Source organism: Pseudarthrobacter raffinosi, from assembly GCF_023913835.1.
GTDB lineage: Bacteria > Actinomycetota > Actinomycetes > Actinomycetales > Micrococcaceae > Arthrobacter > Arthrobacter raffinosi.
The window spans coordinates 57,672-107,141 of record NZ_JAMXBG010000016.1 but is presented as its reverse complement, the minus strand read 5'-3'; the positions used below and the strand labels follow the sequence as shown (position 1 = coordinate 107,141).

Annotated in this window: 45 protein-coding genes (1 of these 45 cut by a window edge); 17 read left to right on the top strand and 28 right to left on the bottom strand. The window is 64.2% G+C overall.

Annotation, left to right across the window (positions count from 1 at the left end; genetic code table 11):
• Nucleotides 1-497: 497 nt before the first annotated feature.
• Nucleotides 498-968 (bottom strand): VOC family protein, encoded by a 471-nt coding sequence (locus NG697_RS15535; RefSeq protein WP_252614601.1) that lies wholly within the window; start codon nt 966-968, stop codon nt 498-500.
• A gap of 23 nt (nt 969-991) precedes the next feature.
• Nucleotides 992-1,246, bottom strand: a complete 255-nt coding sequence (locus NG697_RS21390) for a VOC family protein (RefSeq protein WP_374209940.1) — start codon at nt 1,244-1,246, stop codon at nt 992-994.
• Between the two features lie 252 nt (nt 1,247-1,498).
• On the opposite strand from NG697_RS21390, the gene NG697_RS15525 reads away from it, so the two are divergent.
• Together NG697_RS15525 and NG697_RS15520 are read left to right on the top strand one after the other, a co-directional pair.
• Nucleotides 1,499-1,894, top strand: a complete 396-nt coding sequence (locus tag NG697_RS15525) for a DUF3054 domain-containing protein (protein WP_252598846.1) — start codon at nt 1,499-1,501, stop codon at nt 1,892-1,894.
• Nucleotides 1,895-2,014: 120 nt separating this feature from the next.
• On the top strand, nt 2,015-2,296 hold the full coding sequence (locus NG697_RS15520; RefSeq protein ID WP_252598847.1) for an Lrp/AsnC family transcriptional regulator: 282 nt from the start codon (nt 2,015-2,017) through the stop codon (nt 2,294-2,296).
• A 66-nt stretch (nt 2,297-2,362) separates the two neighbouring features.
• Here the strand turns inward: NG697_RS15520 and trpD are convergent, their stop codons facing one another.
• Nucleotides 2,363-3,421, bottom strand: a complete 1,059-nt coding sequence (gene trpD, locus NG697_RS15515) for an anthranilate phosphoribosyltransferase (protein ID WP_252598848.1) — start codon at nt 3,419-3,421, stop codon at nt 2,363-2,365.
• 147 nt (nt 3,422-3,568) lie between these two features.
• On the opposite strand from trpD, the gene ctaE reads away from it, so the two are divergent.
• The 4 genes from ctaE to qcrB all read left to right on the top strand — a co-directional run bounded on the left by ctaE (nt 3,569) and on the right by qcrB (nt 7,898).
• Complete coding sequence (gene ctaE, locus NG697_RS15510; RefSeq protein ID WP_445260432.1) at nt 3,569-4,207, top strand: aa3-type cytochrome oxidase subunit III; 639 nt, start codon at nt 3,569-3,571, stop codon at nt 4,205-4,207.
• Nucleotides 4,208-4,294: 87 nt separating this feature from the next.
• Complete coding sequence (gene qcrC / locus NG697_RS15505) at nt 4,295-5,083, top strand: cytochrome bc1 complex diheme cytochrome c subunit (RefSeq protein ID WP_252598850.1); 789 nt, start codon at nt 4,295-4,297, stop codon at nt 5,081-5,083.
• Nucleotides 5,084-5,182: 99 nt separating this feature from the next.
• Entirely contained in the window at nt 5,183-6,253 is a 1,071-nt protein-coding gene (gene qcrA / locus NG697_RS15500) for a cytochrome bc1 complex Rieske iron-sulfur subunit (RefSeq protein ID WP_252598851.1), read from the top strand.
• Nucleotides 6,231-7,898 carry a cytochrome bc1 complex cytochrome b subunit gene (gene qcrB, locus NG697_RS15495; protein ID WP_252598852.1) on the top strand — a complete coding sequence of 556 codons (1,668 nt, stop codon included), beginning with the start codon at nt 6,231-6,233 and terminating at the stop codon, nt 7,896-7,898. The genes qcrA and qcrB overlap by 23 nt, the downstream gene beginning before the upstream one ends.
• A gap of 99 nt (nt 7,899-7,997) precedes the next feature.
• Here the strand turns inward: qcrB and NG697_RS15490 are convergent, their stop codons facing one another.
• A complete protein-coding gene (locus NG697_RS15490) occupies nt 7,998-8,789 on the bottom strand; it encodes a GntR family transcriptional regulator (protein ID WP_252598853.1) in 792 nt (263 codons plus the stop codon).
• A gap of 246 nt (nt 8,790-9,035) precedes the next feature.
• Here NG697_RS15490 and NG697_RS21195 point away from each other — a divergent pair, with 246 nt between their 5' ends.
• Nucleotides 9,036-9,392 carry an HPr family phosphocarrier protein gene (locus NG697_RS21195; protein ID WP_308216158.1) on the top strand — a complete coding sequence of 119 codons (357 nt, stop codon included), beginning with the start codon at nt 9,036-9,038 and terminating at the stop codon, nt 9,390-9,392.
• Between the two features lie 6 nt (nt 9,393-9,398).
• Here NG697_RS21195 and NG697_RS15480 read toward each other — a convergent pair whose 3' ends face one another.
• The 5 genes from NG697_RS15480 to NG697_RS15460 form a co-directional block, all read right to left on the bottom strand.
• Nucleotides 9,399-9,800 carry a cytochrome c oxidase subunit 4 gene (locus tag NG697_RS15480; protein WP_185260590.1) on the bottom strand — a complete coding sequence of 134 codons (402 nt, stop codon included), beginning with the start codon at nt 9,798-9,800 and terminating at the stop codon, nt 9,399-9,401.
• The gene (gene ctaD / locus NG697_RS15475; protein ID WP_252598854.1) at nt 9,797-11,524 is read right to left on the bottom strand and encodes an aa3-type cytochrome oxidase subunit I; all 1,728 of its coding nucleotides are present in this window, start codon (nt 11,522-11,524) and stop codon (nt 9,797-9,799) included. The genes NG697_RS15480 and ctaD overlap by 4 nt, the downstream gene beginning before the upstream one ends.
• A 10-nt stretch (nt 11,525-11,534) precedes the next feature.
• Nucleotides 11,535-12,407, bottom strand: coding sequence for an aa3-type cytochrome oxidase subunit II (gene ctaC / locus NG697_RS15470; RefSeq protein WP_252598855.1), 873 nt, complete (start codon nt 12,405-12,407; stop codon nt 11,535-11,537).
• Between the two features lie 187 nt (nt 12,408-12,594).
• Nucleotides 12,595-12,984 carry a HesB/IscA family protein gene (locus tag NG697_RS15465; protein WP_056340087.1) on the bottom strand — a complete coding sequence of 130 codons (390 nt, stop codon included), beginning with the start codon at nt 12,982-12,984 and terminating at the stop codon, nt 12,595-12,597.
• A 184-nt stretch (nt 12,985-13,168) separates the two neighbouring features.
• Nucleotides 13,169-14,614 (bottom strand): dipeptidase, encoded by a 1,446-nt coding sequence (locus NG697_RS15460; protein ID WP_252598856.1) that lies wholly within the window; start codon nt 14,612-14,614, stop codon nt 13,169-13,171.
• Nucleotides 14,615-14,668: 54 nt separating this feature from the next.
• Here NG697_RS15460 and NG697_RS15455 point away from each other — a divergent pair, with 54 nt between their 5' ends.
• Nucleotides 14,669-15,271 carry a DUF3043 domain-containing protein gene (locus NG697_RS15455; RefSeq protein ID WP_252598857.1) on the top strand — a complete coding sequence of 201 codons (603 nt, stop codon included), beginning with the start codon at nt 14,669-14,671 and terminating at the stop codon, nt 15,269-15,271.
• An 87-nt stretch (nt 15,272-15,358) separates the two neighbouring features.
• On the opposite strand, the gene NG697_RS15450 is transcribed toward NG697_RS15455, so the two are convergent.
• Entirely contained in the window at nt 15,359-16,432 is a 1,074-nt protein-coding gene (locus NG697_RS15450; protein ID WP_252598858.1) for a quinone-dependent dihydroorotate dehydrogenase, read from the bottom strand.
• A 75-nt stretch (nt 16,433-16,507) separates the two neighbouring features.
• Here NG697_RS15450 and NG697_RS15445 point away from each other — a divergent pair, with 75 nt between their 5' ends.
• A complete protein-coding gene (locus tag NG697_RS15445; protein ID WP_252598859.1) occupies nt 16,508-17,518 on the top strand; it encodes an alpha/beta hydrolase in 1,011 nt (336 codons plus the stop codon).
• Here NG697_RS15445 and NG697_RS15440 read toward each other — a convergent pair.
• From NG697_RS15440 to leuA, 3 genes are all read right to left on the bottom strand, one after another.
• A complete protein-coding gene (locus tag NG697_RS15440; protein WP_252598860.1) occupies nt 17,473-18,303 on the bottom strand; it encodes an isoprenyl transferase in 831 nt (276 codons plus the stop codon). The two genes, NG697_RS15445 and NG697_RS15440, sit on opposite strands and share 46 nt — an antisense overlap.
• Before the next feature lie 2 nt (nt 18,304-18,305).
• Nucleotides 18,306-19,058: a DNA repair protein RecO gene (gene recO / locus NG697_RS15435; RefSeq protein WP_252598861.1), complete on the bottom strand. Its 753-nt coding sequence runs from the start codon at nt 19,056-19,058 to the stop codon at nt 18,306-18,308.
• Between the two features lie 84 nt (nt 19,059-19,142).
• Nucleotides 19,143-20,882 carry a 2-isopropylmalate synthase gene (gene leuA / locus NG697_RS15430; protein WP_058932427.1) on the bottom strand — a complete coding sequence of 580 codons (1,740 nt, stop codon included), beginning with the start codon at nt 20,880-20,882 and terminating at the stop codon, nt 19,143-19,145.
• A 254-nt stretch (nt 20,883-21,136) separates the two neighbouring features.
• Here leuA and NG697_RS15425 point away from each other — a divergent pair, with 254 nt between their 5' ends.
• Nucleotides 21,137-23,089 carry a M13 family metallopeptidase gene (locus NG697_RS15425; RefSeq protein ID WP_252598862.1) on the top strand — a complete coding sequence of 651 codons (1,953 nt, stop codon included), beginning with the start codon at nt 21,137-21,139 and terminating at the stop codon, nt 23,087-23,089.
• Between the two features lie 101 nt (nt 23,090-23,190).
• Here the strand turns inward: NG697_RS15425 and NG697_RS15420 are convergent, their stop codons facing one another.
• The 5 genes from NG697_RS15420 to NG697_RS15400 form a co-directional block, all read right to left on the bottom strand.
• Nucleotides 23,191-24,765 carry an LCP family protein gene (locus NG697_RS15420; protein ID WP_252598863.1) on the bottom strand — a complete coding sequence of 525 codons (1,575 nt, stop codon included), beginning with the start codon at nt 24,763-24,765 and terminating at the stop codon, nt 23,191-23,193.
• Nucleotides 24,766-24,864: 99 nt separating this feature from the next.
• Nucleotides 24,865-25,839: a GTPase Era gene (gene era, locus NG697_RS15415; RefSeq protein WP_056340115.1), complete on the bottom strand. Its 975-nt coding sequence runs from the start codon at nt 25,837-25,839 to the stop codon at nt 24,865-24,867.
• On the bottom strand, nt 25,823-27,154 hold the full coding sequence (locus NG697_RS15410) for a hemolysin family protein (protein ID WP_252598864.1): 1,332 nt from the start codon (nt 27,152-27,154) through the stop codon (nt 25,823-25,825). Before NG697_RS15410 ends, era begins: the two co-directional genes overlap by 17 nt.
• On the bottom strand, nt 27,151-27,624 hold the full coding sequence (ybeY, locus tag NG697_RS15405; protein WP_160671087.1) for an rRNA maturation RNase YbeY: 474 nt from the start codon (nt 27,622-27,624) through the stop codon (nt 27,151-27,153). Before ybeY ends, NG697_RS15410 begins: the two co-directional genes overlap by 4 nt.
• Nucleotides 27,621-28,706, bottom strand: a complete 1,086-nt coding sequence (locus NG697_RS15400; protein ID WP_252607982.1) for a PhoH family protein — start codon at nt 28,704-28,706, stop codon at nt 27,621-27,623. The genes ybeY and NG697_RS15400 overlap by 4 nt, the downstream gene beginning before the upstream one ends.
• Before the next feature lie 376 nt (nt 28,707-29,082).
• Between NG697_RS15400 and NG697_RS15395 the strand changes: the two genes are divergently transcribed.
• Nucleotides 29,083-30,039 (top strand): GerMN domain-containing protein, encoded by a 957-nt coding sequence (locus NG697_RS15395; protein WP_252614600.1) that lies wholly within the window; start codon nt 29,083-29,085, stop codon nt 30,037-30,039.
• Between the two features lie 21 nt (nt 30,040-30,060).
• Here the strand turns inward: NG697_RS15395 and NG697_RS15390 are convergent, their stop codons facing one another.
• From NG697_RS15390 to hrcA, 3 genes are all read right to left on the bottom strand, one after another.
• On the bottom strand, nt 30,061-30,843 hold the full coding sequence (locus NG697_RS15390; protein WP_252607984.1) for a 16S rRNA (uracil(1498)-N(3))-methyltransferase: 783 nt from the start codon (nt 30,841-30,843) through the stop codon (nt 30,061-30,063).
• A 2-nt stretch (nt 30,844-30,845) separates the two neighbouring features.
• The gene (gene dnaJ, locus NG697_RS15385; protein ID WP_252607985.1) at nt 30,846-31,973 is read right to left on the bottom strand and encodes a molecular chaperone DnaJ; all 1,128 of its coding nucleotides are present in this window, start codon (nt 31,971-31,973) and stop codon (nt 30,846-30,848) included.
• A 77-nt stretch (nt 31,974-32,050) separates the two neighbouring features.
• Entirely contained in the window at nt 32,051-33,064 is a 1,014-nt protein-coding gene (gene hrcA / locus NG697_RS15380) for a heat-inducible transcriptional repressor HrcA (protein WP_252614599.1), read from the bottom strand.
• Nucleotides 33,065-33,211: 147 nt separating this feature from the next.
• Between hrcA and NG697_RS15375 the strand changes: the two genes are divergently transcribed.
• A complete protein-coding gene (locus NG697_RS15375; RefSeq protein ID WP_252614598.1) occupies nt 33,212-34,060 on the top strand; it encodes a DUF3097 domain-containing protein in 849 nt (282 codons plus the stop codon).
• A 128-nt stretch (nt 34,061-34,188) separates the two neighbouring features.
• Nucleotides 34,189-34,608, top strand: coding sequence for a DUF4870 domain-containing protein (locus NG697_RS15370; protein WP_252575353.1), 420 nt, complete (start codon nt 34,189-34,191; stop codon nt 34,606-34,608).
• A gap of 69 nt (nt 34,609-34,677) precedes the next feature.
• On the opposite strand, the gene hemW is transcribed toward NG697_RS15370, so the two are convergent.
• Together hemW and lepA are read right to left on the bottom strand one after the other, a co-directional pair.
• Complete coding sequence (gene hemW, locus NG697_RS15365) at nt 34,678-35,907, bottom strand: radical SAM family heme chaperone HemW (protein ID WP_252614597.1); 1,230 nt, start codon at nt 35,905-35,907, stop codon at nt 34,678-34,680.
• Between the two features lie 36 nt (nt 35,908-35,943).
• Nucleotides 35,944-37,797 (bottom strand): translation elongation factor 4, encoded by a 1,854-nt coding sequence (gene lepA, locus NG697_RS15360; protein ID WP_252598871.1) that lies wholly within the window; start codon nt 37,795-37,797, stop codon nt 35,944-35,946.
• 177 nt (nt 37,798-37,974) lie between these two features.
• Here lepA and NG697_RS15355 point away from each other — a divergent pair, with 177 nt between their 5' ends.
• Together NG697_RS15355 and rpsT are read left to right on the top strand one after the other, a co-directional pair.
• Complete coding sequence (locus NG697_RS15355) at nt 37,975-38,523, top strand: type II toxin-antitoxin system PemK/MazF family toxin (RefSeq protein WP_252614596.1); 549 nt, start codon at nt 37,975-37,977, stop codon at nt 38,521-38,523.
• A gap of 168 nt (nt 38,524-38,691) precedes the next feature.
• A complete protein-coding gene (gene rpsT, locus NG697_RS15350; RefSeq protein ID WP_056340153.1) occupies nt 38,692-38,952 on the top strand; it encodes a 30S ribosomal protein S20 in 261 nt (86 codons plus the stop codon).
• Between the two features lie 120 nt (nt 38,953-39,072).
• On the opposite strand, the gene holA is transcribed toward rpsT, so the two are convergent.
• The 3 genes from holA to NG697_RS15335 are packed head-to-tail and all read right to left on the bottom strand — an operon-like array spanning nt 39,073 to nt 42,924.
• Nucleotides 39,073-40,089 carry a DNA polymerase III subunit delta gene (gene holA / locus NG697_RS15345; protein WP_252614595.1) on the bottom strand — a complete coding sequence of 339 codons (1,017 nt, stop codon included), beginning with the start codon at nt 40,087-40,089 and terminating at the stop codon, nt 39,073-39,075.
• Entirely contained in the window at nt 40,023-42,032 is a 2,010-nt protein-coding gene (locus tag NG697_RS15340) for a ComEC/Rec2 family competence protein (RefSeq protein ID WP_252614594.1), read from the bottom strand. The genes holA and NG697_RS15340 overlap by 67 nt, the downstream gene beginning before the upstream one ends.
• Before the next feature lies 1 nt (nt 42,033).
• The gene (locus NG697_RS15335; RefSeq protein WP_252614593.1) at nt 42,034-42,924 is read right to left on the bottom strand and encodes a ComEA family DNA-binding protein; all 891 of its coding nucleotides are present in this window, start codon (nt 42,922-42,924) and stop codon (nt 42,034-42,036) included.
• 208 nt (nt 42,925-43,132) lie between these two features.
• Here NG697_RS15335 and NG697_RS15330 point away from each other — a divergent pair, with 208 nt between their 5' ends.
• Entirely contained in the window at nt 43,133-43,555 is a 423-nt protein-coding gene (locus NG697_RS15330; RefSeq protein ID WP_252607992.1) for a YybH family protein, read from the top strand.
• Nucleotides 43,556-43,571: 16 nt separating this feature from the next.
• Here the strand turns inward: NG697_RS15330 and NG697_RS15325 are convergent, their stop codons facing one another.
• Together NG697_RS15325 and leuS are read right to left on the bottom strand one after the other, a co-directional pair.
• The gene (locus tag NG697_RS15325; protein WP_252598877.1) at nt 43,572-44,585 is read right to left on the bottom strand and encodes a DegV family protein; all 1,014 of its coding nucleotides are present in this window, start codon (nt 44,583-44,585) and stop codon (nt 43,572-43,574) included.
• 56 nt (nt 44,586-44,641) lie between these two features.
• Nucleotides 44,642-47,167 carry a leucine--tRNA ligase gene (leuS, locus tag NG697_RS15320; protein WP_252607993.1) on the bottom strand — a complete coding sequence of 842 codons (2,526 nt, stop codon included), beginning with the start codon at nt 47,165-47,167 and terminating at the stop codon, nt 44,642-44,644.
• Between the two features lie 572 nt (nt 47,168-47,739).
• Between leuS and NG697_RS15315 the strand changes: the two genes are divergently transcribed.
• On the top strand, nt 47,740-49,470 hold the 5' portion of the coding sequence (locus tag NG697_RS15315) for an efflux RND transporter permease subunit (RefSeq protein ID WP_252614592.1). The gene runs 1,416 nt beyond the window's last position; only the first 1,731 of its 3,147 coding nucleotides appear in the window; the start codon lies at nt 47,740-47,742; its stop codon lies beyond the right edge, outside the window.

Genomic DNA, 49,470 nt, shown 5'->3' with positions numbered 1-49,470 from the left:
CATACGGAATGGCCAACTAAATTGAGACGGTTCCTACCCCATTCGTCTCAATTTATCTGGCCTTTTCCCACGTCAAGGTGGCCAACTAAATTGAGAAAGGACAATAGATGAAGCATTGGCCTGGTACGCCTCAAGTTGAACCATTGGCTGGCGCGTCTCACTTTAGGTGACGCATCCTGACCGCCGGGATGGCTAGAATCCGGGCTATGGCTCGGCCAGGCCCAGTGGTCCCATCCGGACCACCCCCGGAATGCACAATCCGGAGATGTTAACTGAACGGGATTCGGCTAGCCCGGTTTAGCCCTCGTCGTTGTGATATTCGAAGGTGACCGTTGCCGGTGGGGGAACCGCGGTGCTTCGCCACTCCGACTTCTCTCAGCATTCCCCCGGCTTTCTACGTCAGGCCGCCGGGGCCGGGGTGATCCACGACGGCAAATGTGTTTCAGGCTACGGCAACGACCCCGTTGCCGGGGAGGCCCGGACCTGCCCAGAGCTTCCTAACCGTCATAAGCCGTCTGAAGTGCGGCGATATCAAGCTTCTGCATCCCGAGCATGGCCTGCATTGCCCGCTGGGCACCCTCCGGATCCGGACCGCCAATCAGTGAGCCCAGGACCGACGGCACGATCTGCCAGGAGACGCCGAAACGGTCCTTCAACCACCCGCACTGGCTCTCCGCCCCACCGTCTGTCAGCGCCGACCAGTAGCGGTCCACTTCCGCCTGGTCGGAACAGTCGACCACAAAGGAGACGGCTTCCGTGAAATTGGCCGGCGCTCCCCCGTTGAGTGCCATGAACTTTCGGCCTGCAATCTCAAACTCAACGGTGATGACCTGCCCGGCCTGACCGGGACCGCCCTCGCCGAACCGCGAGACGTCCAGAATCCTGGAGTCGCCGAAGACTGACGCATAGAACTCGGCGGCCTCTTCGGCCTGGTTCTCGAACCACAGGCATGTGGAAATCTTTCGCATGGTTGCTCCTTTCCGGCTAGAGCCTAGTGCGGGGCCGCATCCGGCACAACGGCCGGTGGATGCCGGCTGACCAGCCCCACCGTGTTCCCTTCCCAGTCGCGCATGAAGGCCATCCACTCATCGGTTCCTGCCGGACCCAGGGTGGCGTCGCCATGGTGGAAGATCACCTGCGGCAGCGCAACTACCTCCACTCCCCTGCCCTGCAGGACGCGGATGCTGGTCCGGACATCCTCCACCTGCAAATAGAGGACCGACGACGGCGCGCCGCGCTCCAGCAAGAGCCGGACGCCGTCAGATCTAAAAACAGCAGCCCCGGCGGGTCGTAGACCGCCGCTGGCTGCACCCCCAGCAGTTGTGAATAGAACTCCGCGGCCCGCTGGAGGTCGTGTGCCTGCTGGGCCACCTGGATCAGACGCAATGTGCCTCCCGCTTGATGAGCGCCGCTGTTGTCCCGGTCATCATCCTCGTTCCCCCGTACCCCGCAAGCGTCAGAACCGGGCCTTCGCCCTCGCCGGGTTAGGCTCGAAGCCATGACCTGGACCCAGCACCAATCCTTAACCGGCGGCAGGCGCGCCATCACCGCCGCGGCACTGTCCGACGCCGTCCTCATCCTTGTTTTCGCGGCGATCGGCAGGGACGCCCACCAGCGCGGCGACATCGTCACCGGCGTGTTCTTCACTGCGTGGCCGTTCCTGGCTGGGGCCGCTACCGCCTGGCTTGCGTGGCGGGCGTGGCGGCGTCCGCTGTCCATGGCAACCGGCGTCGTGGTCTGGCTTGGCGCCGTGGCCGGCGGCATGATCCTGAGGGCTCTGACGGGACAGAGCGTAGTACTGGCCTTCGTGGTTGTTGCGCTCTTGAGCCTGGGTTTGTTCCTGGTGGGCTACCGGGCACTTCTTGCACTGGTACGCAGGCTTAGAAAGTCGTGAAGGCGCCGCCGGCCACGCGTCCGGGGCACGCCTGATGGACACGGCCCATGTAATAGGCTGGCATCACCAAAAAGTCTTGCCGGGCACAGCTACGGCCAACAGATCCGGAAGGATTGAACAGTGATCACCGCATTCGTTCTGATCAAGACCGACGCCGCGCGCATCCCGGAAACTGCCGAGGAAATTTCCGCGATCCCAGGCATCAGCGAGGTCTATTCCGTAACAGGCGAATGGGACCTCATCGCCGTTGCCCGCGTCGCCCAACACGAGGACCTGGCTGACGTCATTGCCGACAAGCTGTCAAAGGTGCCTGCGGTGGTTCACACCACTACACACATTGCCTTCCGTGCCTACTCGCAACACGATCTCGACGCGGCATTCGCGCTCGGCTTCGAACAGTAGGATCACTTCCCGGGAAACGATGCGGGCCCGGCCTTACAGCCGGGCCCGCATCCTTTCCTGTCCATATCAAGGCCGCGTTAGCGAAACCCACTTATCGAGGACCGCAGCGGCAGCACCGCTATCAATCGACTCCGCGGCCCGGGCAAGCGCCGAACGCATACGCTCCAGGAACGGGCCCTCGGACGATTCATCAAAGGCCACCAGCCCAGCGGCCGCGTTCAGCAGCACGGCATCCCGCGCTGCGCCGGTCTTGCCGGCCAGGACATCACGTACGACGGCGGCATTCGCCTGTGCGTCCCCGCCACGGAGTTCCTCCACAGTCGCGGGACGGATGCCCAGCCCGGCCGGCTCAAAATTCAGCTCAGAGACAGCGCCGTCGCGGATTTCCCAGACGGTGGAGGGACCCGTAGTAGTCAGTTCGTCCAGTCCGTCGTTGCCGCGGAAAACCAGGCCGCGGCTGCCCCGCTTCGCCAGGACGCCTGCAACCAGCGGAGCCATACGGGCATTCGCCACTCCCACAGCTGAGGCCTGAACAAGGGCCGGGTTGGTCAGCGGGCCCAGGAAATTAAAGGCGGTGGGGATGGCGAGTTCCCGGCGGGGTACGGCGGTGTGACGGAAAGACGGGTGGAACACCTGCGCGAAGCAGAAAGTGATTCCAGCCTCCCCCGCGTTGCGTGCCACCTGGGCCACCGGGAGGTCGAGCCTGACCCCCAGCGCTTCAAGCACGTCAGCCGAGCCGGAGGACGAAGACGCTGCACGGTTGCCGTGCTTGACGACCTTCGCTCCGGCGCCCGCAGCAACGAGGGCGGACATGGTGGAAATGTTGACGGTATTGAGCTGGTCCCCGCCGGTACCAACGATGTCCAGCTTCTGACCGGGGATATCGATGGGTGTTGCATGGCGCAGCATCGCGTCCACCAGACCCGAGATTTCGTCCACGGTTTCGCCCTTGGCGCTGAGGGCAACCAGGAATCCGGCGATCTGCGCGGGGGTGGCCTCCCCGGACATGATTCTGTCCATAGCCCAAGCGGTGTTGCCCGCTGTGAGGTCACTACCGTTGATAAGAGCCGATATAAGCCGCGGCCAAGTGTTGCTGTCCGCCGGCGCGGTTGCCTGAGAAGTCACCTTCTGATGCTATCGAGCCACCTCGGACCTGACCAATGTGAACACCGCCGGGAACTTTTCGCAGTGATTTCGCGTCTTTGTAGAAAAAGTCCCCCGAAAAGGCGGTTCGCGTTGGGAACTACGGACTTTTATAGACATAATGTCTATGTGACATCTGCGACCCATGCCCCCAGTACCCCGGCGCACCCCACGCTGAACCGCCCCAATATGGTTTCTGTCGGAACCGTAGTCTGGCTGTCCAGTGAGTTGATGTTCTTCGCCGGTCTCTTCGCCATGTACTTCACGCTGCGCTCCACGAGCGGTCAGATGTGGGCGGAAGAGACAGCAAAGCTCAACTTCCCCTTTGCGCTAGTCAACACGATCGTCCTCGTGGCCAGTTCCTTTACTTGCCAGATGGGCGTCTTCGCCGCCGAACGGCTGCAGCCTCGCAAAACAGGCGGCCCGTTCCAGTTCACCCGCTGGGGCATGAACGAATGGTTCACGCTGACCTTCATCATGGGTGCGTTCTTCGTCGCCGGCCAGGCAACTGAATACGCGATGCTTGTTTCCGAACACGTTTCACTCTCATCCAACGCCTACGGCTCAGCGTTCTATATGACCACCGGCTTCCACGGCCTGCACGTAATCGGCGGCCTCATAGCCTTCCTCTTCATCATCGGACGCTCGTTCGCAGCAAAGAAGTTCGGCCACTTCGAAGCAACCTCCGCGATCGTCACGTCTTACTACTGGCACTTTGTGGACGTTGTCTGGATCGGCCTCTTCCTGGTCATCTACGTACTGAAGTAGTCAAGCTTTGATTCCTTTTCTACAAGAGGCAGAATTTCAAGAAGCGGCTCACGGAGCCGGCGCACGATCGAATAAAGGAACCACCACGTGAAGGCTCTCTCGCAAAAGCGGCGTCACCCACTCGCAGTAATCGCGCTGCTACTGATGGGACTCCTCGTCACTGGCGGGCTCTACGCCGTTGCCACCACCGTCAACGAAGCCAAGGCTTCCACCAGCGGCTACACCGCCAACGACGTCGAGGAAGGCGGTAAACTGTTCGTCGCCAACTGCGCCACGTGCCATGGCATGGGTGCCAGTGGGACCGCAAATGGGCCCTCCCTGGTGGGTGTTGGTGCAGCTTCTGTTGACTTCCAGGTCGGAACCGGCCGTATGCCCATGCAGATGAACGGTCCGCAGGCGCAAAAGAAGCCTGCACAGTTCAACGACGAACAGACGCGACAGCTTTCAGGATATGTTGCTTCCCTGGGAGCCGGCCCGGCAATTCCTGAAGAAGGCCTGTTGGACGAAAAGGGTGACGCGGCAGCTGGTGGCGAACTTTTCCGCGTGAACTGCGCGATGTGCCACAACGCGGCAGCCGCCGGCGGTGCACTCACCCGTGGCAAGTTCGCTCCCGCCCTTGCCGATGTCTCCGGCAAGCACATCTACGAAGCGATGGTCACCGGACCGCAGAACATGCCCGTCTTCAGTGACACAAACGTCACCCCTGAGGGCAAGCGCGACGTCGTCACCTTCCTGAAGCAGATCGAGGCCAACGGCTCCCCCGGTGGCGCTGACCTAGGCGCCCTCGGTCCCGTCTCTGAAGGCCTCTTCGTCTGGATTGCAGGCCTGGGTGTCATCATCGCCTTCACCATCTGGCTTACTTCCCGGACGTCTTAGGCGCAACGGGAATCTTAAGAACTTCTGCTGCCCAGTCAGCAGTTTGACATTGAAAACTAACCCGGCAGCCGCCGGGACGAGAGAAGGATGAGGCGAATTATGGGCAACCATAGTGACGGCAGTCCGAACCACTCGGGCACCGTAGCTACGGCTGGTCAGAATGAGGTGGAGAAGTTCCAGGATCCTGGAATTCCCCCGCACCGTTTGCGCCTGGCCGACACGGACCCGAAGGCCGCAAAGCGTGCAGAACGGCAGGTCGCTGTACTTTTCGGCGCGTCAGTTGTCGGCACCCTGATCTTCCTGGTGGCGTACTTCGCCATCGACTTGGGCGACGGCACAAGCATCGCCACCATCCGGCTGCAGAACGCACTGCTGGGCCTTGGCACAGCGTTTGCGATGCTCGGCATCGGGACCGGTATTGTGCACTGGGCCAAAGCCCTGATGCCGGACCATGAAGTCTCGGAAGAACGCCATCCCATCCGCACCGAAGAAGACCGCTTGGCGGCGGTCCGGATCGTGGATGACATCGTGGAAGAGACCGGCATCAAGCGCCGCCCGCTCATCCGCAACACGCTGCTCGGTGCTGTAGCCCTGGCCCCGCTTCCCGCAATTGCGGTTTTCGGTGACCTCGGCCCCCGCCCCGACCGGGCGCTGGCCCACACCATGTGGGCTCCGCAGGAAGGCAAGCTCAAGCGCCTCACCCGCGACCCCGACGGCACACCCATCAAGGCCTCTGACGTCACCATCGGCTCAGCTTTCCACGTAATTCCTGAGGGCCTGAACGAACTGCCTGAAGGCAAGCTCAACGAAAAGGCCAAGGCTGTTGTCCTGCTGATGCGTTTGGATCCCGCCTCGCTGAATCCCTCGGAAGGCCGCGAAGACTGGAGCTACAACGGAATCGTTGCCTACTCCAAGATCTGCACCCACGTCGGTTGCCCCGTTGCTCTGTACGAGCAGCAGACGCACCACCTGCTGTGCCCGTGCCACCAGTCCACCTTTGACCTCACCAACGAGTGCAAGGTGATCTTTGGCCCGGCCAGCCGGCCCCTCCCCCAACTGCCGATTGCAGTGGATGCCGAGGGCTACCTGGTCGCAACCAGCGACTTCAATGAACCTGTAGGACCGAGTTACTGGGAGCGTGATGAGCATGAGCGCAGCATCAAGAGCTGAAGCCCCCGCCTTCGTCGCCAAGACTAAAGCCGGACGCATCACCGATTTTGTTGACGAGCGAGTCGGTGGATCAGGAATCCTGCGGGAATTTGGACGCAAGGTCTTCCCTGACCACTGGTCGTTCATGTTCGGCGAAGTAGCCCTCTACTCCTTCGTTATCCTCTTGCTCTCGGGCACCTTCCTGACCTTCTTCTTCGATCCGTCCATGGCGGAAACGCACTACGACGGGTCCTACCTGCCGTTGAAGAACGTCGAGATGTCGGTGGCCTACAGCACCTCGCTGGATATTTCCTTCGACGTCCGCGGTGGCCTGTTCATGCGCCAGGTGCACCACTGGGCTGCACTGCTTTTCGTCGCGTCGATCGCCGTCCATATGCTGCGCGTCTTCTTCACAGGCGCCTTCCGCAAACCACGTGAAATGAACTGGGTTGTTGGCAGCGTCCTCCTGATCCTCGCCATGGCAGCCGGCTTCACCGGATACTCCCTCCCCGACGACCTGCTCTCCGGCAACGGCCTGCGGATCATCGACGGTGTCATGAAGGCAATCCCGGTTGTCGGAACCTACATTTCCTTCTTCTTCTTCGGTGGCGAGTTCCCGGGAACGGCTGTTATTGGCCGCCTTTACATGCTGCACATCCTGCTCGTACCCGCGCTCATCCTGTTGATGATCGTCCTGCACCTGTTCATGGTGGTTGTGCACAAGCACACCCAGTACCCCGGCCCGGGCCGCAACGACGGCAATGTGGTTGGCTACCCGCTCGGACCTGTGTACGCAGCCAAGGCCGGCGGCTTCTTCTTCATCGTCTTCGGTGTAATTGCCCTGATGGCGGGCTTCTTCACGATCAACCCGATCTGGAACTACGGCCCTTACGATCCCTCACCGGTATCTGCCGGTACCCAGCCTGACTGGTATATCGGGTTCGTTGACGGTGCCCTGAGGCTTATGCCCGGTGTCATTGGTGATTTCCAGTTCGAGTACGTTGTCTTCGGCTACACCTTGACCCTGAACGTCCTCCTACCGGCTCTGGTACCCGCAGGCATTCTGTTCACGGTGATGTTCATGTATCCGTGGATCGAAAGCTGGATCACCAAGGACACCCGCGAACACCATGTCCTGGACCGTCCGCGGAACGCCCCGACGCGTACCGCTATCGGCGTCGCCGGCTTCGTCTGGTACAGCGTGATGTGGGCAGCCGCTGGTTCGGACCTTATCGCCACACACTTCCATGTGTCCCTGAACGATGTGACGTACTGGCTCCGTGCGCTGTTCTTCATCGGCCCGGTCATCGCATTTATGGTTGCCAAGCGAGTAGCCCTTGCCCTCCAGCGCAAGGACCGCGAAATTGCACTCCACGGCCGGGAAACAGGACGCATCGTCCGCCTTCCGCATGGCGAGTTCATCGAAGTGCATGCCCCGCTGGATGAGTACAAGCGCTACAAGCTGGTTGGATTTGAATCCCCTTCACCGCTGCCGGCGGTCCCCAACGACCACGGCATTGTGACGCGCAAGGAAAAGCAGCGCGCCTTCCTGTCCAAGTGGTTCTTCGAGGACCGTGTTGCACCGGCCACGCCGGCAGAGCTGGAGGTGGCACACGGCCACCCAGCAGTGGAGGCCGGAGAGGAAAGCAAGAGCCTCAGCCATTAACTCAAAGCAGCTATATTCCATCGGGAAAGGCCCGGTCCATTTGGACCGGGCCTTTCCCGTTACTGGCAGCCGCCGCTGTAGCAAACTGTCGGCCCGTTACTAGTGGTTGCGGTAACCCAGCGATTGGTTCCGGGCAGGCCTCGCACCTGGCCGCTGGAGCGGTACCCATAGTTTGTAGCGGTCGGCCCGGTAGTAGGAAACTGAGTAGTCCACCATCGCCCGGGCAACAAAGGCGTGCCTCTGGATTTTGAGCAAGGGGGCGCCGACGTCGACGTTGAGCAGGCGCGCCGTAGAGGGGGAAGCGGCTGTCGCTTCGATCATGTCTTCTCCCCACTCCATCACGAGGCCGAACTGCTCACTCAGCACGTTGTAGAGCGATGTTGGGGGCTCGCCGTCCAGGAGACCCGGGACTCGCTGCGCCGGGATGAAGTTCTCGTCCACGCTCATGGGCTCTCCGTCCGCCAGCAGCAGCCGCCGGAAACGAACCAGTGGCGTCCCCTCCTCGACCTGCAGTTCGCGGGCCAGGAAGGCGCTGGCGCCGATCTGTTCAAAGCTCAGGACCTTGGCGGCCGGGACCATGCCGCGGCGTTGCATCTCCTCGCTGTACGAGGTGAGTTTCACCTGAAGGTCGAGTTTTGGCTTCCGCACGAAGGTGCCGAGGCCAACAACACGCTCGAGGACTTCCTCGCCGACCAGGGCATCGATGGCCTGCCGGACGGTCATCCGCGCCAGGCCGAACCGCAGGGCAAGATCCCGTTCCGAGGGCAGGGCAGATCCAGGCGGACAGGAATCGCTGATGTAGGCCCGGAGGATCTCCCTGAGCTGGATGTAAATGGCAATCCCGCTGCTGCGGTCAATCTCGCCGGCAACGCCGCGGGCATCAGCAGCCACAGAGGTACGTCCTTGCTTCAGTTTTCACTATCCAAGCTTAGGGCACGCAGCGCAGCTGGACTAGACCAGTTCCAGCAACGGACCGCCCCCTACTCCCCCGTTTGGTCGCGCAGCCATCCAGCCGGATATATTGGACAGGAAATTTAGCGATGACGGTTAGGGGGCCGTCAGGAAACGGGAGACCCCTTGCCAGTGCATAAGGCCGTTGTGTCAGCGTCAGTCGGCTTGCACGCACGTCCCGCCGCGATGTTCGTCAGGGCAGTTACTGAGACGGGACTTCCTGTCACCATCCGCAAAGCCGGCATCCAGGGTGTTGACGCCCGCTCCCTGCTGGAAGTCATGACTGCCGACTTCCCCGTCGGCTGCGAAGTAGAGCTTTCAGTCCCCGAAGGCGCCCTCAGCGGCCCTGCCAGTCACCGTGACGCCGAAGACGCCCTGCGGATGCTGGCGGAAGCTCCTGGAGTCGCAGGGAGCCAGCTAGCCCCTCCCACGGGGCATTGGCCTGTGACTCCCCGCGCCAAATCGAACGGACAAGAACGACGTCGGGCCCCACCAGAAGGTGGGGCCCGACGTCGTTCTTTACGATTCTCTGCTGAAGCTTAGCGGCTTCTAGTGGGCGTGGTCCCCACGGCTGTACTCGAAGACCCAACCCACGAGGGCTACGACTGCGAGGCCGGCTGCGATGAAAAGGATCCACCAACCCACTGCGAGGCCCAGGAATCCGCCCGCACAGGCGAGGCCCAGAACCAGCGGCCACCAGCTCCAGGGGCTGAAGTGCCCCTGTTCACCGGCGCCCTCATGGATCTCGGCATCGTTGCGGTCCTCGGGACGCATCCCGATGCGCTTGCCGGTGAAGCCAAGGTAGCCGCCGATCATTCCGGAGAGTCCGCCCACCAGGAGGATCCCGAGGGTTCCGACCCATTCACTCCAGTTGGTCAGGAAACCGTAGACCAGGGAAACCGGTACGAAGAAGAAAACTCCGGCTCCAAATATCCATGATTCGATTTTCACTTGGCGGTGTCCTTCTGGTCGGCGTTACCGAGCACCGCTGCTGCGGCTGCAGGCGATTCAACGGTATGTACCTGCGAAAGCTCCGGGTGGTGGAGGTCCAGGGCGGGACGCTCTGAACGGATCCGGGGCAGCGAGGTGAAGTTGTGGCGCGGCGGCGGGCAGGAGGTAGCCCACTCAAGCGACGCTCCGAAGCCCCAAGGATCGTCCACCTCGACGCGCTCGGAGCTGCGCCAGGTGATGTAAACGTTCCAGAAGAACGGAATCAGGGACGCCCCCAGCAGGTACGAGCCTACGGTGGAGAACTGGTTCATCCAGGTGAAGTTATCTTCAACCAGGTAGTCCGCGTAGCGGCGGGGCATGCCCTGCACGCCGAGCCAGTGCTGGATCAGGAACGTAGCGTGGAAACCCAGGAACAGCATCCAGAAGTGGATCTTACCGAGGCGCTCGTTGAGCATCTTTCCGGTCCACTTGGGCCACCAGAAGTAGAAGCCTGCAAACATCGCGAATACCACGGTGCCGAACACCACGTAATGGAAGTGCGCCACCACAAAGTAGGAATCAGAGACTTGGAAGTCCAACGGCGGCGAAGCCAGGATGATGCCGGTCAGGCCACCGAAGAGGAACGTGATGAGGAAGCCGAGGCTCCACAGCATCGGAGTCTCGAACGTCAGGGACCCCCGCCACATGGTGCCGATCCAGTTGAAGAACTTCACACCGGTCGGGACCGCAATGAGCATGGTCATGAAGGCGAAGAACGGCAGCAGCACCGAACCGGTCACGTACATGTGGTGTGCCCACACCGTGACGGACAGGGCTGCAATGGCGATGGTCGCGTAGACAAGACCCTTGTAGCCGAAGATCGGCTTGCGGCTGAAGACCGGTAAGATCTCGGACACAATGCCGAAGAACGGCAGCGCAATGATGTACACCTCGGGGTGGCCGAAGAACCAGAACAGGTGCTGCCACAGGATGGCGCCGCCGTTCTCCGGATCGAAGATGTGTGCACCGAAGCGGCGGTCGGCGCCGAGCGCGAACAGTGCGGCAGCTAGCGGCGGGAAGGCCATCAGCACGAGGATGGACGTCACCAGGGCGTTCCATGTGAAGATGGGCATCCGCCACATGGTCATGCCCGGAGCGCGCATGCAGATGATGGTGGTGATGAAGTTGACTGCACCCAGGATGGTGCCGAATCCGGACAGCGCCAGGCCGAAGACCCACAGGTCACCGCCGATGCCGGGGCTGAACGTGGTGTTGGACAGCGGCGCGTAGGCGAACCAGCCGAACGACGCCGCACCCTGGGGGGTGATGAAGCCGGACACCGCGATGGTGGACCCGAAGAGGAAGAACCAGAAGGCCAGCGCGTTCAGTCGCGGGAAGGCGACGTCGGGGGCACCGATCTGCAGGGGCATGATGACGTTGGTGAAGCCGGCGAAAAGCGGGGTGGCGAACATCAGCAGCATCACGGTGCCGTGCATCGTGAACAGCTGGTTGTACTGCTCTTTGGTCTGCAGGATCTGCATGCCGGGTTCGAACAGTTCAGCTCGGATGAGCAGAGCCATGACGCCACCGAGGCAGAAGAACACAAACGATGCGATCAGGTACATGTACCCGATGGTCTTGTGGTCGGTGGAGGTGATCCAGTTGACGACGATGCGTCCCTTGGACCTAGGAACTACGGGAGCCTCTAGGGTTCCGGCAGGTGCGGTTTGGGTGTAAGTAGCCACGTCGCTCCCCTTACTTAATTTCGTTCAGGTTCGGGTTGCGGTCGTACTCTTCGCCGAGGAGTCCCGTGTTGCCATCTGCCTTGAGCTTGTCCATGTGAGCCTGGAATTCGGCTTCGGAGACAACCTTGACGCGGAACAGCATTTCGGAGTGGTACTCACCGCAGAGTTCGGCGCACTTGCCATCGTAGGTTCCCTCTTTGGTGGGGGTGAACCTGAGGTAGTTGGTCTTGCCCGGGATCATGTCGCGCTTCTGCAAGAAGGCTGGAACCCAGAAAGAGTGAATGACGTCGCGCGAGTTCAGTTCGAGGTCAACCGACTTGCCCACCGGCAGGTACAAAGTGGGAAGCTTTTCCTTGTCGATTTCGCCTCCTGTGAGGTTCGTCTGGACTCCTGCTTCGTAAACATCCTCAGAGACGACGTCGCCGGACTTGTAGTTGAAGTCCCATGCCCACTGCTTGCCGCGGACGTCAACAACGACGTCGGCCGGCTTGGAGCGGTCATCGATGGCCTGCTGGTCGCGGTCGGTGAAGTAGAAAAACACCAGGACCATGAACAGCGGGATGGTCAGGTAGAAGACCTCCAGCGGGAGGTTAAAGCTGGTCTGCCGCGGGAAACCCGTGGTGCCCTTGCGGCGGCGGTAGGCGACAAGGCACCAAACGATCAAGCCCCACGTGATGATGCCCACAACGAGGGCTGCAATCCATGAGTTGACCCAGAGGTCCATGATCCGGTCAGTGTGATTGGTGGTGCCACGCTCGGTGGGCAGCCACCCCTTCTCTACCTCTGGCGAACATCCAGTCAAAACCAACGCGCCGGCAACTGCCAAGCCTGAGATCGTAGTGATCGTTTTGCGTCGGCTGCCGGTTCGGTTCTGCGAACTCACAGACGGCCCTTCCTACTTGTTGCTGTTGCCCGGCCACCCAAGGGGCCGTCCGGGCACACTAAAAGTTTTACTACTCGGTGTAGAGCTTACCGCTCTGCCGGGCGTTTCGCCCACATGTCGGCGCCGTGCCTCCGTGCCGTTTTTGGCGGACGGAAAGCAGGCGCCGGCATCGGGCGAAAGAACCGGGTCAGTGGAACGAATCACCACAGGCGCAGGAGCCACCGGCGTTGGGGTTGTCGATGGTGAAGCCCTGCTTGGAGATGGTGTCCTCGAAGTCGATGCTGGCACCGCTGAGGTACGGCACGCTCATCTTGTCCACGACAACTTCGACGCCGTCATAGTCGCGGACGGCATCTCCGTCGAGGAGGCGCTCGTCGAAGTACAGCTGGTAAATGAGGCCGGAGCAGCCGCCGGGCTGGACGGCAACGCGGAGGCGGAGATCGGTCCGGCCTTCCTGCTCCAGGAGGCTGCGCACCTTGCCTGCTGCGACGTCGGTCAGTTTGACCTCGTGTGCGGCCAGTTCATCGCTGGCAGCGCTGGTGGTCTCGGTGATGTTCTCGTTGGTTGCGGTGCTCATTTGGCCTACCTTAGGACGGTCCTGGCGGCCCCGCGTCAGCGGCGCCTGCCCCTACGGATACGGTACGGGCTATAGCTACATGCTACTTCGGTCAGCCCTGTAGCTCTAACTCCTGACGTAACCAAGCCTGTTCGCTGATTGTTCCCGATGGTGGAGGAATGCCGGCATCAGAGGGGCATGGGATTCAGACCAGGCCTTCTGCGTTCAGCCGGGCGAGCAGCAGCGCCTCGGCGACCACGGCGTTCTTGAAATCACCAATGTGAAGGGACTCGTTGGCACTGTGGGCACGGGAATCGGGATCCTCAACACCGGTCACGAGGATCTGGACGTCCGGATAGACGTCCATCAGGTCCGCAATAAACGGAATCGACCCGCCGATCCCCATCTCCACCGCCGGAACACCCCAGGCCTCCCCCAGCGCCCACATGGCGAACTTCGCCGCCTTGGAGGTTGTATCAGCGAGGAACGACTTTCCGCTTTCCCCGGGAGTGAACACGACCTTCGCCCCAAAGGGCGCGTTGGCCTGGACGTGGCGTTGAACGGCTTCCATCGCTGCCGCCGGATCCTGGCCGGGCGCCAGGCGCAGGCTGAACTTGGCACGCGCCCGCGGCAGGAGAGTATTTGAGGCCACATCCACGGCGGGAGCATCGAAGCCGATGATGGACAGCGCAGGCTTAGTCCACAGCCGTGCGGCGATGCTTCCAGTACCTGCGAGCCGGACGCCGTCGAGAACGGAGGAATCGGCACGGTACTCCGCTTCGGCGAGCTCCACGCCGACGTTGTCATTCGATACGAGGCCTTCGATGGCCACGTTGCCGTCTGCGTCGTGCAGGGTGGCAATCAAACGGGAAAGCAGGGTTGGCGCGTCCAGCACGGGTCCACCGAACATGCCCGAGTGGACAGCATGCTCCAGCACCTGAACTTCAATGGTTCCGTCCACAAGGCCGCGCAGGCTGGTGGTCAGGGCGGGAATGCCCACCTTCCAGTTGCTGGAGTCGGCCACCACGATCACATCGGCCCGCAGCAGTTCCCGGTGCTTTTCCAGGAAGGAACGGAAGGTGGGAGAACCAGCTTCCTCCTCACCTTCGAAGAAGAACGTCACACCAAGGCCGAATTCCGTGCCCAGAACCTCGATCGCTGCAGCATAGGCGGCCACATGGGCCATGATCCCGGCCTTGTCGTCAGCAGCGCCACGGCCGTACAACCTGCCGTCCCGTTCGACGGCGTCGAAAGGCTCCGTTTCCCACAGCGCCGGATCCCCCGGCGGCTGGACGTCGTGGTGGGCGTACAGCAGAATGGTCGGCTTTCCTTCGGCGGCCCGTCGGCGTGCGACGACGGCAGGTCCGCCGAGGGTGCCGTCCTCCTTATTACTGCGCAGGACCTGGACATCCTCAAGGCCGGCGGCGCGCAGCAGTTCCGCTACGGCCTGCGCGCTGGCTTCCAAGGGCGCAGGATCGAAACTCGGCCAGGCGATGCCGGGAATGGCCACAAGTTCCTTGAGCCGGTCGAGGGTTGCGTCGAAGGAACCTGCGACGGACAGCCGGAGTCCGTCCGCGTCGATGGCCGGTGCAGGGTGACCGGAGCCGGGGGTGCTGGCGTCGGACGGATTGGCTGCTGGAGTGGGAGTCATGGCGAACACAATACCCGCGGCGAATCTCCGCGGGCCGCAAGGTATTCTGTTCACGTGTTCGGACGTAAAAAGGAAGCGCCAACGGCGCAGCAAACAATAGACCAGCAGGCCGCTGAAGCGGCAGCCCGGCAGGATGCCGCGTTGGGCAAGGGTGCGCCCACGCCAAAGCGCAAAGCGCAGGAAGCTGCCCGCAAACGGCCCCTTGTGCCGGAGGACCGCAAGGCGTCCAAGGCGGCTGAGCGCCAGGCTGTCCAGGATCAGCGGACGAAAATGCGCCAGGCTCTCGATACAGGTGATGAGAAGTTCCTGCCTTTGCGCGACAAGGGTCCGCAGAAGCGTTATGCCCGCGACTACGTGGATGCGCGCTTCAGCCTGGGCGAATACCTGATGTTCGGCGCCCTCGTATTTGTCATCATTTCCCTGATCGTGCCAGCTTCCAGCGAGCAGATGGTTTATGTCCTGGGCGGTTTCTGGGTGATGTTCCTGGCCGTCTTTGTGGATGTGTTCATTCTGTCCCGGCAGCTCCGCAAGAAGCTCACCGGGAAGTTCGGTGAGGTTGACCGTGGCACCGTCTGGTACGGCTCCATGCGTTCCCTGCAGTTCCGCAAACTGCGCCTGCCCAAGCCGCTCGTGAAGCGCGGGCAATACCCGTCCTGACATGCAGGCCGGGCCAGGCCCCGGCAGCATTCCCCTCTTAGACAACCAAACCCCGGCGGTCCAACCGCCGGGGTTTTGTTGTGTCAGTCAGCGGTTGCGTCGCGCTTTCGCCAGGTCGCGGTTGATCCGTGCCGCCCAGAAAGGCCCCTCGTACAGGAAGGCCGTGTAGCCCTGGACCAGCGTGGCCCCGGCATCCAGGCGGTCCTGGACGTCTTTCGCCGTCTCGACGCCGCCGACGGCTACCAGCGTGATCGCACCCCCGGTGGCCTCCCTAAGGCGGCGAAGGACTTCCAGTGAACGCTGCTTCAGCGGTGCCCCGGACAGGCCCCCGGCGCCGCATTCGACCACTTTCTCAGCCGGCGACGCCAGCCCCTCACGCCCGATCGTGGTGTTGGTGGCGATAATGCCGTCCAGCTTAAGGTCCAGGGCCAGCTTGGCGACGTCGTCGATGTCCTCATCGCTGAGGTCCGGTGCGATCTTGACCAGCAGCGGGACGTGCCGGCCTGCCGCCTTGTCCGCCTCGTCCCCCACCGCGGTCAGCAGCGGGCGCAGTGTCTGGACATCCTGGAGAAGGCGCAGGCCGGGCGTGTTGGGTGAGCTGACATTGACTACCAAGTAGTCCGCGGCCGGCGCCAGGCTCCGGGCGCTGATCAGGTAATCGGCCGCGGCGTCGTCGAGTTCCACCACCTTGCTCTTGCCGATGTTCACCCCGATCACGGGGCGCACGTCAGGGTGCCGGCGCTGCAGGGCGGCGCGTGCCGCTTTGAGGCGCGGTTCGACGGCGGCCGCGCCATCGTTGTTGAACCCCATCCGGTTAATGACAGCCCGGTCCTCGATCAGCCTGAAAAGGCGCGGCTTCTCGTTGCCCGGCTGCGCCTGCCCGGTGATGGTCCCTACTTCGACATGGCCAAAGCCAAGTTCGGTGAGGGCCTCGATGCCGAATCCCTCCTTGTCGAATCCGGCGGCGAGGCCGAACGGGGATGGGAAGGTCAGCCCAAAGGCAGAAGTCTGCAGTGAGGCCGCGGGTGCCGTGAACCGGTGCAGCAGCCGTCCTGCGCCGGAAGTATGGGCAAGTTTGATTCCCTTGAATCCGATCTTGTGGGCGCGTTCCGCGTCCATCCACGAAAAGGCCAGCCTGAAGAATGTCGGATATACGCGCATGGCTCTAGTTTTCCGTCTCGGACGGTCCAGACCAAACCGGGCCGCCATACATGCGGCTCCGGCTAGCATAAAGCCATGAGGTGGCAGCCAGATATCCTCGGTGCTGGTTTCGAAGCCTGCACCTTCGAGGCCGGGGGCGAAGACGGCGTCCAGCGCACCGCCACGCTGGTGCGCTTCCGTCCGGCGAAGGAACCGGCAGCCACCGGCCGGCGCCGGACAGTGCTGTTCCTCCATGGTTGGAGCGACTACTTCTTCAATGTGGACCTGGCGCAGTTTTGGACACACAGCGGCTACGAGTTCTACGCCCTCGACATGCACAACCACGGCCGCAGCCTGCGCCCGGAAACGCCGGGCGGCTACGTGGCGAACCTGGCGGACTATGACGCCGAGATCGAAGCGGCCATCGCCATCATCCGGGCCGACACGCACACGCCGGAACTGGAAGGCAAGGCCTCCCTCACGCTGATGGGCCACTCCACCGGCGGCCTGGTGGCCGCCCTCTGGGTCAGCAACCACCCCGGAGCGGCCTCCCAGCTGGTGCTAAACAGTCCCTGGCTGGAGATGCACGGCAGCTCGCTGGTCCGCCGTGCTGCGTCCACGATGGTGGGACCCGTGGCGCGGTTCCGGCCGGAGGCTGTCCTGCGACTGCCCGAGCGGGGGTTCTACTGGCGGACCATCAGCAGTTCAGCCGACGGCGAGTGGCCGCTTGACGACAGGTTCCGTCCGCCCATGGCATTTCCCCTCCGCGCGGGCTGGCTCAGCGCCATCCTGGCCGGCCACACCAAGGTGGCCCGTGGCCTGGACATCGACGTACCCATCCTGGTGCTGCTGTCCCGGGGAAGCGCCACCGGGCCGTTCTGGTCCGAGGAAATGCGGCGCACCGACGCGGTACTGGACGTCAACATCATCGCCCTCCGCGCCCTGACACTGGGGCGCAGCGTCACGGTGGAACGGATCGACGGCGCGCTCCACGACGTCTTCCTCTCCCCTGCCAAAGTGCGGGCAGACGCCTATGCGCGGCTCGCCCGCTGGCTCCGGGGTTACGGTACGGCTGAACCCGGTGCGGCGTCGACGGCGCCGCCGTAGCGCCGGTCCCGCCGGGCGTAGATTTCGACGGCGTCCCACAGGGTCCGCCGGTCGACGTCGGGCCACAGCGTGTCCATAAAGACGAACTCGGCATACGCGGACTGCCAGAGTAGGAAATTGGAGAGCCGCTGCTCCCCGGAGCTCCGCAGGAACAGGTCCACGTCCGGCAGGTCCGGTTCGTCCAGGTACTTCTGGATGGTTTTCTCGGTGATGGCCCCGGGTTTGAGCCGGCCTGCGGCAACCTCGGCGGCGATAGCCGATACGGCGTCCGTGATTTCCGCCCGGCCGCCGTAATTAACACACATGTTCAACGTGCACGTGCTGTTGCCCGCGGTAAATTCCTCGGCCTCTTCCAGTTCGCGGATCACCGAGCCCCACAGCCTGGGACGCCGGCCGGACCACCGCACGCGGACACCCCAGTCGTCCAGCTGGTTCCGCTGCCTTCGTAGCACGTCCTTGTTAAAACCCATCAGGAAGCGGACCTCTTCGGCTGACCGGCGCCAGTTTTCGGTGGAAAACGCATAGACGCTCACGTATTCGATGCCTAGTTCGATAGCGCCCGCCATCACGTCCAGCAGGGCGGGCTCGCCGGCTTTGTGTCCCTCGATCCGCGGCAGGCCCCGCTGGTTGGCCCAACGGCCGTTGCCGTCCATCACAATGGCAACATGGCGGGGGATGAATTCTGCGGGGATCGCCGGGGCAACCGCGCCGGACGGGTGCGGATACGGTGCCACCACAGGGGTGGTCCGCTGCCGCGAAGGACTCTTCTTTTTTCCCAAGGCCACTGTCAGCCACGCTCCACATGTTTGAGGGATTTCAGGACACGTTCAAGGTGCCATTGCAGGTATACGGCCACCAGCCCCGCAGCTTCCCGTCGGTGCGGCACGTCCGAGCCATCCGCCGTCGTCCAGTCCCCGGTCAGCAGCGCAGCCAGGAGCACGACGGTCTCTGCGGCCGGCGCAGGCGAACCGGGTGGCCTGCAGTCACCGCAGACCATACCGCCGAGCGGAGCCGAAAAGGCCGTATGCGGACCGGGCCGGCCGCAGCGGGCGCAGTCGGTAAAACTTGGAGCCCAGCCGCCGGTGGAAAGGGCACGCAGGAGATACGAATCCAGGATCAGTCCAGGCGCGTGCTCGGCCCGGGACAGCGAGGCCAGCGCCCCCACCAGGAGGTTGTACTGGGCGGTGCCGGCTTCGCCGTCGACGTCGGTGAGTTTTTCCGCAGTTTCGGTCATGGCTGCTGCAACGGTGTAGCGGCCATAGTCTGCGGCGATGTTGCTGCCGTATGCGCCCTTGGCAACAGCCTGCGTGACGATGTCCAGTGTCTTTCCGGAGACCAGCTGCAGGTCGGCAACCATAAACGGCTCCAGCCGCGCCCCAAACTTGCTGCTGGTCCGCCGCACACCCTTCGCGACGGCGCGGATCTGGCCGTGGTGCTTGGTCAGCAGCGTGATGATGCGGTCAGCCTCGCCCAGCTTGTGGGTACGGAGCACCACGGCGTCATCCCGGTAGGACCGGGCAGCAAAGGATTTTTGGACCACGGTTAATCTTCGCACTGAGTTCCGGAAAGCCGGCAATGCCGGTGCGTTGCGCGCCGGGAACCCCGGCGCGCAACGTGTTCCGAATCAGGCCCGGGAATCCCGGATGGCACGGTTGACTGCGGAAATGACGGCCTTGAGCGAGGACATGCTGGTGTTTGCATCAATACCGACGCCCCACAGGACCCGCTCCCCCACGGCACACTCGACGTAGGCTGCGGCCATGGCGCTGCCGCCTTCCGAAAGGGCATGCTCGCTGTAGTCCAGCACCCGGACATCCACGCCGTCCTCGCGCAGGATGCTCAACAGCGCGGCGATGGGCCCGTTTCCGGTGCCCGTGCGACGGGCCTGGACACCGTCAACGGTGAGCGAGGCGTGCAGGGTCATCCCGCCATCGTCATCCGTTTCGGTGCTGACGGAACCGAGTGAGTAACGGCCCCACTGGCCCTCCGCCTGGCTGGAGGGCAGGTACTCGTCCTGGAAGTGCTGCCACAACTGAGCGCCGCTGACTTCGCCGCCCACGGTATCGGTCTTCTTCTGGATGACGCCGGAGAATTCCATCTGGGCGCGGCGCGGCAGGTCCAGGCTGTGTTCGTTCTTGAGCAGGTAGGCCACGCCACCCTTGCCGGACTGCGAGTTGACGCGGATGACGGCCTCGTAGCTGCGGCCCAGGTCCTTGGGGTCAACGGGCAGGTACGGGACCTGCCAGGTGAAGTCCGCGACGTCCTTGCCAGCGGCGGCAGCATCCTTCTCCAGCGCCTCGAAACCCTTCTTGATGGCGTCCTGGTGCGAGCCTGAGAAAGCGGTGAAGACGAGGTCGCCGCCGTAGGGGGAACGCTCGGCGACGGGGAGCTGGTTGCAGTACTCCACGGTGCGCCGGATCTCGTCGATGTCGGAGAAGTCGATCATGGGATCGATGCCCTGGACGAACATGTTCAGGCCCAGGGTGACGAGGTCCACGTTGCCGGTTCGCTCGCCGTTGCCGAACAGGCAGCCCTCAATCCGGTCCGCGCCGGCCAGGTACCCCAGTTCGGCGGCGGCCACGCCGGTACCCCGGTCATTGTGCGGGTGCAGGGACAGGATGATGCCTTCACGCGGGTGCAGGTTCCGGCTCATCCACTCAATGGAATCGGCGTACACGTTCGGAGTGGCCATTTCCACGGTGGCAGGCAGGTTGATGATGACCTGGCTGTCGGCGGATGCCTCGAAAACGTCGGCGATGGCGTTGCAGACCCGGACGGCATAGTCCAGTTCAGTTCCGGTGAACGACTCCGGCGAGTATTCATAGGTGACGTGCGTGTCAACGAGGGTTTCCTCGTACTTCTTGCACAGTCTGGCGCCCTGGAGCGCGATGTCGAGGATGCCGTCCTGGTCCTGGTTGAACACCACACGGCGCTGCAGGACGGACGTTGAGTTGTACAGGTGGACAATCGCCTGCTTGGCGCCGACCAGGGACTCGTACGTCCGCTCGATCAGGTGCTCGCGGGCCTGGGTGAGGACCTGGATGGTGACATCGTCCGGGATGTGGTTGCCGACGATGAGCTGGCGGACGAAGTCGAAATCGGTCTGCGAGGCAGAAGGGAAGCCGACTTCAATTTCCTTGTAACCCATGCGGACCAGCAGATCGAACATCTTCATCTTGCGGGCCGGGCTCATCGGGTCGATCAGCGCCTGGTTGCCGTCACGCAGATCCACAGCGCACCAGCGCGGGGCCTTGGTGATGACCTTGTCCGGCCACGTGCGGTCAGGCAGTTCAACGGTGATCTGATCCTGGAAAGGACGGTAGCGGTGGGCTGGCATTCCGGAGGACTTCTGTGCGTTTCGCATTAGTATCGGGGCCTTTTCTGTGGTTCTTATCTGAAAGGTGGCCGGGCAACACAAACTCCGCGACGAGGGTGGGCCTTGCGCTAAATCGCGTCTGAGGCCTCGCCGCGGCAGCTAAGAAGAAGGAGCTCTGCGCGCACCATTTGAGGGTAGCACGCGTGCGTAAGATGAGAGGGCACCACCGTCCTTATCGTCCAACATGCAGACGCCGCGCCGGTGCCAGCGCCGGCCGCGGCACGTCACACGAAGGAGCATCTGTGCCCATCTCGGGGATCGATCTGTCCAACATTGACCACACCGTCAGGCCGCAGGATGACCTGTACCAGCACGTGAACGGGTCCTGGCTCAAGGCCACGGAAATTCCGGATGACCGGCCACTCGAGGGAACTTTCACCGCGCTGCGCGACGGAGCGGAGATCGCGGTCCGGGACATCATCGAGGAAGCAGCTGCCAAGGGTGAAGCCGCCAGCGGGATAGAACGAAAAGTGGGCGAGCTCTACAACAGCTTCATGGACGAAGCCACAGTGGAGGCCAAAGGCATGGAGCCCATCCGCGGGCGGCTTGCCGAGGTATTTGCCACCAGCACGGTTGCTGATCTCGTGGCCCTGGCCGGGCGGCTGTTCCGGTCAGACGTGTCCGGCCTCTTCTATATCTACCCGGCTCCGGACGCTGGCAACCCGGACCGCATCCTGCTCTACACCGGCCAGGGCGGCCTGGGACTGCCGGACGAGTCCTACTACCGGGAAGAGAAGTTCGCCCCCATGGTCAAGGCCTATGGCGAGCATGTCAGGACCATGTTCAGTCTGGCCGGAGTGGCCGATCCGGAGCCTGCGGCCGCACGCGTCGTTGCCCTCGAAACCAGCCTCGCATCCCACCACTGGGACAACGTCACGCTGCGCGACCCGCAGAAGACCTATAACCTCAAGTCCGCTGAGGAAGCGGCCACCCTGTTCCCGCTCCTTAACACCTGGTTCGAAGCTGCCGGGATCGACGCCGACAAGCGCAACGAGATCGTAGTAAGCACACCGGACTTCTTCAGCGGGGCCGCCGGCCTGCTGGAGTCCGAACCGCTCTCCGTGTGGCAGGAGTGGCTGGCCCTGCGGGTCGTCAACGGCGCCGCGCCGTACCTGTCCTCCGAGTTCGTGGATGCCAATTTTGCCTTCTACGGTACAACCATCAGCGGCACGCCCCGGAACAAGGACCGCTGGAAGCGGGCCGTCGCCGTCGTCGAAGCTGCACTCGGTGAGGCCGTTGGGCAGATCTACGTCTCGAAGCACTTCCCCGAAACCCACAAGGCCCGCATGCAGACCCTGGTGGCCAACCTGATCGAGGCCTACCGGCAGTCCATCACCGGTCTTGCCTGGATGGGTGAGGAAACAAAGGCCGAGGCGCTGCGGAAACTGGAGGCCTTCCGCGCCAAGATCGGCTACCCCGACAAGTGGATCGATTACTCAGCTGTGGAAATCGACCCGCTGGACCTTCTGGGGAACGTTGAGCGGGCCCACAATGCCGACGTCGACCGCCATCTGGATGAGGTGGGCAAACCCGTGGACCTTAACAAGTGGCTCATGACACCGCAGACGGTCAACGCGTACTACCACCCGATGCTCAACGAGATCGTCTTCCCTGCCGCTATCCTGCAGCCACCGTTCTTCACAGCCGACGCCGACGACGCCGTTAATTACGGTGGCATTGGAGCGGTGATCGGCCACGAGATCGGCCACGGTTTTGATGACCAGGGGTCGCAGTTCGACGGCGGCGGCGCGCTGCGGAACTGGTGGACCGAGGATGACCGGACGGCCTTTGAGAAGCTCACAGCCAAGCTGGTGGCACAGTACGACGAGTTGTCCCCGTATGCGGCGCCGGGGCACAACGTCAACGGCAAGCTGACGCTCGGGGAGAACATCGGCGACCTCGGTGGCCTGACCATCGCCTACAAGGCTTACCTGCTCAGCCTTGACGGCAAGGAACCGGAAGTTCTGGACGGACTGACGGGGCAGCAGCGGTTCTTCGCGTCCTGGGCAGCCGGCTGGCGGCAGGTGATCCGGTCCGAAGAGGCCATCAGGAGGCTCGCCACGGATCCCCACTCCCCCAACGAGTTCAGGACCAACGCCATCGCCAAGAACCTGGACGCCTTCCATGAGGCCTTTAGCGTGACCGACCAGGATGGCATGTGGATGCCGCAGGACGCTCGCGTCAGCATCTGGTAATCACTCTCCAGGACACACAAGAGGTGGGGCCGTCTGGCCCCGCCTCTTGTGTGTCTACTGAGGTGCTGTCTTCTGAGGTGCTGTCTTCTGTGGTGCGGCCGTCAGTCCTGGACGATCAGCACAGGGTTGGCCTGCTGGCACACGGTATCGCCGGCTGTCTGGTTGACGATGTCCTCGGGCAGGGCGCCACCAGCACCGGCTCCGTAGGTTGCCCCGGTGGTGAAGTCAGTTCCAAGGTAGACCTGGACTCCCGCGACGCGAGGTGCCAACTGGACCTGCGCGGCCGGGATCCCCAGCATCGCAGCCACGTCAGCTGCGACGTCGGCGAATTCCGTACCGTAGTAGACAACGCTCTGCGCCACCGCCGTGGCTTCAAACGGCCCGGCTTGGGTGAAGCCGCCGGTGATCAACGCCTGCACGATTTCCTGGGCGCGTCCCGGGACGCCGCTGCCGTTGGCCACGGTGACTGGTTGCAGCGCCTTGTCATACGGCGGCACCGCCGGGGCTGTTTCTGTTGGGGTGGTTGTTGTTTCCGTCGGCGCCGGGGACGGCGTTGTGGGTGCTGTCGGATCCGTGAGGTCCACGTCCTCGCGGAGGGCCGCAAAGAGCTGGGACCCTGCGGGCTCGGCAATCTGCAGGCGGTTGATGTCCGTGACTGCCGGCGCGGTGGGCACGGCCACAAACGCCACCTTGCTGATATCGATGTCCTTGAGCCGGCTACCGATACTCACGAGCGACGGCACGGAGGCCAGCCCCTCATCCACCGTGAGGTTCTTGGTCACAACATCGGCAATGGTCAGCATCTTAGAGGGGTCAGACAGCGTGCCGTCGTCCTTGATCTTGCGCGTGAGGGAGGAAAGGAATCCCTGCTGTGCCCTGATCCGGCCCAGGTCGCCGCCGTCAGCAAAGGCATGACGGGTCCGCAGGAAGGCAAGAGCCATTTCGCCCTGAACGGCGGACGTGCCCTTCGGCAGGCGCAGCCGGGAGTCAGGATCATAGACCGCGTCACTGATGCACACGTCAACGCCGCCCACCGTGTTGGAGAGTTCCTTCACTGCGGTGAAGTCCGCCATCATAAAGTGATCGATCTCCATGCCAGTCAGCTTGTTGACGGTGTCTACGGCGCAGCCGATGCCGGCTTCATTCATGGCCTCGTTGATCATGACACCGCTGCGGGCAGGATACGTCCGCTTGGTCTTCTGGTCGGTGCACTCCGGAATATCGACCAGCAGGTCCCGGGGGAAGCTGATGACGCTGACGCGCTTGTTGTCGGCCGATACGTCCATCAGCATCATGACGTCGGATTTGCCGTAACCTGTTGAGTCCTCCACGGCGCCGTACTCCGCGTTTGCGCCGTCCCTGGTATCAGAGCCAAGGATCAGGATCTGCATCCGGCCCGATTTGTCGTCCGATGGGTTCGCCGCGCCACCGGCGTTCAGCGGTGCCGTGGTGATGTTCGACTGAAACCGCAAATACCAGTAGCCTGCGTAGCCAAGACCGCCGACAACCAGGATGGTGACCACCGCAGTGGTCACCTTCAGCCAGGCCGGCATCCGGCTCCGGGATCCGAGATGCCGGGCAACGCCGACGGCGGTGGCATCAGCGTGGCGGGACACCGGACCGGTCCCGGCTGACGCGTCAGCTCCGTACTCGCGATTGTCGCGGCCTCGCCCCATGTGTGGTGTACCTTCCTCGAAAAAATTGAATCCGGCCTATTTTAGTTGCCCAGTCTGGGAACTTCCCGACGACGGCCGGGTAAAGCGAAAGGGGCAGCGTCAGAAGCCGAGCTTGACCAGTTGCTTCGGGTCGCGCTGCCAGTCCTTGGCCACCTTCACATGCAGGTCAAGGTAGATGCGGGCACCGAGCAGCGCCTCGATCCCCTTGCGTGCGTTGGTGCCGACTTCCCGGAGCCGTGCACCGCCCTTGCCGATGATGATGGCCTTCTGGGACGAACGTTCCACATAGAGATTAACCCGGACGTCGAGGAAGGGCCTGTCTTCGGGCCGGCCCTCACGCGGAACAATCTCATCGACGACGACGGCCAGGGAGTGGGGCAGTTCGTCGCGGACGCCTTCGAGGGCAGCTTCCCGGATGAGCTCGGCGATCATCACGGCTTCGGGCTCGTCCGTCAGGTGACCGTCCGGATAAAGGGGCGGCGACGCCGGCATGTGGCTGATCAGGACGTCTGCGAGGGTGTCCACCTGGAAGCCGTCGGTGGCGGAGACCGGGACGATGTCCTTCCAGCCGTCCTCGCCGATGACATCCCGGCCCAGTGCTGCGACGGCGAGCAACTGCTCGGTGAGCGCCTGCCGGTCCACTGTGTCCGCCTTGGTGACGATCGCGATGACCGGCTTGTTGCCGATGGCGGCGAGCTGGGCGGCGATGTACTTGTCGCCCGGGCCGATTTTCTCGTTGGCGGGCAGGCAGAAGCCGATCGCGTCGACCTCGGCGAGGGTGTCGGCGACGAGTTCGTTCAGCCGCTTTCCCAGCAGCGTGCGGGGGCGGTGCAGGCCCGGGGTATCCACCAGGATCAGCTGGGCGTCATCGCGGTGCACGATCCCCCGGATGGTGTGGCGCGTGGTCTGCGGCTTTGCGGAGGTGATCGCCACCTTCTGGCCCACCAGTGCGTTCGTCAGGGTTGATTTTCCTGCGTTAGGCCGCCCCACGAGGACCGCAAAGCCTGCCCTGTAGCCGCCGAAGTCTTTTGCGGCCGAATCCGGGTTGGCCGGACGATTACTTTTCTTGCTCACGTGGAACTCCCTGCTGGGTTGCTTTCGCCTCTTCGAGGAGGTCTTCAAGGTCAGTGTCTGCTTTTGGTACTGCCGAGGCAATGATGTGGCTGACGCGGTTGCGGCGGCCCTCGAGCCGTTCGGCGAGCAGCGAGATGCCGCCCACCACCACGCGGCTGCCCACAATGGGAACGCGGCCCAGGGCCTTGGCCAGCAGCCCGCCCACGGTGTCAACCTCGTCGTCGTCGAGCTCTATGTCGAACAGTTCGCCGAGGTCGTCGATGCTCATCCGGGCGCTCACCCGGTAGGAACCGCCGCCCAGGGCCACGGCCTCGGCGCTTTCGGTGTCATACTCGTCCACGATTTCGCCGACAATTTCCTCGATGAGGTCCTCCAGGGTGACAAGGCCGGCCGTGCCGCCGTATTCGTCGATCACGATGGCAACGTGTGTTGACTCCTTCTGCAGTTCCCGCAGCAGATCGCTCACCGGCTTCGACTCCGGGACATACCGGACCTCGCGGGCCAGGGCTTCGACCGGGGGCTGTTCGTCGTCGGGTCCGAGCTCATGGAGCGTCGCCGCAACGTCCTTGAGGTAGACGATTCCGAGGATCTGGTCCGTGTTGTCGCGGATAACGGGGATCCGCGAATAGCCCGACCGCAGGAACATTGACATGGCCCGCCTGAGGCTGGAGCCGGCGTCGATGCTGAGGATATCCGTCCGGGGCACCATCACGGCGCGCACCAGGGTGTCGCCGAAGTCAAAGACTGATTGGATCATTTCAGCTTCGGTGTCTTCGATCATGTCCGATTCGGATGCGCGGTCCACAAGTTCGCGGAATTCCTGTTCGCTGAAGAACGCGTCATCACCCGCCGGAGCGCCGGGAGCGGCGGCACTGCCCAGCGCCACGAGCCACCCCGGGATGGGTCCGAGGACCCACGTCAGGTACCTGATCAGCGGTGCTGTGGAGCGGACGACTGCGGCCGAATGGAGCCTGCCGAGCTGCCGTGGGGAAACGCCGACGATGACGAAGCCGAGCAGGGCCATGATTCCGGTGGCGGCCAGCCCGGCCAGCCAGACGTTGTCCAGCAGGCTGTGGAGCAGGACGGCCACCGCTACGGCTGAAGCCATCTCGAACCAGACCCGCCAGAACCGCAAGGCCCGGATGTGCGCCACCGGCTGGGCCAGGATGCGCTTCATGGCGTTTCCGCGGCTTTTCAGCAGGGCGTCTTCGGCGTCATGCCGGGAAAGGAACGTGAACGCGGCCTCGGCTGCGGTCAAGAGTGCAGCGGTACCGAGGAACGCCAGGGCCATGCCGACAAGGAGCAGGGGCGTCACTGCGTGGTCTCGGCAGGTGCTTCTTTGCCGGTGAAGCCGGAAAGCAGCTGGCGCTGGAGGCCGAACATTTCTTCCTTTTCCTCGGGCTCTGCATGGTCATAGCCGAGCAGGTGGAGGATCCCGTGCGTAGTCAGGAGCAACATTTCATCCTGCAGGGAGTGCCCTGCGTTGACGGCCTGAACCTGCGCGACCTGGGGGCACACGGCAATGTCACCCAGCATCCCTTGCGGGGTGGGCCGGTCCGGTGTACCGGGGGTCAGTTCGTCCATGGGGACCGAGAGCACGTCTGTGGATCCCGGCTCGTCCATAAGCTCGATGTGGAGCTTTTCCATGGCTGGTTCATCCACCAGGAGGATGGAGAGTTCAGCCTGCGGGTGGATATACAGCTGTTCGAAAACGTACCGGGACAGTGACACAAGCTCCGCTTCATCAACCTGGATGCCGGACTCGTTGTTGACCTCAATGCTCACGCGTTTTCCCCCCGCTTTTCCCGGCTCACCGAGTGTTTCACCTTGTTCCGCTGGAGATCGTCCCAGAGACTGTAGGCACGCACGATGTCACCCACAAGACGGTGGCGGACCACGTCAGTGGAGTCCAGGATGGTGAAGTTCACGTCCTCGATTCCCTGCAGGATCTCCTCCACGATCCGCAGACCTGAGCGTGTGTCGAAGGGAAGGTCCACCTGGGTGACGTCTCCGGTGACCACCATTTTGGACCCGAAGCCCAAACGCGTAAGAAACATCTTCATCTGTGCCGGTGTGGTGTTCTGCGCTTCGTCCAGGATGATGAAGGCGTCGTTGAGCGTGCGCCCCCGCATGTAAGCCAGCGGCGCCACTTCGATGGTCCCGGCGGCCATCAGGCGCGGGATGGCCTCGGGGTCCATCATGTCGTGCAACGCGTCGTACAGCGGGCGCAGGTAGGGATCGATCTTGTCGCTCAGGGTGCCCGGCAGGAATCCCAGCCGTTCGCCGGCCTCGACGGCAGGCCTGGTCAGGATAATACGGCTGACTTCCTTCTGCTGCAGCGCCTGGACAGCCTTGGCCATCGCGAGGTACGTCTTGCCCGTACCTGCAGGGCCAATCCCGAAGATCACCGTGTTCGCGTCAATCGCGTCCACGTAGTTCTTCTGGTTCAGGGTCTTGGGCCGGATGGTCTTCCCCCGGCTGGAGAGGATGTCATGGGTGAGGACGTCCACAGGGTTCTGCAATGACTGGCTGCGGAGCAACGAGACGAGCTGCTGCAACACCGCGGGGCTGATGACTGTGCCACGGGCCACGAGACCGCGAACTTCATGCAGCAGCCGCATGATGCGGGGAACTTCGTCGGCAGGGCCGCTCATGGACAGTTCGTTTCCACGGACGTGGAAGTTAACGGACGGGAACTGCTCTTCTATGTAACGCAAGGCCTCATCATGGCTGCCGAGCGATTGGACCATCTGATCGGAGTTGTCGAAGAGAACCACCTCCGTCCGAACACCGGGAAGTGAATGGGGGAATTCTCCGGCGGCGCGTTCAGTATTGAGCCGGCGCTTTCCGTTCGCTGATTCAGTCATGGTGCTGGCCCGCAGGCCCGTGGTCTCCTCCAGTTCGAAACTTAAATGCCGCCGACTGCTGCGTGGACGGGGCTGTTGCCGAGCACGCCGGAGCCAGCGGAGTCCTTCCATCTTACGCCAGGCGGCGCCTCCCAGCAGCGCCCGGTGGTCTCCGGCGAGGGCTCCCGTCACCGGCCTACTGCGGGACGGTCGGCGTCATTAGGTATCAACTTCATATCGGGCTCATATCGTTCCCGTTGCAGTTGCGCCGCCCGCCCGTATTCGGTCCTTTTGGCGGGGCTGGCTATGCGATGCTGGAAATCAAGGCCGTCAGGGGGACCGGCTCCCGAGGCCCAGGCCTCACCATTTCACCGCCAGGAAGGACAGGGCCACGAGAATGCCGGAAACAGCTACCCCCCTCACTTCCAAACGCGTCGCGCCGCGTTTTCGTCCGCAACGTTTCCTGGGCCTGCTGCCAGCATTCCTCCTTCTCACCGGTTGTATCGCGGAACCCAGCCCTGAGCCCAACCTGACGGCAAACTCCAGTGCTGCCGCCACCGGCTCCCCCGGAGCACCTTCCACCAGTGCGCCCCTGGAAACTACACAGTCCTCGAATAAGGCACCGGTCTACTGGATTGGCCGAAGCAACAGCAACGTGTTCCTATACCGGGAGTTCCGGGACGTGCCGGAGCAGGAGAATCCAGTGACCCGCGCCCTGCGGGCCATGATGTCCGAGAAGCCGCTGGACCCGGATTTCTTCACGCCTTGGCAGGATCCCGAGAAACTCGCCTCGTCCATCTCCGGCAAGAACGTCATTACCGTCGACGTCTCGGAGGATGCCTTTAACAGCAATCTCGACGCCGACATGGCCGGCCGCGCCATTCAGCAGCTGGTCTTTACCGCTACGGCAGCGGCTGCGAGTTCCGGCCTGATCGATTCCGGCCAGCAGATCCAGGTCAGGATCCTGGTGGATAGCCACACCGACTACGTTGCCTTCGACCACGTCCAGCTTGGCGCCCCCATGTCCCGAGCTGCCGGAATGGTGGCGCCCGTGTGGATCATCGATCCGCAGGAAGGGACGGACCTGGCCGGCGGAAGCGTCAAGATCACCGGCCGCAGCACCGTTCCGGGCGGTAAGCTCCGCTGGCAGATCCTGCGGGCCGAAGCGAACGGGAACAAGACGCCCTACCTCACCGGGGAGACCACTGCAGCTGCGGAAGCGGCCCAGTCCGGAGTGTTTACGCTTGCCCTTAGCCTGTCCGCCGGGAGTTACGAGCTCCGCGTTTCGCAGGTGGATGCGGCCGGCACCAGCCAGGAGCTGAATGTGGATACGCGGAACTTCAACGTCCGGTAGCAGCATGCGCAGCAGGCGGCCTCAGGATACCGGGGCTGTCCAGCGTCCCAGTACATCGCTCGCCAGAACAACCGCTGCCGGTCCGGCCGTGGATGACCTCAGGACGTGGTGTCCCAGGAGCGCCGTCACGGCGCCGGCGTCGCAAAGCCGGGTGACTTCGCGAGGACTGATTCCGCCTTCCGGGCCAACGATGAGCAGAATTTCCAGGGGTCCGGCGCCAGCCTGGTTGCCCTGCCATGCTTCCAGGACAGACCGGAGCGGCCGGACCGCGTCTTCGTGCAGGATTACGGCCAGATCCGCTGCCGCCACGGCCGCCCCAAGGCCTGGCGTTTCGACGGCGGCGCGCACCTCGGGGATCCAGGCGCGGCGTGCCTGCTTGGCGGCGGCAGTGACCACGGACTGCCATTTTGCGTGGGCCTTGGCCGCGCGCTCACCCTTCCAGCGGACAATTGATCGCTCGGACTGCCAGGGAACTACGGCATCGATCCCGAGTTCGGTTGCCGTTTCCACGGCCATTTCATCGCGGTCCCCCTTGGCCAGGGCCTGCACCAGCACCAGCCGGATATCGGGCCGGTCCTCCACCACGAGGGCGGAGCATTCCACGGTGAGCTCCGCGGGCGACGCCGAGACAACAGTTCCTGTCAGCCGCTTTCCGGCGCCGTCGGCAATGTCCACTGCTTCTCCGGGAGATAGCCGTTTTACGGTCACGGCGTGGCGTGCCTCCGGCCCTTGAAGGACAAAACGGGCACCGGGCACCAGCTCGTCCAGCGACCCGGCACCGCTGAAGAAAACGGGATTGCTCACCGTTACAGGTTACCGAACCGGTCCCGCAGCTTGGCAAAGACGCCGCCGCTGGCAGCCAGCTTGCCTTCCGTGAACTGCTCGCCCCGCAGCTTCGCCAGCTGCCGCAGGAGATCCTCCTGCGCGGCATCGAGCTTGGCCGGCGTCTCCACCTGCAGATGGACCATCAGGTCCCCGCGGCCGTAACCGCGCAGGTGCGTCACGCCGAGTCCACGGAGCGTGATGATCTCTCCGGACTGCGTCCCTGCCTTGACATCGATTTCCTGCAGCCCGTCAAAGGTTTCCAGTGACAGCTCGGTGCCCAGGGCGGCGGCAGTCATCGGGATGTGCAGCGTTGCGTGCAGGTCGTCACCGTCGCGCGCGTAGGTGGCGTCGTTGTTGACCCGGAGTTCCACGTACAGGTCCCCGGACGGTCCGCCGGCCGGGCCTGCTTCGCCCTGCCCGGAGAGCTGGATCCGGGTGCCTGTGGCAACACCGGCCGGCACCTTGATGGTGAGCGACCGCCGGCTGCGGATGCGGCCTTGGCCGCTGCATTCGTTGCAGGGGTCCTTGATGACCGTCCCGAAGCCTTCGCAGCTGCCACACGGGGCCGCCGTCATGACCTGGCCCAGGATGGAGCGAACCGCCCGCTGGACCTGGCCGCTGCCGCCGCAGATATCGCAGCGCACAGGGTGGCTGCCTTCGCGGCAGCATGACCCGTTGCAGGTGGGGCAGGTGACGGCTGTGTCCACTTCGAGTTTCCGGTTGACGCCGAACACGGCATCGCGGAGTTCGATCCGTACACTGATCAGCGCGTCCTGGCCGCGGCGGACCCGGGACGCGGGGCCGGAGGTGCCGCCGGCCCCGAAGAACGTGTCGAAGATGTCCTGGAACGCGAAGCCCTGGCCGGAGTATCCGCCGCCGCCGAACCCGTTGTCGGTGCCGTTCTCATTGCCGGTGGTGTCATAGATCCGGCGCTTCTGCGGGTCCGAAAGTACCTCGTAGGCATGGGTCACGGCCTTGAAGCGGTCCGATGCATCGTCCCCGGGGTTTACGTCCGGGTGAAGAGTGCGGGCCAGCTTGCGGTAGGCCTTCTTGATCTCTTCCCCGGTGGCTTCCGGCGAGACTCCGAGGACGTCGTAGTGGCTGCTCAAAGTTCGTATCTCTTCCTTGTTGTACTGCCGGCAGCCGGGCTGCCGGCACTGCTCTTCGTGCCTGGACCGCGGTGCTGTTACGGACCCAGAATTCTTGAAAGGTAACGGGCTACTGCCCTGACGGCGGCCATGGTGGTGGGATAGTCCATCCGCGTAGGGCCGAGCACACCGATCTTGGCAGTGCTGTCTGGTCCGTAGCCCGTGGCCACCACGGAGGCTTCCGCGAGCCCGTCGTACGGGTTTTCACGCCCGATGCTGACTGCCACGCCCCTCGGATCCTGCGCCATGTCGCTCAGGAGGCGCAGCAGGACAACCTGCTCCTCGAGCGCTTCCAGGACCGGCCCGATACTGAGCGGAAAATCCACATTGGAGCGGGCGAGGTTCGCCGTTCCGGCCATGACCATGCGTTCCTCCCGGCTGCTGTGGGCGAGCGTTTCCAGCCCGTGGGCCAAGGCCTGGGCCGCCGCGCGTTGGCCCGGGCTGACGGACAAAACGACTCCCGGCAGCGAGGGGGTCAGCCGGCTCAGCGAGATGCCCGCGAGTGATCCGAGGAAGTGTGACCGCAGCGCGGCGATGGCGTCGTCGCCGAGGTCCTGGCCGATGTCGATCACGCGCTGCTCGACCTTGCCGGTGGTGGCGATGAGGATCACCAGGACCTGCCGGGGCGCGAGCAGGACGAATTCGATGTGGCGGATGGTGGCGCGGCTCAGATGCGGATACTGCACTACGGCGACCTGGTTGGTCAGCTGCGACAGCATCCTGACGGTCCTGTCAAGGACGTCGTCCAGATCGTCGGCGCCCTCCAGCAGCGACTGGATTGCACGCCGTTCCGCATGGGAAAGCGGCTTTACCGCTGAAATCTGGTCCACAAACAGCCGATAGCCTTTGTCTGTGGGGATCCGTCCGGCGCTGGTGTGCGGGGCCGTGATCAGGCCGTCGTCTTCCAAGGCCGCCATGTCGTTGCGGATGGTGGCACTGGACACGCCGAGGTGGTGGCGTTCCACGAGCGCTTTTGAACCTACTGGCTCGCGGGAGTGCACATAGTCCTCCACGATGGCGCGCAGTACTTCGAGTTTGCGCGGCTCGCTCATATTCCACCTCCATCCGTGGTCACTGCAGGGTTAGCACTCGACATGCCTAAGTGCTAACAGTCTAATATGAGTCACCCCGTTGTTAGCATTGGTACCGCTCCGGGCGAAATTCCGGGCCAGGATCTAGCGGCAAGGCGGAATCAATCCATGCAGTACCAGAACTGGGGTCCGCAGGAGATCACCGCGCCTGTGAGAAGCGAACTCCCCGAGGTCCCCGTGGAACGTGGCATGGTTCTCGAAGACGCCCAGTCAGGCTGGGTGGGAGCGGTGACCCGGGTGGAGAAGTCCGGGGGCATGCATGTCGTGGCCCTCGAAGACCGGCGCGGCAAGTCCCGGTCCTTCCGGCTGGGCTTCGGGTTCCTCCTGGAGGGGCAGCCCATCCGGCTCGTTCCCCCGGCGCCCAGGCAGGCCGCCCCCGTGGCCGCCGGCCGGACGGCGTCCGGCTCGTTCCGCGTGGCCGGCCAGCGCGCCCAGGTGGCCAAAGCCAGCAGAATCTGGGTGGAGGGAAAGCACGACGCCGAACTCGTGGAAAAAGTCTGGGGTGACGATCTCCGCGTAGAGGGCATCGTCGTCGAGCCTTTGCATGGCATTGATGACCTGGCAGGGACGGTGGCCGCATTCGGTCCCGGTCCAGGGCGGCGGCTGGGGGTCCTGGTGGACCACCTGGTGCCGGACTCGAAGGAGTGGCGCATCGCGGCTGCCGTGATGGCCTCCCCCGGCGCGGTGGGGAATGTCCTGATCGTCGGGCACCCTTACGTTGACGTGTGGCAGGCCATCCGGCCCGCTGTACTGGGCATCGAGCAATGGCCGGTGGTGCCGCGCGGGCAGGACTGGAAGACCGGAATCCTGGCAGCGTTCGGCTGGCCGCACTCCACCAAGGAAGACATCGGGCTTGGCTGGCAAAAGCTGCTGGGCGCTGTCCGCAGCTACGCGGACCTGGAAGCATCACTCCTCGGGAGAGTGGAGGAAGTCATCGACTTCCTGACGGTGCCCTGACACCGGATCCGGCTCCTGGCGGCAGCATTTGGTGGCTGAACCAGTATTCTTGGTACTGCGGAGGCTGCCGTTGCTTCACTCTGGCATTCTCCAACCCAGCACCATTGCACTTTCGAAGGAAGAAAACCGTGGCACAAAACGCACGCGAGCACCGGGACGACCACGGCGGCCAGGGCCGTTCCGAGTACCAGGGCGTTCCGGCTAACGCGCTGCCCCTGACGGCCAGCGAAGACCGCCAGTGGGCCACACTGGCACACTTCGGCGGGATCCTCGGCTGTGTTCCGTCACTGCTGATCTACCTGATTTTCCGTGAGCGCGGGCCGTTTACCGCCCAGGAATCCAAGGAAGCGCTGAACTTCAGCCTGCCGCCCACCATCGCGGCGCTGGTGGCCAATCTCCTGGTGTTCATTCCGGTGGTGGGAAACATCTTCGCCGTCATCGCCACCCTGATCTGGATTGCCCTGACCTGCTTCTCCGTGGCCGCAGGTATCCATGTCAACAAGGGCCAGCCCCACCGTTACCAGTACAACCTGCGCTGGATCAAGTAGTCCCCACCGTCACCCTAAACCTCCTCCAGGGAACCCTGCGGGCGTGGGCCCACCAGCTTGTCCGGCAGGTCAGCCTGGCAGGATCCTTCGGACCACGGCGTCGGCCAGCAGGCGGCCCTTCAGGGTCAATACCAGCGTGCCGTGGAAGGCAGCCGGTGGCTCCACCAGGCCGTCGGCAATGAGCCCGGCCACGGCGTGACGGCCGTGGTCGCCCAGCGTTGACGTTGCCAGCCCCGACACGAGCCGGGCCTCAAGCATCACGCGCTCAACGTCGCGGGTTTCGGCGTCCAGCGTTTCCCGCCCGGCGGCCGGCGACAGGCCCTGAGCGAGCCGTCCGGCGTAGGCCGTGGGGTGCTTGACGTTCCACCACCGCACCCCGCCGACGTGTGAATGTGCACCTGGCCCGATGCCCCACCAGTCGTCCCCGCGCCAGTACGCGAGGTTGTGCCGGCATGCCTGCTCCGGCGTCCGGGACCAGTTGCTGACCTCATACCAGCTAAGGCCAGCAGCGCCGATCAGCTGGTCGGCGAGTTCGTATTTGTCGGCGTGGTCGTCGTCGTCGATTCCCGGGACTTCACCACGGCGGATCTGGGCCGCCAGCTTGGTGCCGTCCTCAACGATCAGCGCGTAGGCACTGATGTGGTCTGGCTCGTAGGACAGGGCCGTCTCCAGGGAGAACCGCCAGTCCTCCAGGGACTCCCCCGGCGTCCCGTAGATCAGGTCCAGGCTCACGGCCAGTCCGGCATCGCGCGCCCACTGCACCACCTGCGGCACGCGGCTGGGCGTGTGCGTGCGGTCCAGGACCTTCAGTACATGGGGAACGGCAGACTGCATGCCAAAGGAAACCCGGGTGAAACCGGCATCGGCCAGGACCTGAAGGGATGCAGGGGTGACCGAGTCCGGGTTTGCTTCGGTAGTCACTTCGGCGCCGGGTTCCAGGCCCCAGTGCCCGACGGCGGCCGTCAGGATCCGCGCTAGGTCTTCCGCCGGGAGCAGCGTGGGGGTGCCGCCGCCGAAGAAGACTGTGCTCAGCGGCCGGTCCGGGAGACCCGAGTTCCGCAGGACCGTGGCGGCAAAGTCGACTTCGGACACGGCCGTGGTGGCGTAGGCGTCCTGTGACGCCCCGCCGCCCAGCTCGGTGGCCGTGTAGGTGTTGAAGTCGCAGTATCCGCAACGAACAGCGCAGAACGGGATGTGCACGTACAGCCCGAAGGCCCGGTCCGCCGCACCGGCCACTGCCTGGGCGGGCAGCAGACCGTCCGACGGCGCGGGGTCACCGAGCGGAAGAATGCTAGGCATTGCAGGGGCCTCCGGTGTTGCCGGCCACTGTCATCACTACTTCTTGGCCTTGTCCTTGGACTCGTCGGTGGTCAGCGCAGCGATGAAGGCTTCCTGGGGGACCTCAACGCGGCCCACCATCTTCATGCGCTTTTTGCCTTCCTTCTGCTTCTCCAGCAGTTTGCGCTTACGGGAAATGTCGCCGCCGTAGCACTTGGCCAGAACGTCCTTGCGGATGGCGCGGATGCTTTCCCGGGCGATGATCCTGGAGCCGATGGCAGCCTGGATGGGCACTTCGAACTGCTGGCGGGGAATGAGCTCGCGCAGTTTGCCGGTCATCATTACACCGTAGGCATAGGCCTTCTCGCGGTGCGTGATGGCGGAGAAGGCATCCACCTGTTCGCCTTGGAGCATGATGTCCACCTTGACCAGGTCGGCCACCTGCTCGCCGTCGGCTTTCCAGTCCAGCGAGCCGTAGCCCCGGGTCTTGGATTTGAGGATGTCAAAGAAATCGAACACGATCTCAGCGAGTGGCAGCCGGTAGCGGATTTCGACCCTGTCCTCGGACAGGTAGTCCATGCCGCCAATAACGCCTCGGCGGCTTTGGCAGAGCTCCATGATGGCGCCCACAAACTCATTCGGCGCCAGGATGGTGGCAGCCACCATCGGCTCGCGGACCTCTGCGATCTTGCCGGAAGGGTATTCGCTGGGGTTGGTCACATGGACCACCTTCTTGTCCTCCAGCGTCACTTCATACTCCACGTTGGGGGCGGTGGAGATCAGGTCGAGATTGTATTCGCGTTCAAGCCGCTCCCTGGTGATTTCCAGGTGGAGCAGGCCGAGGAAGCCGACGCGGAAGCCGAAGCCGAGCGCGGCCGACGTTTCGGGCTCGTACACCAGTGCGGCGTCGTTGAGCATCAGCTTCTCCAGCGCATCGCGGAGCACCGGGTAGTCCGTGCCGTCCAGCGGGTACAGGCCGGAGAAGACCATCGGCTTGGCATCGGCATAGCCGGGAAGGGAGACTGTGGCAGGCTTGGCAAGGTTGGTGACGGTGTCGCCGACCTTGGACAGGCGGACGTCCTTCACACCGGTGATGAGGTAGCCCACTTCGCCAACCCCAAGACCCTTGGAGGGGGTGGGCTCCGGGGAGCTCACTCCGATCTCGAGGAGTTCGTGGGTGGCCCGGGTGGACATCATCTGGATGCGTTCACGGGGGTGGAGCATGCCGTCAACCACACGGACGTAGGTAACCACACCGCGGTACGTGTCGTAGACCGAGTCGAAGATCATGGCGCGCGCGGGGGCGTTCGGGTCCCCCACGGGGGCCGGCAGATCGCGGACGATCTTGTCCAGCAGGACCTCGACGCCCATGCCGGTCTTGCCGGAGACGCGGAGCACGTCGTCGGGGTCGCCGCCGATCAGGCTGGCCAGTTCCGCCGCGTACTTCTCAGGCTGGGCTGCCGGGAGGTCGATCTTGTTCAGCACGGGGATGATGGTGAGGTTGTTTTCCATCGCCAGGTACAGGTTCGCGAGGGTCTGCGCCTCAATGCCCTGCGCCGCGTCAACGAGCAGCACTGCGCCTTCGCAGGCGGCCAGCGAACGGGACACTTCGTAGGTGAAGTCCACGTGGCCGGGGGTGTCGATCATGTTCAGCGCGTAGCTGGTCCCGTCGAGTTCCCAGGGCATGCGGACCGCCTGGGACTTAATGGTGATACCGCGTTCGCGCTCAATGTCCATGCGGTCCAGGTACTGGGCCTTCATATCGCGGGACTTAACCACCCCGGTGAACTGCAACATGCGGTCAGCCAGGGTGGATTTACCGTGGTCAATGTGCGCGATGATGCAGAAATTCCGAATGATGGCCGGATCAGTCGCGGCGGGCACCGGGGCGGTGCGGGCCATGGGAGACACGCAGGGTCCTTACTGTTGACATTCGTGCTGTAGACATTCGTGCAACCCCCGCCAGGACGCACCGAAGGCACCCTGCGGCTGGACCGCACATTTGGAACCTCCAGTCTCCCACGTCCGGGCGCATCGTATTGCATTCAGCTCAAACCCGGCACGGTGGCCCGGCGATAGTCTTGGCCCATGCCTATCAACCTCCGCTCCTTGGCCAACGCTTTCCGGACGTCCGTCAGGGTCCTGCAGAAGTTCCGTAACGGGGCAACCCGATCAGCCGGACCGCACCCGCCTGCACCGGCCCGCCATGCGGCGCCGGTGAGGCCGGCCCCGCACGGCGTCTATCCTGGCGACTTTGCCGGCGCGGCGTCCATCCAGTACGCCCCGCAGCCCGACGGCAGTCCCGACCCCGGCGAGATTGTGTGGACCTGGGTGCCGTATGAGGAGGACCACACCCGGGGCAAAGACCGTCCGGTTCTGCTGGTGGGCAAGAGCGGACAGTACCTGTTGGGGGTAATGCTCACCAGCAGGGACCATGACCGTGCCGGCAACGGATCCGGAGACTACGTGGACATCGGAACTGGCAGTTGGGACCGCCAGCAGCGGCCCAGCGAGGCGAACCTTGGACGGATCCTGCAGATCAGCCCGGACGCCATCCGGCGCGAAGGTGCAGTTCTGGACCGGAAACGCTTCGATCTGGTGGCTGCAGGCATACGGCGCCGACACAGCTGGAAATAGCCCGCCAAATGGCCAGCTTCCGGGGGGTCTGCTATTCTGTATAGCTGTGTGTCCGTGCAGGTCGACGGCCACTGATGGTTGGCCGCCATAGGTATCCCCACGCCGCTCAGTCAATGGCCAATCTGAAAGCCCTCTAGACCATTTCCGCATTAAAAAGAGAGTTCACACGTGGCTAATATCAAGTCCCAGAAGAAGCGCATCCTTACCAACGAGAAGGCTCGCCTGCGCAACAACGCAGTCAAGTCTGAGCTGAAGACGGCCATCCGCGCCGTCAACACCGCCGTTGAGTCCACCGACAAGGATGCGGCTGCCGCTGCCCTGCTTGTTGCCGGCCGCAAGCTGGACAAGGCTGTCAGCAAGGGTGTTCTGCACAAGAACAACGCAGCAAACCGCAAGTCGGCCATCTCCAAGAAGGTCAACGCGCTGTAAGGTTTCCAGTTCACCTGAACTGATGATTGTGGCCGGCACCCGATGGGTGCCGGCCACACATCTTTAAGCCGCCAGCGTCTCTGCGCCAGAGCCACCTACCGCAGGCGCGATCAGCTGACGTCAGTGCCCGCGCACAGAGGTTGCGATGACGGTCACCGCATGTTCAACGGCATAGACGGGATCACGCGAAAGGCCCTTGACCTGGGCATCGGCCTCGGCGGTGGCCTGGATGGAGCGGACCAGGCCCTCCGGGGTCCAGCGGCGCACATCGCGCTGGGCCTGCTCCACGAGCCAGGGCTGCATGCCCAGTTCCCGGGCGATCTGCGCCGGGGATCCCTGGGCGCCGGCAACTTTGGCCACCGTCCGCAGCTTGGCTGCCAGCGCGGCAACCAGCGGAACCGGATCAGCCCCGGTGGCCAGCGCGTGGCGAAGGGTGGACAGCGCCACTGGACCGTTTCCGGCCATGGCAGCGTCCGCGACCTTGAAGGCCGTGGCCTCGATCCGGCCACCGTAGTAGCGGTCCACCAACTCCGGGGTCACTGCTCCCGTGGCATCCGCGATCAGCTGGCTGCACGCCGCCGCGAGCTCCGAAAGGTTGGCGCCGACGGCATTAACAAGCGTCTGCACGGCGTCCGAGCTGATCTTGCGTCCGGTGGCCCTGAATTCCGTTGCCACGAAAGTGGCCTTATCCGCATCCTTCTTCAGGGGCTGGCAGTCAACTACCGGCCAACCGCCAGCCTTGACGGCATCGAGGAGCTTCTTGCCGCGGACTCCCCCGGCGTGGCGCAGGACGAGCACCGCATCCGGCTCCGGGCGGGCCAGATAGGTCATTGCGTCGGCCAGGAAGGCATCGTTCATGCCTTCAACGCCTTCGACTTCGATCAGTTTGCGCTCACCGAAGAGTGAGGGGCTGACTTGCATAGCGAGGGTCCCGGCTTCGTACGTTCCGGCCATGAGGCGGCTGACTTCCACGTCGGGAAACGCCGTCCGCACCTGGGCGCGGACGTGGTCCATGGCACGGATGCCGAGGTATTCCTCCGGTCCGCCCACCAGGACGATTTCGGCAGGCGTCACGTCCCGCCAGGTGGCCGTGTTGGACGCCGGAGTCCTGGTACGTGTGGTCTGGGCTGCGGCCATGGTGGATTCCTCCCGGAAATTCTGGTGCAGTGTCTAAGCCTGCCACGGTGGGCCGCCGCCACCAAGCCGGGGCCACGCTGGCCTGGCCCGCGCCGGTCCGGCAAGCACCGCGCCGGCCAGAGCCGGGACACCGTGGCCCCCAGCTGCCGTTCCAGAAAGTCCAGCATCGATTCCGTCCGGGCGTGTAGTGCCAGGACCCAGGGCAACACCTGACGCGGCCGGATAGTCAGCCACACACCGGCGAAGGTCAGCAGGGAGAGCAGCACCATGGTCAGGAGTCCGAACGGGCCCTCGGGCCAGGGCAGCGCAGCCCCCGGCAATCCTGCCGTGATCCGTGCGGTTCCTGCCACTCCGGCGCTGAAAGTGCCTGCCGCGGCGATCAGGACGGTGGCCAGCCACGGCGCGGCAACCACCAGCGGGACGGCTGCCGTTCCCAGCAATGTCACCGGTGCTACCAGCGGGGCTGCCATCAGGTTTGCAAGCAGCGAGTACGTGGAAAACTGGGGCTGCAGGAGCACAACCACCGGGCCGCACAGCAACTGCGCGGAGAGCGGGACGGCCCAGGCGGCGGCTGCCCAGCGTGGAATCACTGCCGGGGTCCAGTCAATCATCCGTCGGCCCAGGACGATGATGCCCAGGGTCGCGAGTACCGACAAGAGGAACCCAATGCTGGTACCGAGGCCGGGGTCGATCAGGAGCAGGCCCAACACCGCGAGGCAGAGGAAACTGAGTCCGCGGCCCGTCCGGCCACCTGCCAGCGATGCCACGGCAATTGAACCCATCAGCGCGGCGCGCAGCACGCTGGCATCCGGGCCCACGAGCACCACAAACATTGCCAGGCCGGTCAGCGCCAGTCCTGCCGCGGGGAGCCGGGGCAGGCGCAGGCTGCGTGCAGCGATCAGCAGTGCACCCAGGACCAGGCTGCAGTTGGCTCCGCTGACCGCGGTCAGGTGGGTCATTCCCACCGTTTTCATCGCGGCATTGAGCCCTTCGTCCAGGGCGCTGGTATCTCCGGTAACCATGCCCGGGAGGAGGCCGGCCGGATCGGCGGCAAGGAAGGACGCAGCGGAGACATACCGGACGCGCAGGTCCTTCGCGACCAGCTGCCAGCCCGGGGCGCTGGCATCATCGACTGCGGCGCTGCTGCCGGTCCCGGAACCGGCACGGGGTGGCAGGGAGGCTGACAGGACAGCGGTTTCCTGCTGGCCTGCGTCCGGTGTCTTCAGCTTGCCGGCGGTCCGGACCACCTGGCCGGGCACCAGGTCCCCCCAGCCCTTGCCGCCCATGACCACCACCGGGGCACGGGTGCGGATGACCCGGCTGCTGACGGTGACCTGCTCCGTCTGCGCCGTTACCGACCACCGTTCGGGCGGCCCCGAAGTTCCCGGGACCGTCATGGCCCGCGGCGATCCGGTGACTTCCAGGATGGCCACCACAGAGTTGCCGGCGGCTACAGCTTCGGCAAGCGGCCCGTCGTGGCGTTGCGACGAGGAGACGGCCGAATGGGCAGCGGCGGTCGCGGCCAGCAGCAAGGCAACCGCGGTGGTCATAAGAAAGCTCCGCCGGCCTGCCACCAGCGCCCGGCCGCGTGAGGCCCGGATCAACAGGCACGTGGCCACCAGCACCAAGCCGCAACAGAGCCCCACCAGCGCCACAGGGCTAAGCCAGACGCCGGCGACGGCGGCACTCCAGACGAGGAGGGCGGGCAGGGCCAGCCTGACGTCGGTGCGCCGGCGCGGCGCGGCCGTTGCTGCACTCGATGGCTCCTGGCCCCGGAGTTTCGTCCCGACGCGTTCACCCAGCCTGCGGACCTTCAGCCCCGCGGCCTGGACCCCGGCGGACGTAGTCATGGCGGGCGTATCCACGGGTGCCGGTGCCGCGGGAGCTCCCTGGCCCTGCACGGCCGAGTCAACAAAGCGGCTCCACGGGCTGCGCCTGGCCATCTCAGACGCCTACCAAGGGAAGGAGTGTCTCGAGCATCTTTGGACCCACGCCGTCCACGGCGTCGAGCTCCTCGGTCGATGTGAACGGGCCGTGTTCCTTGCGCCAGTCCACGATCCGCTGCGCCAGCACGGGCCCAACCTTCGGCAGGGCGTCCAGTTCTTCGACGCCTGCTGTGTTGAGGTTGACCTTTCCTCCTTCTGACGCGGTCCCACCGCCGTCAGTCTCCTCCCCCGGTCCCCCGAGTGGACCGGACGAACCGGCGGGGATTTCTTCGCCGGCCTGGGGAACGTAGAGCTTCTGACCGTCCGCCAGCACGGCAGCAAGGTTGAGGCGGTTCAGGTCTGCTGTAGGCGTGCCTCCGCCTGCCGCGGCGACTGCTTCGTGAACCCGGCTGCCAGCGGGCAACTGAACAATCCCCGGCACAGCGATGGCCCCGGCCACATGGATAATGACCGTGCCGGATTGTGGACTTTCCGAGGGCAGTTCGGGCGGCCCGGCCCCGTGGGGCTCCGGGCCTTCGGTTCCTTCCCGAGCAGGCATGCTGCCCTGAGCGGAGACGTCACTGAGTGGCCTGACTTCTGGCTGACCGGCGGCTACTTGTGCCCAGAACCAGACGCTGCCAAGCACCGCGAGTGCGGCGATGAGCAGGGCGACCCGCAGGCCCACCCGCCATCTCAGCGCCGGTCCTGTCCTGCCTGTTCCGGCAGCGGACTCATCAGCAGCCCCCGAAGCGGCGTCGTCACCGGATAGGTAAGTACCGCCGTCGTACTCAAAGACCTTTTCGCCACTGCCGGTGAGCAGAAGCCCCGGGCCGGCTCCGAGCGTGGACGGCAGCCGGTCCCGGGCATGCCGGGCCCCCTGGCGTGCTGCTCCAGCGTCCCGGCGTGACATGCTCCCAACGCTAGGGAAGCAGGGCCGCGGGTGACAGTCCCGGCTACACCTATGTGGAAACTGCTAGGTGTATAACCGCCGGGAAGGTCCAGCTTCGGGACTCGAGCCGCCGCCCCGCTGGAAGATTCAGGAGGCCAGTGACCGGCGGGGCATGAAGCCGCTAAGATTCGCTTACCTTAGAAGCCCTATGAGTTAGTTGGTGGGACCAATGCAGCTTGACGAGGTCATCGACCAGTTTCATCAGGCGCTAAATCAGTTTGCTAAAGGCAACCCGGAACCCGTCAAGGCCATTTTCTCCCACAGCAGAGATGTCTCCCTTGCTAATCCCTGGGGCCCTCCGGTGGTCGGCTGGGAGCGAGTATCAGGGGCCCTCGATTCGGCGGCGGCACGATTCAAATCTGGACGCGTCATGGCTTTTGATGCCCTCACCAAGCACGTCACAACCGATCTCGCCTGCTTCCTGGACATAGAACACTGGCAGGCCAAGGTGGGAGGAGCCGACAAAATATCAGCATTTGAGCTACGGGTTACGAGCATCTATCGCCTCGAAGGCGACACCTGGGCACTCGTGCACCGGCATGCAGACCCGATCACCACACCGCAGCCCCCGGACGCCGTCTTGAGAAAATGACAGCCGGGAAACGCACCTATAGCGAAACTGCGGGGAGTTCCGGCTCCGGGGCTGCCGGGCCGTCCTCGCCCACGATCACCGCGAGCACGCCGAGCCCGGCGTGGGCTGCCAGGACGGCGGGCAGGGAGCTGATCTGGGCCGGCGGACAGCTTGGCAAGGCGGCAGACAGCCTGGCTGCCAGCGCTTCTGCCTCGACCGGATTCCCGAAGTGGTGGACGGCGAGGCGGGCCTGGCCGTGGGGGCGCGATGCGGCGTCCGCGGCGGCCAGTTCCTCGAGGCGGGCAACAGCTTTGGCTGCTGATCTGACCTTTTCCAGCGGCACGATCTTGCCGTCGTCGACGGCCAGGATGGGTTTGATGGCGAACATGGTCCCCAGCAGCGAGGCGGCCGCGCCGATCCGCCCGCCCCGGCGGAGCTGTTCCAGGCTGGGCACGTAGAAATAGACCTTGGTCCGCGCGAACTGCGCCGCCGCCGCGGCGGCTACGGCTGCGGTGTCGCTGCCTGCCGCGGCTGCTGCCACAGCGGCCTGCACGCCCATGCCCAGTGCCATGCCCACGGTGCAAGAGTCGAGGACTTCCACGGGGATGGTCACCCGGGTGGCCGCGAGCCGCGCCGCGTCCGCCGTTCCGGACAAGCCGCCGGAAATGTGGATGGAGACCACGCCCTCGTAGCCCAGCCGTTCGGCGGCCAGGAAGGCTTGTTCAAACTGTCCCGGTGACGGGCGGGACGTCTTGACCGACGTGCCGCTGGCGAGTGCCAGCGCAATGGTTTCGGTGATGTCGTCTTCGCCCTCACCGTAAATTTCCGCGCCAACCATAACGGGCATCGCGATGACAGTCAGGCGCCCGTCCCCTGCACAGGCATGCACCCAGTCGGCCGGCAGTGCAGCGGCAGAATCCGTCACCACCGCGGTACGGACGACGACGGCGGGCGGGGTGGAGGGTACTGGCACACCGGCGCGCGGTGCGGGACGGAGGGCAGCCAGACGCTCCCGGAGCCAGAGCCACGCGGCGGCGTCACGGTCGGGCAAGAGCGCCTCCTGGTTTAGGGCCGGCCGCCGGTTGGCCCGGCGGCCGGTGTCCCGGACTAGGCCGGGACGATGTTGACCAGTTTAGGCGCTCGCACGATCACGGTGCGGATGCCGCGGCCGTCGAGCGCGCGCTGGACGTTTTCGCTGGCCAGCGCCAGTTCCCGCAGTTCGTCCTGGCCGATCCCGGGCGAGACTTCAAGGCGGTCACGGACCTTGCCCTGGACCTGGACCACCGCGGTGACGGTCTCCTGGACCAGCAGCGCTTCGTCGTACATCGGCCAGCCGGCGTTCGCCACGGACGCGGGGTGACCCAGGACGTTCCACATGTCTTCCGCGGTGTACGGCGCGAAGAGGCTCAGGATGACGGCAACGGCTTCCGCTGCCTCGCGGACGGCGGGATCGGCCCCGCCGGCGCCGGCATCTATAGCCTTGCGGGTCGCATTGACCAGCTCCATCAGCTTGGCCACCACCACGTTGAACTTGTTGGTGTCCAACAGCGCGGCGGCGTCGGCGATGGTGCGGTGCGTGACGGAACGCAACGCGCGGCCACCGGCGGTAACGTCGGCACCGGGCTCGCTGGTGACGTCCTGCGCCAGGCGCCAGGCACGGGCCAGGAACTTTGCGGAGCCCGACGGCGAAACGTCCGCCCAGTCGACGTCGTCCTCCGGCGGGGAGGCGAAGATCATGGTCAGGCGCACGGCGTCCACGCCGAACTTGTCCAGCTGCTCGCTGAGGTCAACGCCGTTGCCCAGCGACTTGCTCATGGCCTTGCCCCCGTTGAGGACCTGGCCCTGGTTCAGGAGCGCGCTGAAGGGCTCGTCGGCGTCGATCATGCCGAGGTCGTGGATGACCTTGGTGAAGAAGCGGGCGTACAGCAGGTGCAGGATGGCGTGCTCCACGCCGCCCACGTACTGGCCGACCGGCATCCACTCGTTGATCTTTGCCGGGTCGAATGGCCCCTCGGTGTACTGCGGGGAAACAAACCGCAGGAAGTACCAGGACGAATCCACGAAGGTGTCCATGGTGTCAGTATCGCGCTTTGCCGGCCCGTGGCAGTTGGGGCAGTCAACGTTGACCCAGGCCTCGGCGGCGGCCAGGGGGGACGTACCCTTCGGGGACAGGTCCTCGCCGCGCAGGTCCGCCGGCAGCCTGACAGGCAGCTGCTCGTCGGGAACCGGAACCTCGCCGCAGGCAGGGCAGTGGATGATTGGGATGGGCGTGCCCCAGAAACGCTGGCGGCTCAGCAGCCAGTCGCGCAGGCGGAAGTTGACGAATTTCTCCCCGGTGCCCTGCTGTTCCAGGATGTCGATGGCAGCCGGGATGGCTTCGGCCTTCGGCAGCCCATCGAGGACGCCCGAGTTGATCAGGGTGCCCTCGCCCGAAGTGGCCTTGCCGGACACAGTGGGATCCTCTTCACCGGTATCCAGCACGGCGCGGACAGGCAGGTCGAACGTCTTGGCGAAGTCGAGGTCGCGCTGGTCGTGTGCCGGGACGGCCATGATGGCGCCGGTGCCGTAGTCGGCCAGGACGTAGTCAGCGGCCCAGACCGGAAGTTTTTCGCCGTTCAGCGGGTTGACGGCGTAGCGGCCGGTGAAGACACCGGTCTTTTCGCGTTCGGTGGACTGGCGTTCGATCTCGGTGAGTGCCTTGACCTGTTCGCGGTAGGCGTCCAAGGCGGCGGCGTGCTCCTCGGTGACGAGTTCGACGGCGATCGGCGCGTCGGCTGCGACAACAAAGAACGTGGCGCCGTACAGCGTGTCCGGGCGGGTGGTGAAGACGGTGACGTCCTTGGCGGGCTTGCCGCCGACGGCCTCGATCACAAAGTTGACGTGGGCACCTTCGGAGCGGCCGATCCAGTTCTTCTGCATCGCCAGAACCCGCTCGGGCCAGTGGCCGCGCAGCTCGTCCATGTCATCGAGCAGCCGGTCAGCGTACTCGGTGATCTTGAAGTACCACTGGTTCAGGGACTTCTTGGTGACGGGGGTGCCGCAGCGTTCGCAGGCACCGTTGACCACCTGTTCGTTGGCCAGGACGGTCTGGTCCTTGGGGCACCAGTTGACCGGGGAGTCCTTGCGGTACGCCAGGCCCTTCTCGTAGAAGCGCTTGAACAGCCACTGGGTCCAGCGGTAGTACTCGGGGTCCGAGGTGTGGACCCGACGGGACCAGTCCGCGGAGATCGCGTAACGCTTGAAGGACGCCGCCTGGGTGTCGATGTTGGCGTAGGTCCACTCGCTCGGGTGGGCGTTGCGCTTGATGGCGGCGTTTTCCGCCGGCAGCCCGAAGGAGTCCCAGCCGATCGGGTGCAGGACGTCGAAGCCCTTTTGCCGCAGGTAGCGGGCCACAACATCACCCATGGCAAAGGCCTCGGCGTGGCCCATGTGCAGGTCACCCGAGGGGTACGGGAACATGTCCAGCACGTAGCGGCGTTCGCGGGAACCATCATCCACAGGCGTGAAAACCTTAAGGTCTTCCCACACCTGCGGCCATTTGGCCTCCATCGCCGCGAAGCTGTAGGCACCCTCTTCGGGTGTTTCCGCCGCCACTGCTGCTGTTCCGGTCTCTGTCTCCGGCTGAACGCTCACTGCTGCCCTCTTCTGTTCTGTTGTGGCATCGGTGCTGCCACAACGGTCTGATCCCCTCTGCTGCCGGCCCGGAAACATGCCCGGACACACAAAAGCCCCTCTCCATGGAGGGGCAGCCGCACGGCAATCCGGTTGTTTCCGGACACCGGGCGGCTAGCTAAGCAGAAGGATCGCACGCATAGGACTACTTTAGCCTACCCACTGCAGGTGGGCAGGCCTAGGTTATGGGAAAGCCAGTCCGGGCCGGGCGCAGGGGCGCGTGGCCAGTGCCGGCACCGTCGAAGTGGACAGTGCCGCCGGGCCCTTTGGGTAACCCAGATCTCTTCGCCAAAGAGAACCCTGTAGCGGGGTGGCTCAAGGGGGTAGGGTCTACCCTTGCCAACCCAGCGCAATCGGTCCACAGTATTGTCAAGTCTGTGGGGAAACTAGACGGTCTCAGGTCGAGGAGCCTGACATGTATTCTTGGCGTTTATGTCCCGCACAACGTTGTGATGGACTGAAAATTCCGTCCATCACCTCTGCGAAGAAGTAGCGAGGGACTAGTCGTGTTTGGCTGGGTTACCCGGTTCAGCATGCAGTTCCGAATCTTGGTTCTCGCCCTCGCGGCGGGCCTTATTACTTTTGGCATCGTAAACGTTCCACATATGGCCGTGGACACCATGCCGGAGTTCGCCCCAGCACAGGTAGAGATCCAGACTGAGGCCCTAGGGCTCTCCGCGGTTGAAGTTGAGCAGCTTATTACCGCACCGATGGAAGCAGACCTCCTCAACGGCGTGGCCTGGCTGGACGAGATCCGCTCGAAATCCGTCCCGGGGCTGTCGTCCATCGAACTGGTCTTCGAGCCCGGCACGGACCTCCTGCGCGCACGCCAGTTGGTCGCGGAACGGATGACGCAGGCGCACGCGCTGCCTAACGTCTCATCGCCGCCGCTGATCATGCAGCCCATGTCCTCCACCAGCCGCGTGGTGATGGTCAGGATGAACTCCAAGGAGCTCTCCGGCATTGAGATGTCGGTCCTGGCCAGATGGAAAATCAAGCCGCGGCTGATCGGTATCCCGGGCGTGGCGAACGTGTCCATCTGGGGCCAGCGCGAACAGCAGCTGCAGGTTGAGGTCACTCCGACGCAGCTGCGCGACAAAGGCATTACCCTTGAGCAGCTAATTAAGACCACAGGCAACGCGGTCTGGGTTTCGCCGTTGAGCTTCCTGGAGGCTTCGACGCCCGGGACCGGCGGTTTCGTGGAGTCGCCCAACCAGCGCCTTGGCATCCAGCACGTCCTTCCCATCCGCACGCCGGCCGACCTGGCCAAGGTCAGCGTGGAGGACACGGACCCGCAGTTGCTTCTGGGCGACATTGCCCAGGTCAAGGTAGACCACCAGCCGCTGATCGGTGACGCCGTTGGGGCGGACGCCGGCCTGATGCTGGTGATCGAGAAGTTCCCCGGCGTCAGCGCCCTGGAGGTCACCCGTCGTGTTGAGGCGGCCCTCAAGGACATGGAGCCGGGCCTCACGGGCGTCCAGATCGATACTTCTGTCTTCAGGCCTGCGACCGGTGTTCAGGACTCCGTCAACAGCCTCGGCCTGGCGCTCCTGATCAGCCTGCTGATTGCGGTAGCACTGTTTTGGCTGCTGTTCCGGTCCTGGCGGGTCGCCGTGATCGCACTCGTGGCCATCGCCACTACCGTCACGACGGCGGCGGTGGTGCTGTTCGCCCAAAACGCAACACTTAACATCACCGTCCTGATAGGAGTTCTGCTCGGCACGTCCGTGATCGTGGGCGACATCGTGGAAGACGTTCAGGCCCACCGACGACAGCGCGCCGTCCGCGAGGCGACGGACGCCGAGGCTACCCCGAGGTCGCGCAGCAGCTACATCGTCCGCGGGGTCCGCACGCCGCTGTTCCACGCATCGCTGATGATGGTGGTCGTCCTCGTTCCGACCCTCTTCGTGACTGGAGTAGGCGGCTCGTTTCTTTCGCCGCTTTTCTGGTCGTTGGCGCTGACGCTGGCCGCCGCCCTGATCGTAGGCTTGTCCGTCACACCGGTACTGGCGTATTTCCTCCTCCCGTCCAAGACCGCGACCGACCGGGAACTTCCCGCCGTCGGACGGGGAAAGGCGTACTACGACCGCGCACTGGGCGGGGTCAACTCCCGGAAGCCCCTGGCGATTGTGGCCATCGTGGTCGTGGGGATCCTTGGCGTCGCTGCCGGCTCGCAACTGGCAGGAAACCGGCCGCTCGTTCCCACCATGCCCGACCGGACCCTGTTGGTGCAGTGGGACACCATGGCCGGGACGTCCAATGAA

Bases quoted from the DNA above. Each gene is read 5' to 3' on its own strand.
- NG697_RS15535 (WP_252614601.1), bottom strand. From the start codon at position 968: ATGCGAAAGATTTCCACATGCCTGTGGTTCGAGAACCAGGCCGAAGAG.
- NG697_RS15525 (WP_252598846.1), top strand. From the start codon at position 1,499: ATGACCTGGACCCAGCACCAATCCTTAACCGGCGGCAGGCGCGCCATC.
- qcrA (WP_252598851.1), top strand. From the start codon at position 5,183: ATGGGCAACCATAGTGACGGCAGTCCGAACCACTCGGGCACCGTAGCT.
- qcrB (WP_252598852.1), top strand. From the start codon at position 6,231: ATGAGCGCAGCATCAAGAGCTGAAGCCCCCGCCTTCGTCGCCAAGACT.
- NG697_RS21195 (WP_308216158.1), top strand. From the start codon at position 9,036: ATGTTCGTCAGGGCAGTTACTGAGACGGGACTTCCTGTCACCATCCGC.
- NG697_RS15465 (WP_056340087.1), bottom strand. From the start codon at position 12,984: ATGAGCACCGCAACCAACGAGAACATCACCGAGACCACCAGCGCTGCC.
- NG697_RS15460 (WP_252598856.1), bottom strand. From the start codon at position 14,614: ATGACTCCCACTCCAGCAGCCAATCCGTCCGACGCCAGCACCCCCGGC.
- NG697_RS15450 (WP_252598858.1), bottom strand. From the start codon at position 16,432: ATGCGCGTATATCCGACATTCTTCAGGCTGGCCTTTTCGTGGATGGAC.
- NG697_RS15445 (WP_252598859.1), top strand. From the start codon at position 16,508: ATGAGGTGGCAGCCAGATATCCTCGGTGCTGGTTTCGAAGCCTGCACC.
- leuA (WP_058932427.1), bottom strand. From the start codon at position 20,882: ATGCGAAACGCACAGAAGTCCTCCGGAATGCCAGCCCACCGCTACCGT.
- NG697_RS15420 (WP_252598863.1), bottom strand. From the start codon at position 24,765: ATGGGGCGAGGCCGCGACAATCGCGAGTACGGAGCTGACGCGTCAGCC.
- NG697_RS15400 (WP_252607982.1), bottom strand. From the start codon at position 28,706: ATGACTGAATCAGCGAACGGAAAGCGCCGGCTCAATACTGAACGCGCC.
- NG697_RS15395 (WP_252614600.1), top strand. From the start codon at position 29,083: ATGCCGGAAACAGCTACCCCCCTCACTTCCAAACGCGTCGCGCCGCGT.
- hrcA (WP_252614599.1), bottom strand. From the start codon at position 33,064: ATGAGCGAGCCGCGCAAACTCGAAGTACTGCGCGCCATCGTGGAGGAC.
- NG697_RS15375 (WP_252614598.1), top strand. From the start codon at position 33,212: ATGCAGTACCAGAACTGGGGTCCGCAGGAGATCACCGCGCCTGTGAGA.
- hemW (WP_252614597.1), bottom strand. From the start codon at position 35,907: ATGCCTAGCATTCTTCCGCTCGGTGACCCCGCGCCGTCGGACGGTCTG.
- NG697_RS15355 (WP_252614596.1), top strand. From the start codon at position 37,975: ATGCCTATCAACCTCCGCTCCTTGGCCAACGCTTTCCGGACGTCCGTC.
- holA (WP_252614595.1), bottom strand. From the start codon at position 40,089: ATGGCCGCAGCCCAGACCACACGTACCAGGACTCCGGCGTCCAACACG.
- NG697_RS15340 (WP_252614594.1), bottom strand. From the start codon at position 42,032: ATGGCCAGGCGCAGCCCGTGGAGCCGCTTTGTTGACTCGGCCGTGCAG.
- NG697_RS15335 (WP_252614593.1), bottom strand. From the start codon at position 42,924: ATGTCACGCCGGGACGCTGGAGCAGCACGCCAGGGGGCCCGGCATGCC.
- NG697_RS15330 (WP_252607992.1), top strand. From the start codon at position 43,133: ATGCAGCTTGACGAGGTCATCGACCAGTTTCATCAGGCGCTAAATCAG.